The organism is Williamsia sp. z71 (assembly GCF_059553375.1).
Window position 1 is genome coordinate 228,582 of the sequence record NZ_JCANWX010000002.1, and the last position, 56,801, is coordinate 285,382.

Annotated in this window: 55 protein-coding genes (2 of these 55 cut by a window edge); 36 read left to right on the forward strand and 19 right to left on the reverse strand. The window is 65.2% G+C overall.

Annotated elements, in window-relative coordinates; all coding sequences use genetic code 11:
- Positions 1 to 103, reverse strand: the 5' end (the start) of a protein-coding gene (locus tag AC51GR_RS05180) for a coenzyme F420-0:L-glutamate ligase (protein ID WP_496323541.1). It extends 1,283 nt beyond the left edge of the window; the window shows 103 of its 1,386 coding nt (coding positions 1–103); its start codon is at positions 101 to 103; the stop codon falls past the left edge of the window.
- Entirely contained in the window at positions 96 to 1,118 is a 1,023-nt protein-coding gene (cofD, locus tag AC51GR_RS05185) for a 2-phospho-L-lactate transferase (protein WP_496323542.1), read from the reverse strand. Before cofD ends, AC51GR_RS05180 begins: the two co-directional genes overlap by 8 nt.
- A gap of 465 nt (positions 1,119 to 1,583) precedes the next feature.
- Between cofD and AC51GR_RS05190 the strand changes: the two genes are divergently transcribed.
- Complete coding sequence (locus AC51GR_RS05190) at positions 1,584 to 1,841, forward strand: WhiB family transcriptional regulator (RefSeq protein ID WP_496323543.1); 258 nt, start codon at positions 1,584 to 1,586, stop codon at positions 1,839 to 1,841.
- Positions 1,842 to 2,014: 173 nt separating this feature from the next.
- On the opposite strand, the gene AC51GR_RS05195 is transcribed toward AC51GR_RS05190, so the two are convergent.
- Positions 2,015 to 2,521, reverse strand: a complete 507-nt coding sequence (locus AC51GR_RS05195; RefSeq protein ID WP_495515234.1) for a metallopeptidase family protein — start codon at positions 2,519 to 2,521, stop codon at positions 2,015 to 2,017.
- 75 nt (positions 2,522 to 2,596) lie between these two features.
- On the opposite strand from AC51GR_RS05195, the gene AC51GR_RS05200 reads away from it, so the two are divergent.
- Entirely contained in the window at positions 2,597 to 3,025 is a 429-nt protein-coding gene (locus tag AC51GR_RS05200) for a DUF3499 domain-containing protein (protein WP_496323544.1), read from the forward strand.
- Here AC51GR_RS05200 and AC51GR_RS05205 read toward each other — a convergent pair.
- Positions 2,946 to 4,163: a phosphatase PAP2 family protein gene (locus AC51GR_RS05205; protein WP_496323545.1), complete on the reverse strand. Its 1,218-nt coding sequence runs from the start codon at positions 4,161 to 4,163 to the stop codon at positions 2,946 to 2,948. The genes AC51GR_RS05200 and AC51GR_RS05205 overlap by 80 nt on opposite strands.
- A 128-nt stretch (positions 4,164 to 4,291) precedes the next feature.
- Here AC51GR_RS05205 and AC51GR_RS05210 point away from each other — a divergent pair, with 128 nt between their 5' ends.
- The 3 genes from AC51GR_RS05210 (at position 4,292) to manA (ending at position 8,123) form a co-directional block, all read left to right on the forward strand.
- Positions 4,292 to 5,692, forward strand: coding sequence for a phosphomannomutase/phosphoglucomutase (locus AC51GR_RS05210; RefSeq protein ID WP_496323546.1), 1,401 nt, complete (start codon positions 4,292 to 4,294; stop codon positions 5,690 to 5,692).
- 98 nt (positions 5,693 to 5,790) lie between these two features.
- Positions 5,791 to 6,891, forward strand: coding sequence for a hypothetical protein (locus AC51GR_RS05215; RefSeq protein WP_496323547.1), 1,101 nt, complete (start codon positions 5,791 to 5,793; stop codon positions 6,889 to 6,891).
- Positions 6,891 to 8,123 (forward strand): mannose-6-phosphate isomerase, class I, encoded by a 1,233-nt coding sequence (gene manA / locus AC51GR_RS05220; protein ID WP_496323548.1) that lies wholly within the window; start codon positions 6,891 to 6,893, stop codon positions 8,121 to 8,123. The genes AC51GR_RS05215 and manA overlap by 1 nt, the downstream gene beginning before the upstream one ends.
- On the opposite strand, the gene eccE is transcribed toward manA, so the two are convergent.
- A complete protein-coding gene (gene eccE, locus AC51GR_RS05225) occupies positions 8,117 to 9,775 on the reverse strand; it encodes a type VII secretion protein EccE (RefSeq protein WP_496323549.1) in 1,659 nt (552 codons plus the stop codon). The genes manA and eccE overlap by 7 nt on opposite strands.
- An 88-nt stretch (positions 9,776 to 9,863) precedes the next feature.
- On the opposite strand from eccE, the gene eccB reads away from it, so the two are divergent.
- Positions 9,864 to 11,312: a type VII secretion protein EccB gene (eccB, locus tag AC51GR_RS05230; protein ID WP_496324091.1), complete on the forward strand. Its 1,449-nt coding sequence runs from the start codon at positions 9,864 to 9,866 to the stop codon at positions 11,310 to 11,312.
- Between the two features lie 23 nt (positions 11,313 to 11,335).
- Here the strand turns inward: eccB and AC51GR_RS05235 are convergent, their stop codons facing one another.
- Positions 11,336 to 11,947, reverse strand: coding sequence for a TetR/AcrR family transcriptional regulator (locus tag AC51GR_RS05235; RefSeq protein WP_496324092.1), 612 nt, complete (start codon positions 11,945 to 11,947; stop codon positions 11,336 to 11,338).
- Between the two features lie 212 nt (positions 11,948 to 12,159).
- Here AC51GR_RS05235 and AC51GR_RS05240 point away from each other — a divergent pair, with 212 nt between their 5' ends.
- The 6 genes from AC51GR_RS05240 to AC51GR_RS05265 all read left to right on the forward strand — a co-directional run bounded on the left by AC51GR_RS05240 (position 12,160) and on the right by AC51GR_RS05265 (position 18,228).
- A complete protein-coding gene (locus AC51GR_RS05240) occupies positions 12,160 to 12,756 on the forward strand; it encodes an NADPH-dependent FMN reductase (RefSeq protein ID WP_496323550.1) in 597 nt (198 codons plus the stop codon).
- Between the two features lie 411 nt (positions 12,757 to 13,167).
- Positions 13,168 to 13,419, forward strand: coding sequence for a glutaredoxin-like protein NrdH (nrdH, locus tag AC51GR_RS05245; RefSeq protein ID WP_495515245.1), 252 nt, complete (start codon positions 13,168 to 13,170; stop codon positions 13,417 to 13,419).
- Between the two features lie 86 nt (positions 13,420 to 13,505).
- Entirely contained in the window at positions 13,506 to 14,036 is a 531-nt protein-coding gene (gene nrdI, locus AC51GR_RS05250; protein WP_496323551.1) for a class Ib ribonucleoside-diphosphate reductase assembly flavoprotein NrdI, read from the forward strand.
- Positions 14,012 to 16,216: a class 1b ribonucleoside-diphosphate reductase subunit alpha gene (gene nrdE / locus AC51GR_RS05255; RefSeq protein ID WP_496323552.1), complete on the forward strand. Its 2,205-nt coding sequence runs from the start codon at positions 14,012 to 14,014 to the stop codon at positions 16,214 to 16,216. Before nrdI ends, nrdE begins: the two co-directional genes overlap by 25 nt.
- 55 nt (positions 16,217 to 16,271) lie before the next feature.
- Entirely contained in the window at positions 16,272 to 17,270 is a 999-nt protein-coding gene (gene nrdF / locus AC51GR_RS05260) for a class 1b ribonucleoside-diphosphate reductase subunit beta (protein ID WP_496323553.1), read from the forward strand.
- Between the two features lie 163 nt (positions 17,271 to 17,433).
- Complete coding sequence (locus AC51GR_RS05265) at positions 17,434 to 18,228, forward strand: DUF427 domain-containing protein (protein WP_496323554.1); 795 nt, start codon at positions 17,434 to 17,436, stop codon at positions 18,226 to 18,228.
- A 195-nt stretch (positions 18,229 to 18,423) separates the two neighbouring features.
- On the opposite strand, the gene AC51GR_RS05270 is transcribed toward AC51GR_RS05265, so the two are convergent.
- Positions 18,424 to 19,056: an isochorismatase family protein gene (locus tag AC51GR_RS05270; protein ID WP_496323555.1), complete on the reverse strand. Its 633-nt coding sequence runs from the start codon at positions 19,054 to 19,056 to the stop codon at positions 18,424 to 18,426.
- Positions 19,057 to 19,181: 125 nt separating this feature from the next.
- Between AC51GR_RS05270 and AC51GR_RS05275 the strand changes: the two genes are divergently transcribed.
- Positions 19,182 to 20,135 (forward strand): GlxA family transcriptional regulator, encoded by a 954-nt coding sequence (locus AC51GR_RS05275; RefSeq protein ID WP_496323556.1) that lies wholly within the window; start codon positions 19,182 to 19,184, stop codon positions 20,133 to 20,135.
- A 125-nt stretch (positions 20,136 to 20,260) separates the two neighbouring features.
- On the forward strand, positions 20,261 to 21,634 hold the full coding sequence (locus AC51GR_RS05280; protein WP_496323557.1) for a DUF2252 domain-containing protein: 1,374 nt from the start codon (positions 20,261 to 20,263) through the stop codon (positions 21,632 to 21,634).
- A gap of 14 nt (positions 21,635 to 21,648) precedes the next feature.
- Here AC51GR_RS05280 and AC51GR_RS05285 read toward each other — a convergent pair whose 3' ends face one another.
- Together AC51GR_RS05285 and AC51GR_RS05290 are read right to left on the reverse strand one after the other, a co-directional pair.
- On the reverse strand, positions 21,649 to 22,140 hold the full coding sequence (locus AC51GR_RS05285) for a beta-class carbonic anhydrase (RefSeq protein ID WP_496323558.1): 492 nt from the start codon (positions 22,138 to 22,140) through the stop codon (positions 21,649 to 21,651).
- Positions 22,141 to 22,258: 118 nt separating this feature from the next.
- On the reverse strand, positions 22,259 to 23,236 hold the full coding sequence (locus tag AC51GR_RS05290) for a TroA family protein (protein ID WP_496323559.1): 978 nt from the start codon (positions 23,234 to 23,236) through the stop codon (positions 22,259 to 22,261).
- Between the two features lie 262 nt (positions 23,237 to 23,498).
- Between AC51GR_RS05290 and ctaD (AC51GR_RS05295) the strand changes: the two genes are divergently transcribed.
- The 4 genes from ctaD (AC51GR_RS05295) to AC51GR_RS05310 all read left to right on the forward strand — a co-directional run bounded on the left by ctaD (AC51GR_RS05295) (position 23,499) and on the right by AC51GR_RS05310 (position 29,286).
- On the forward strand, positions 23,499 to 25,280 hold the full coding sequence (gene ctaD, locus AC51GR_RS05295) for an aa3-type cytochrome oxidase subunit I (RefSeq protein ID WP_496323560.1): 1,782 nt from the start codon (positions 23,499 to 23,501) through the stop codon (positions 25,278 to 25,280).
- A 178-nt stretch (positions 25,281 to 25,458) separates the two neighbouring features.
- Positions 25,459 to 27,228 (forward strand): aa3-type cytochrome oxidase subunit I, encoded by a 1,770-nt coding sequence (ctaD, locus tag AC51GR_RS05300; RefSeq protein WP_496323561.1) that lies wholly within the window; start codon positions 25,459 to 25,461, stop codon positions 27,226 to 27,228.
- A 1-nt stretch (position 27,229) separates the two neighbouring features.
- Positions 27,230 to 28,489, forward strand: a complete 1,260-nt coding sequence (serB, locus tag AC51GR_RS05305) for a phosphoserine phosphatase SerB (RefSeq protein WP_496323562.1) — start codon at positions 27,230 to 27,232, stop codon at positions 28,487 to 28,489.
- Positions 28,490 to 28,491: 2 nt separating this feature from the next.
- The gene (locus tag AC51GR_RS05310; protein WP_496323563.1) at positions 28,492 to 29,286 is read left to right on the forward strand and encodes an aminoacyl-tRNA hydrolase; all 795 of its coding nucleotides are present in this window, start codon (positions 28,492 to 28,494) and stop codon (positions 29,284 to 29,286) included.
- Here the strand turns inward: AC51GR_RS05310 and AC51GR_RS05315 are convergent.
- A complete protein-coding gene (locus AC51GR_RS05315) occupies positions 29,283 to 30,161 on the reverse strand; it encodes a helix-turn-helix domain-containing protein (protein WP_496323564.1) in 879 nt (292 codons plus the stop codon). The two genes, AC51GR_RS05310 and AC51GR_RS05315, sit on opposite strands and share 4 nt — an antisense overlap.
- Positions 30,162 to 30,263: 102 nt before the next feature.
- Here AC51GR_RS05315 and AC51GR_RS05320 point away from each other — a divergent pair, with 102 nt between their 5' ends.
- From AC51GR_RS05320 to AC51GR_RS05335, 4 genes are all read left to right on the forward strand, one after another.
- A complete protein-coding gene (locus tag AC51GR_RS05320) occupies positions 30,264 to 30,971 on the forward strand; it encodes an SDR family NAD(P)-dependent oxidoreductase (RefSeq protein WP_496323565.1) in 708 nt (235 codons plus the stop codon).
- Positions 30,972 to 31,051: 80 nt separating this feature from the next.
- On the forward strand, positions 31,052 to 31,516 hold the full coding sequence (locus AC51GR_RS05325; protein WP_496323566.1) for a cupin domain-containing protein: 465 nt from the start codon (positions 31,052 to 31,054) through the stop codon (positions 31,514 to 31,516).
- A gap of 70 nt (positions 31,517 to 31,586) precedes the next feature.
- On the forward strand, positions 31,587 to 32,417 hold the full coding sequence (locus AC51GR_RS05330) for an ABC transporter ATP-binding protein (protein WP_496323567.1): 831 nt from the start codon (positions 31,587 to 31,589) through the stop codon (positions 32,415 to 32,417).
- On the forward strand, positions 32,414 to 33,226 hold the full coding sequence (locus AC51GR_RS05335) for an NUDIX hydrolase (protein WP_496323568.1): 813 nt from the start codon (positions 32,414 to 32,416) through the stop codon (positions 33,224 to 33,226). Before AC51GR_RS05330 ends, AC51GR_RS05335 begins: the two co-directional genes overlap by 4 nt.
- Before the next feature lie 80 nt (positions 33,227 to 33,306).
- Here AC51GR_RS05335 and ligD read toward each other — a convergent pair whose 3' ends face one another.
- A complete protein-coding gene (ligD, locus tag AC51GR_RS05340) occupies positions 33,307 to 34,278 on the reverse strand; it encodes a non-homologous end-joining DNA ligase (protein ID WP_496323569.1) in 972 nt (323 codons plus the stop codon).
- Positions 34,279 to 34,324: 46 nt separating this feature from the next.
- Here ligD and AC51GR_RS05345 point away from each other — a divergent pair, with 46 nt between their 5' ends.
- Both AC51GR_RS05345 and AC51GR_RS05350 read left to right on the forward strand, forming a co-directional pair.
- Entirely contained in the window at positions 34,325 to 35,113 is a 789-nt protein-coding gene (locus AC51GR_RS05345; RefSeq protein ID WP_496323570.1) for an enoyl-CoA hydratase/isomerase family protein, read from the forward strand.
- Between the two features lie 47 nt (positions 35,114 to 35,160).
- Positions 35,161 to 36,126, forward strand: a complete 966-nt coding sequence (locus tag AC51GR_RS05350) for a class I SAM-dependent methyltransferase (protein WP_496323571.1) — start codon at positions 35,161 to 35,163, stop codon at positions 36,124 to 36,126.
- Between the two features lie 63 nt (positions 36,127 to 36,189).
- On the opposite strand, the gene AC51GR_RS05355 is transcribed toward AC51GR_RS05350, so the two are convergent.
- The gene (locus AC51GR_RS05355; protein ID WP_496323572.1) at positions 36,190 to 36,927 is read right to left on the reverse strand and encodes an HNH endonuclease family protein; all 738 of its coding nucleotides are present in this window, start codon (positions 36,925 to 36,927) and stop codon (positions 36,190 to 36,192) included.
- Between the two features lie 36 nt (positions 36,928 to 36,963).
- On the opposite strand from AC51GR_RS05355, the gene AC51GR_RS05360 reads away from it, so the two are divergent.
- The gene (locus tag AC51GR_RS05360) at positions 36,964 to 38,154 is read left to right on the forward strand and encodes a class I SAM-dependent methyltransferase (protein ID WP_496323573.1); all 1,191 of its coding nucleotides are present in this window, start codon (positions 36,964 to 36,966) and stop codon (positions 38,152 to 38,154) included.
- A gap of 92 nt (positions 38,155 to 38,246) precedes the next feature.
- Here AC51GR_RS05360 and AC51GR_RS05365 read toward each other — a convergent pair whose 3' ends face one another.
- Positions 38,247 to 39,590 (reverse strand): outer membrane protein assembly factor BamB family protein, encoded by a 1,344-nt coding sequence (locus AC51GR_RS05365; protein WP_496323574.1) that lies wholly within the window; start codon positions 39,588 to 39,590, stop codon positions 38,247 to 38,249.
- Positions 39,591 to 39,686: 96 nt separating this feature from the next.
- Here AC51GR_RS05365 and AC51GR_RS05370 point away from each other — a divergent pair, with 96 nt between their 5' ends.
- Positions 39,687 to 40,445, forward strand: coding sequence for an acyltransferase (locus tag AC51GR_RS05370; protein ID WP_496323575.1), 759 nt, complete (start codon positions 39,687 to 39,689; stop codon positions 40,443 to 40,445).
- Between the two features lie 37 nt (positions 40,446 to 40,482).
- Here AC51GR_RS05370 and AC51GR_RS05375 read toward each other — a convergent pair whose 3' ends face one another.
- The 3 genes from AC51GR_RS05375 to AC51GR_RS05385 are packed head-to-tail and all read right to left on the reverse strand — an operon-like array spanning position 40,483 to position 44,184.
- Positions 40,483 to 41,775 carry a glycosyltransferase family 4 protein gene (locus tag AC51GR_RS05375; protein ID WP_496323576.1) on the reverse strand — a complete coding sequence of 431 codons (1,293 nt, stop codon included), beginning with the start codon at positions 41,773 to 41,775 and terminating at the stop codon, positions 40,483 to 40,485.
- Positions 41,776 to 41,812: 37 nt separating this feature from the next.
- The gene (locus tag AC51GR_RS05380) at positions 41,813 to 43,342 is read right to left on the reverse strand and encodes a 1,4-alpha-glucan branching protein domain-containing protein (RefSeq protein WP_496324093.1); all 1,530 of its coding nucleotides are present in this window, start codon (positions 43,340 to 43,342) and stop codon (positions 41,813 to 41,815) included.
- A gap of 38 nt (positions 43,343 to 43,380) precedes the next feature.
- Positions 43,381 to 44,184 carry a class I SAM-dependent methyltransferase gene (locus AC51GR_RS05385; protein ID WP_496323577.1) on the reverse strand — a complete coding sequence of 268 codons (804 nt, stop codon included), beginning with the start codon at positions 44,182 to 44,184 and terminating at the stop codon, positions 43,381 to 43,383.
- Between the two features lie 225 nt (positions 44,185 to 44,409).
- On the opposite strand from AC51GR_RS05385, the gene AC51GR_RS05390 reads away from it, so the two are divergent.
- From AC51GR_RS05390 to AC51GR_RS05410, 5 genes are all read left to right on the forward strand, one after another.
- Entirely contained in the window at positions 44,410 to 45,195 is a 786-nt protein-coding gene (locus AC51GR_RS05390) for an electron transfer flavoprotein subunit beta/FixA family protein (protein ID WP_496323578.1), read from the forward strand.
- 48 nt (positions 45,196 to 45,243) lie between these two features.
- Positions 45,244 to 46,200, forward strand: coding sequence for an electron transfer flavoprotein subunit alpha/FixB family protein (locus AC51GR_RS05395; protein ID WP_496323579.1), 957 nt, complete (start codon positions 45,244 to 45,246; stop codon positions 46,198 to 46,200).
- Positions 46,201 to 46,480: 280 nt separating this feature from the next.
- Positions 46,481 to 47,692 carry a cysteine desulfurase family protein gene (locus tag AC51GR_RS05400; RefSeq protein ID WP_496323580.1) on the forward strand — a complete coding sequence of 404 codons (1,212 nt, stop codon included), beginning with the start codon at positions 46,481 to 46,483 and terminating at the stop codon, positions 47,690 to 47,692.
- Positions 47,692 to 48,831, forward strand: coding sequence for a tRNA 2-thiouridine(34) synthase MnmA (gene mnmA / locus AC51GR_RS05405; RefSeq protein ID WP_496323581.1), 1,140 nt, complete (start codon positions 47,692 to 47,694; stop codon positions 48,829 to 48,831). Before AC51GR_RS05400 ends, mnmA begins: the two co-directional genes overlap by 1 nt.
- Positions 48,828 to 49,841 carry a uroporphyrinogen decarboxylase/cobalamine-independent methonine synthase family protein gene (locus AC51GR_RS05410; RefSeq protein ID WP_496323582.1) on the forward strand — a complete coding sequence of 338 codons (1,014 nt, stop codon included), beginning with the start codon at positions 48,828 to 48,830 and terminating at the stop codon, positions 49,839 to 49,841. Before mnmA ends, AC51GR_RS05410 begins: the two co-directional genes overlap by 4 nt.
- A gap of 120 nt (positions 49,842 to 49,961) precedes the next feature.
- On the opposite strand, the gene AC51GR_RS05415 is transcribed toward AC51GR_RS05410, so the two are convergent.
- Positions 49,962 to 50,222 carry a GlsB/YeaQ/YmgE family stress response membrane protein gene (locus tag AC51GR_RS05415; protein ID WP_496323583.1) on the reverse strand — a complete coding sequence of 87 codons (261 nt, stop codon included), beginning with the start codon at positions 50,220 to 50,222 and terminating at the stop codon, positions 49,962 to 49,964.
- 86 nt (positions 50,223 to 50,308) lie between these two features.
- A complete protein-coding gene (locus AC51GR_RS05420) occupies positions 50,309 to 50,713 on the reverse strand; it encodes an MmcQ/YjbR family DNA-binding protein (RefSeq protein ID WP_496323584.1) in 405 nt (134 codons plus the stop codon).
- A 110-nt stretch (positions 50,714 to 50,823) separates the two neighbouring features.
- Between AC51GR_RS05420 and AC51GR_RS05425 the strand changes: the two genes are divergently transcribed.
- From AC51GR_RS05425 to AC51GR_RS05445, 5 genes are all read left to right on the forward strand, one after another.
- Entirely contained in the window at positions 50,824 to 51,396 is a 573-nt protein-coding gene (locus AC51GR_RS05425; RefSeq protein WP_496323585.1) for a TetR/AcrR family transcriptional regulator, read from the forward strand.
- A gap of 7 nt (positions 51,397 to 51,403) precedes the next feature.
- Positions 51,404 to 52,240 carry an enoyl-CoA hydratase/isomerase family protein gene (locus AC51GR_RS05430; RefSeq protein WP_496323586.1) on the forward strand — a complete coding sequence of 279 codons (837 nt, stop codon included), beginning with the start codon at positions 51,404 to 51,406 and terminating at the stop codon, positions 52,238 to 52,240.
- Between the two features lie 88 nt (positions 52,241 to 52,328).
- Positions 52,329 to 54,485, forward strand: coding sequence for an NAD-dependent DNA ligase LigA (ligA, locus tag AC51GR_RS05435; RefSeq protein WP_496323587.1), 2,157 nt, complete (start codon positions 52,329 to 52,331; stop codon positions 54,483 to 54,485).
- Between the two features lie 184 nt (positions 54,486 to 54,669).
- A complete protein-coding gene (locus AC51GR_RS05440) occupies positions 54,670 to 56,004 on the forward strand; it encodes a cation:proton antiporter (RefSeq protein WP_496323588.1) in 1,335 nt (444 codons plus the stop codon).
- Positions 56,005 to 56,126: 122 nt separating this feature from the next.
- Positions 56,127 to 56,678: a YdcF family protein gene (locus AC51GR_RS05445; RefSeq protein WP_496323589.1), complete on the forward strand. Its 552-nt coding sequence runs from the start codon at positions 56,127 to 56,129 to the stop codon at positions 56,676 to 56,678.
- A gap of 6 nt (positions 56,679 to 56,684) precedes the next feature.
- On the opposite strand, the gene AC51GR_RS05450 is transcribed toward AC51GR_RS05445, so the two are convergent.
- Positions 56,685 to 56,801, reverse strand: the 3' portion of a protein-coding gene (locus AC51GR_RS05450) for an ACT domain-containing protein (RefSeq protein WP_496323590.1). 552 nt of this gene lie beyond the right edge of the window; only the last 117 of its 669 coding nucleotides appear in the window; the start codon falls outside the window, past its right edge — the gene reads right to left on this strand; its stop codon occupies positions 56,685 to 56,687.

The window sequence follows — 56,801 nt, forward strand, 5'->3', positions numbered from 1 at the left end:
ACCGGGGCAGGCCCGGGATCGGGATGATCTCGATGCTGCCCGCAGCGGCATGGTCCTGCGGGGCGGGCGGCGCGGACTCGTTCGCCGATCCGGACTCACTCATAGGACACGCCCACCAGATCGCAGGCGTCGCGGACCATCTGGGCGGTGGCGGCGGGATCGGTCATCAACAGCGGCACCGAGGCGACCTTCACACCGGGGATGTCGGCGGTGTCGCCGGGCGCGATGAGCCAGCCGTCGAGTACGCCGTTGGCACTGCGGGCACCGTAGTGCCTGCCGACGGCCTCGGCGGTCGTCTCCACGTCGATCACCGAGAGGCACTCATCGGCCATCCCGCGCAGCGGGCTGGTGCCGATGATGGGGGAGATGCCGACGACCGGCGCCGATGCGGTGCGCAGGGCCCCGCGGATACCGGGAACCGAGAGGATGGCACCGACGCTGACCACCGGATTCGACGGGGCGAACAGGATGATGTCGGCCTCGGCGATCGCCTCGAGCACCCCGGGGCCGGCTTTGGCGTCGTCTGAACCCACCTGTGCGAAACCGTGTGTCGGGATCTGGGCGCGGTGACGAACCCACCATTCCTGGAAGTGGATCGCCACCTTCTCCTCGGTCACCTCGGTTCCGATCGCGCTGGTGCGCGTGACCACCACATGGGTCTCGTGCCGGTCGTCGGTGGCGGGCAACAGCCGGACACCGGGATCCCACCGCCGGCTCAGCGCCGCGGTGATGTCGCTGAGCCGGTATCCGGCGTCGAGCATCTGGGTGCGGATCAGATGGGTGGCGAGGTCGCGGTCACCGAGTCCGAACCAGTCGGGGTCGGCGCCATAGGCGGCCAGTTCTTCTTTGGCATGCCAGGTCTCGCCGCGGCGGCCCCACCCGCGTTCGGTGTCGATGCCGTCACCGAGCGTGTACATACAGGTGTCGAGATCGGGGCAGATGCGTACGCCGTGCATCCAGGCGTCGTCGCCGACATTGACCACCGCCGTCACCTCGTGCTCGGCGGGCGGACGACCCTCCGCCAGGACGTCGGGGAACGACGTGTGTCCAAGGAGTTCGCGAACACCCTGCAAAAATCGGGCGCCACCGACGCCACCAACAAGAACGGTCACCTTCACAAGGGACCAGCCTAGTGCCGGGTGGGGCGGGCTCAGGTCCGGCCCACTATCGCACTCGCGTCATCGGCGGGGACACGTAGCATCGAGGGGTCGGTCACAACCGGCTGTGCGGTGTTCGAACTGTTCGAATCGCGGCGGGTGTCTTTTTGGTCATCAAGGCCGTGTCGAGACTCCGGAATCACCCGATGGGGTGGTAAAGCAAATTTGCCCTGCGGCTTGACCTGGACCCCCGAAACCGTGTCTAATCACATCAGTGTCATTCCCAGTTTTGACAACGAGAATTGTTGTGGGGCATGGGGATCGATCACTTGTTCGAATACGACTGACCACCTGCACAATTCGAAGTCCAGATGAGGAGGCGGGGCGATGGCTCTGGAACACATGGCTACCAACAGCCTTGAACCGCAAGTCGATTCGCAATTGAACGCACCCGAAGACCCTCAGAACGAACGCCCCAGACTCAGCTTGGTCACCACCGCCTTCGACGACCTGTTCGACCTCGTCGAGGATCAGTGGCAGGACCGGGCACTGTGTGCCCAGACCGATCCTGAAGCATTCTTCCCGGAAAAGGGAGGCTCGACCCGCGAGGCAAAGCGGATCTGCCAGGGATGTGAGGTACGCGCCGAATGTCTCGAGTATGCGCTGCACAAGGACGAGCGGTTCGGTATCTGGGGTGGCTTGTCGGAGCGCGAGCGTCGTCGCATCAAGCGCGGCATCGTCTGAGTCGGGAAAGTTCTCTCACCGCGCGTCGGTGATGTATCACAAGGTGACATCGGGGGATGGCCGCGCAGTTTGAACTGTTGCGGCGTAACGCTTTTCGACAAATACCTTTGGCAAGACCATTTGTACATCGCGACTTCGGGTCGCGGTTACGGCACTTGGCGACCCGTCTGCCCCTATTGGGGCGGCGGGTCGATTGTGTCTTCGTCGACACCCAGGTGGGCGGCCACCTGCTGGACGAGTACCTCGTGGACCAGGTCCAGCAGGTCTGCGCCCTTCTTGGCCCGACTCTCGAGCGGTCGCCGGAACAGCAGGATGCGGGCCTTGGTCGCCCGGCCGTCCGCGTCCATACCCGGCGGGATGAGGCGGGCCAGCGGGATCGGCCCGTCGGCGGTGACCTCGGCGGGCCACTGCACGGTGTCGGGATCCCGAGGGAGCATTCGCGGCACCTCGTCGACCGCGATGTCCAGGCCGGTGAGCCGATCGTGCCAACGGGCATCGATCTCGGCGAAGGCTTCCAGGACGACTGCGTCGAACGACTGCGACCGGCTGGTCCAGGCCGGCACGTGGACCGGGAGCAGGGATGATCGCAGGCCGCGGCCCCGACGATCGCGGACTCGGGGAACACCTCGAACCGATCGTCGACGCCGTGGTCGGACCAGCGGAGGACGAATGGGTGCCATAAGTCGCAAGTCTAAGCAGGTCTGTGCGGTGTGTCCTACTTCGACCCGCCGGTAGATAGGGATAATCTTCCACCCGTGAGGCTTCCACGTCAGTGTTCCAGGCCCGGCTGCGCCAACCCGGCGGTCGCAACGCTGACTTTCGTGTACGCAGATTCGACCGCCGTGGTCGGGCCGTTGGCGACGTCTGCAGAACCGCACTCGTGGGATCTGTGCGATACCCACGCAACCCGGATCACCGTTCCGCGGGGCTGGGAGATGCTGCGGAGTGCAGGCGGGTTCGCGGCACCCACGCGCGACGAGGACGATCTGACGGCGCTGGCCGAGGCCGTACGCGAAGCCACCGGCGGCGGCTCCCTGGTCTCGCATGTGACCTCGGTACCCAGCGCCGAGTCTGCGCCCCACCTGAGCAGGGCGCAGACCCAGGTCAGCGGTCCCGACCCGCTTCCGCGCCCGCGACCGGGTCGACGTGGACACCTTCGAGTGTTGCCTGATCCCGTGGACTGAATCCGACCGTCACCGGTTCGGCTACAGCGGGTTCGATGCTGCTCTCCGGATCGCGCCCTTTGCGCTTGTTCCAGGCCTTTTCGCCGTAGTTGCAGATCACCATCACCAGCGCGGCCAGACCCCATCCCAGGATCAGATCGATCACGTAGTGCTCGGCCGAGTACACGAGAGTGAACGCCATCACCAGCGCATAGCCGGTGAAGATGGTCCGTCCGAGCGCTCTGGTCCGGCCCCACATGAACATGGCGAGCAACGCGGTGACCCCGGCGTGCAGCGACGGGATGGCGGCGACCTGGTTGGATTTGTCCTGGCCGACCTCGATCACGTCCCGCACCGGACCGATGTGCAGCACGTCCCAGCCGCGGCTGGAGATCCGCTCGATGTAGGGGGCGGCACCTTCGTGTTCGGGTGCCACCTGGCCGAGGATGTTGTCGGGCACGACCTGTTCGGGTGTGGTGATGCAGTGCGGGAAGGCCGGTCCGCCGACCAGTTCGGCCGAGGTGCACTTGGCGGCCGCCCACGGGGGAGCTGCGGGAACCAGGACGTAACCGATGAGTCCCAGGAAGAAGATCATGATGAGCCGCACCGCGAACCGACGCCACTGCACCCGGTCGCGGAGCCAGATGAACCCGAGGACGGCGTAGGGAACGATGAAGTAGGACATGTACACAAAGCTCGTGAACACCTCCCACCACTGGGCGTCGGCCATCTTGAGTTGTTCCTGCAACCAGACGGTCGGCACCACGTGGAACATCCAGCGATCGGCGTCGACCGCGAAATGCCACTGGGTGGGCATGCCGAGGAACGCGGCCAGACCGCGCGTGGAGTCGTACACCGCGAGCAGGACGCCGAAGGGCAGCCAGTCACGGACCACCGACAGCACATTGCGTCGACCGATGGACATCGCGGCGAGGCCGAGCCCCAGCGCGACAAGGACGTAGGAACGGCCAAAGGACATGGTCCGGGTGGCCAGTAACACGAGCACGGTCAGTGCCCAGATCGTCACGGTCACACGCCGGATGAGCGTGAGGTTCAACCGCTCCGCACCGAGGCGGGCGACTTTGAACTCGGCGAACCGCAGCCGTGAGTACCAAGATGTAGGAGGGGCGTCGGTCTTCGGGGTCTGTAGATCGGTCATGATTAGGCGTTGACCCCGTTGTCTGCCGATCCGTTCGACGGCATGTTCTGATCGCCGTGGAGCGGCCGGGCCGGCGCGTGTGTGTATGCAAGTTCGTGGTGCTTTACCGACAGAGAAGGAGCCAATCCGTGGATCGTCCCGCGCAACTCTTCAGCCAGGAGCTGGTGAGTGCCGTCATCAAGGCCTACGACGTACGAGGACTTGTCGGAGAGCAGATCGATGCCCCGTTCGTCCGCGCGGTGGGTGGTTCGTTCGCGCGTCTGATGAAGAGCGAGGGGCAGTCGGCGCTGGTGGTCGGACACGACATGCGGGAATCGTCTCCGGAGCTCGCCGCGGCGTTTGCCGACGGTGCCCTGGACGAGGGACTCGACGTGACCCTGATCGGGCTGGCCTCCACCGACCAGCTCTACTTCGCCTCCGGCGATCTCGACCGGCCGGGCGCGATGTTCACCGCAAGCCACAATCCGGCGAGTTACAACGGCATCAAGATGTGCCGGGCCGGTGCGAAACCGGTGGGCCAGGACAGCGGTCTGGCGACCATTTCGCGTGAGTTGGTCGAGGGACCCGCCACCACTGGCGACGCCGGCGCGCCCGTCGTCAGAGGGTCGCTGGACGAACGCGACGTGTTGGAGGACTATGCGGCGTTTCTGCACAAGCTCGTCGATCTTTCCGGTCTGCGGCACTTGACAGTCGCCGTCGATGCGGGCAATGGCATGGGTGGTCACACAGTTCCGGTGGTCCTGGGTGGTTCCGAGGGGTTCACCGTGCGTTCACTCTACTTCGAGCTCGATGGAACTTTCCCCAACCATGAGGCCAATCCGCTCGATCCCAAGAATCTGGTCGATCTGCAGGCTTATGTGAGGGAGACCGGAGCCGACATCGGCCTGGCCTTCGACGGCGACGCCGACCGCTGCTTTGTGGTCGACGAACTGGGAGATCCGGTGTCCCCGTCGGCAGTGACCGCATTGGTGGCCGAGCGCGAACTCGCGAAGCACCCGGGAGGCACTGTCATCCACAACCTGATCACGTCCCGGGCAGTCCCCGAACTCGTCCGGGAGCTGGGCGGTGAACCACTGGTGACCAGGGTCGGCCATTCGTTCATCAAGGCGCAGATGGCGGAGACCGGTGCGATTTTCGGCGGCGAGCATTCGGCCCACTACTACTTCCGCGATTTCTGGGGTGCTGATTCGGGCCTGCTCGCGGCCATGCACGTGCTCGCGGCTCTCGGAGCGTCGGATCAGCCGTTGTCGAAAATGATGGCGCGGTACGAGCGCTACGCAAGTTCCGGTGAGATCAACTCCACGGTCGACGATCAGGCCGCCCGCACCGCAGCGGTGCTGGCGGATTTCGCCGACGAGCTCACCGGTACGACGGAGATGGACGGTGTGACGGTCGATCTCGCCGACGGCTCCTGGTTCAACCTGAGGGCGTCGAACACCGAACCACTGCTGCGGCTCAATGTCGAGGCCGCGACCACCGAACGGGTGAATGCACTGACCGAACGAATCCTGGCGGTCGTTCGGGGCTGATGCACAAACCCGCCACGAGCCGAAAGTCCGTCTGCTGTCTCCGGCGTTCGACCGGATACCTGCAAGAAACTTTCGACTCGCGGCACTAGGCTGGACCCATGTTGACCGGAGCGCCTGAAATCGACGACGTCGCCGCGCTGCTGGACGCCGACATCGATGGCCTGCTGCCGGCGTCGGCGTTGGCCGGCGCCCAGTGCCGCGCGATGGCCGCGGCCGGCTCGGAAGGTGTACTCGAACCGCTCGAGCGGCTCCTGCCCCGTGCGGTGGTGGTGGTGTGCGGCGACGGCACGTCCGCGCAGGCCGTGGATCTGGTGATCGCACTGGCGGGCCCGCACATCGATGTCCCGTTGATCAAGTGCCGTGCCGTGCCGTCGTGGATCGGGCCCCTGGACGTGGTCGTGATCGCCGGTGACGACGCCGGGGATCCCCGACTGTCCGACGCGGCGACCAGGGCCGGGCGGCGCCGGGCCGAGGTCGTGGTCGCCGGACCGGTCGAGGGGCCGCTTCGGGAGGCTTTGGCCGGTCCGGTGGTGGATTTGTCGCCGCGCGTACATGTTCCCGCGCCGTATCGGTTCGCGCACTATGTGGCGGCGATGTTCGCGGTGCTCGACGGCTTGCGTGCGGTCCGGTTCGAAGGTCGGCATCCGGATCTGTCGGCGATGGCCGATGAGTTGGATACCGAAGCCGCCGGTAATCATCCCGGGCATGAGTTGTTCCACAACGCGGCCAAAGAATTGGCAGTTCGTGTTGCAGATCGTAGAACCGTGTGGACAGGGGATACGGAGGCCGGGATGGTGGTCGCGGTACATGCGTCCCGGACGGTTTTCGCTGGTGCCGGAGTGGTCAGTACCGCAACGGATCTGGGTGATGTCATGGCTGCGGGGGCATTGCTCGCGGGGTACGGTGACTCCATGCCGGCAGACTACGATCCCATATTTCACGACGCTGCGATCGACGGTCCGATACCGACAGAACCTGTTCGCGTGCAGTTGCTGACCACCCCGGATCGGGAGTGGCTGGTCCGTCGGCGCACCGCCTCGCTGGCCGATGTCGACATCCGGACGAGCGGGCCGGCAGAACAGCCAACCGCCGAGCCGATGGGCCGCGGTGGCGGTATGGAAGATCTTGTGCCGCTGATGATCCTCGCGTTGCGCGCCGACATGGCCGGCGCGTACCTGCGGCTGGTCGGCAGCCACTGATGCACCTGCTCGACGGTGTGGTCAGGCCTTACGCCTGGGGTTCACGAACAGCGCTGGCCGAATTGCGTGGGTTGCCGACGCCGAGCCCCCATCCCGAGGCCGAATTGTGGTTCGGTGCGCACCCGGCGGCCCCGGCGCCGGTCGACGGCGGGGCGCAGGGGCAGACCCTGCTCGATGTGGTCGATGCCGATCCGCGGGGTCAGCTCGGTCAGGCGTGTGCGGACAGGTACCGGGGGCGTTTACCGTTCCTGGTGAAAATCCTTGCGGCAGAAGAGCCTTTGTCGTTGCAGGCGCATCCCAGTCTGGAGCAGGCCAAAGACGGATTCGCGCGGGAGAACGCCCAGGGGATCGAGATCGGTGCCCCGCACCGCAATTATCGCGACGACAACCACAAGCCCGAGCTGGTCGTGGCCATCACCGAGTTCGAGGCGCTGGCCGGTTTTCGTGATGTCACCGAAACCGTCGACCTACTGCGGGCACTGCAGGTGCCCGAGCTCGATACATACCTGGGAATGCTGGCCGGAGAACCCGATTCGCAGGGATTGCGCGCCCTGTTCACCACCTGGATCACGCTTCCGGAATCGGCGCTGACCACCCTGATCCCGGCGGTCCTCGACGGCGCCATCCGCTATCTGTCAGACGGGAACGGTCACTTCGCGGCCGAGGTCCGGACACTGCTGGAGATCGGTGAGAGCTACCCGGCCGACTCCGGTGTATTGGCGGTCCTGCTGCTCAATCGGATCTCACTGCGCCCGGGCGAGGGACTGTTCCTGCCGGCCGGCAATCTGCACGCCTACCTCGGCGGTACTGCCGTCGAAGTGATGGCCAACTCCGACAACGTGCTCCGCGGTGGATTGACGCCCAAGCACGTGGACGTGCCCGAATTGCTCCGGGTACTCGATTTCACGCCGGTGGCGGCGTCCGACGTCACGCCCACGCTCCGCACCCTCAATGCCGAATTGATCTATCAGACACCGATCTCGGAGTTCCGGTTGTCGATGGTGGAACTCGACGGCACCGGTATCCACAAACCGTCATCGATCCTGTTCGATGTGCCCGGGCCGCAGATCCTGCTGTGCACGTCCGGGGCCATCGAGTTGAGGGGTGCGGACGCCAGTTTGCTGGTCCCACAGGGCCATGCGGTGTGGCTTGCCGACTGTGATCCCGATGTGGTGGTGCATGCGGCCAGCGCGCGGAGCGTCTTCTTCCGCGCCCTCGTCCCCGGTCAGTAGGGCGCCGAAGCCCCTGCGACGACGGGCCGTCCCGGATCATCCTGGGCGCCGTTGGTCGAGGGCAGGCTGCTGCCGATGAAACCGATCTCATCGCCGGTGGCCACCATGGTGACCATGGCCGACCCCCCGGGGGTCGAGATCCAGATATCTTGCGGCGCAGCATGATTCTGGATAAGCCGGACGTCGGCTGCTTCCGTGCTGGTGCCGGGGGACGTCAGTGAGATGACCGTCGATGCATCAACGGTGGTCGGGGTGAGGCCGTCGAACAGTGCCACCGTGAAATGACCTGGGAACACTCGGCCCCCGGCCAGCGCCACCAGCCCGGGATCGCCCACCGCGGTGACGAACTGCTGCCAGTGCCCCGGGCGGTCACTGTAGATCAGCACCCGGGCGCCGACACCGATGGCGCGCAACAGTACCTGCTGGGCCAGGTGCAACCCACCGGCGATGACGACGCGATGCGGACGGCCTCCGAGTAGATCGACCGCCACCGCACGTCCACTGTGGTCGGCTCCGATGAGTTGGCCACACCCGGCCGCGGCGAGGAAGATCCGGGCCAGTTCGTCACCGGAGATGGTGTGCTCCCCGATCGGGGGCAGGCGATCGGCGGCGCCCACCGGCAGGCCGGCGGCCAGGGCAGCTCGCTGGCGACCGTGGAGGGGGAGCAGCCCGTCGATCCGGGGTGGGTCGGGGTTCAGGGTGTTGAATCTGACCAGCGTCCGCAAGGACGTGTCTCCGTCGGGTGTCGACCGGAACCGTGACGTGACGGTCGTCGACACCGACGGGACCGCCCATACCGCCGCAAGAGCGGACGCTAGATGATCGGGTGAGATCGCGAACGTCGACATCTGTAGCCGACCGGCCGACACCGACCTCCAGCTCTCGGACACCTCCGTGCTGCCGGCGCCGTGGGCGAGTTGTGTTGTGGCCGCGGTGATCTCTGCCGCGGTCAACGCGGTTGCGGACAGCCCGCGACCACCGATCCGGTTCGCCACCCGGCGGGTGGCGACCAGAGCGGTGCGCAGCGCACCCTCGGATCCGCCGCCGCGACGGGCCACCGCCTCCGGGCACCGGGACGGATCGAGTCGAAGGACGACCAGAACCGATCGGTAAGCCGTCGCCGGCAGTGGGCCCAACGTGCGCAGATAGACCTGTGCCACCCGGCCGGTGCCGTGCGACCGGATGCCATGACTGATGACGTCGATCGATTCGAGCTCGATGTCGAACTGGCGAACGCTCTCGGCCAGGGCCGGCAGCGGGATGCCGGGGATCCCGGTGCATCCGTGGGGATCGAGCAGTCCGATCGCGGGCGGTGGTGTGTCGATCCGGAGAACGGTGATCAGGGAGGTGCCGTCCCACCGTGCGCCGATGGGCGTCCCGTCGGGTATCGGGATGTCGAACGGCGCCTGATCCGGCTTCGATCCGTCCGGTTCGGAGCCGGGCAGCAGACGGCGACGCCAGAGCCCGAGCCGCAACGTCAACAGGCGTGCCACCGATGTCCGGCCGGGCAAGGCGACCAGCAGCGCCGACAACACAACGGCGCAGGTCAGCGCAATCCACCACAGCGCGCCGTTGTCATAGGACAGCACCAGCGCACCGGCGATCAACAACTCGATCGCGACCACAACAATCATGAATCCCCCCACCGCCATCGGCCCCGATCCAATGGTCGAACTCTGGGCGTACCCCGGCGCCCAATGCTGCTATACGCTACACGGCGGGAGGATGGGGGGGAATGTTTTGCCTGCTCAATTGACGACAAAAGCTCAGGTCAACGGCTATCGCTTTCTGCTGCGGCGGCTCGAACACGCGCTGATCCGGCGCGACGTGAGGATGTTGCACGACCCGATGCGGTCACAGGCCCGTTCGCTGCTGGTCGGTTTGGTGATCGCGTTGTTGGTACTGGCCGGATTCGGGGTCTACGGACTCATCAAACCGCAAGGCACCGTGGGTGATTCGAAGATCATCGTGAGCAAGAAGGCCGGCGCGACGTATGTCGTTGTCGACGGCACGTTGCATCCGGTTCTCAATCTCGCCTCCGCGCGCTTGATCAGCGACAGCGACGAATCGCCGAAGTCGATCGCCGAGAAGAAGCTCACCGGGTACCCGCGGGGTCCGTTGCTCGGGATCCCCGGTGCGCCGGTGGCGTTACCGGGCCCACGGTCGACCGACACCTCGCAATGGACCGTCTGCGACACCGTATCCGGTGACGATGTGGTCACCACCGTCGTGGCCGGCGAACCCGTACTCGGCGACCGGGTCCGGGAGGCGAGCGTGAGTGATGCGTCCCTGGCCGCCGCCGGGGAGGAGACCTACCTCATCTTCGAGGGGAAGCGGGCGCGGGTCGATCTGGACAGCGTTCCGGTGCAGCGCGCCCTGGGCATCGACGGGGTGCCGGTACGGGCCGTGAGCCCCGGTCTGCTCAACGCGATCCCGGAGGTCGAACCCCTTGTCGTTCCGGCCATTTCGCAGGCAGGGGAGCCGTCGGCGCTGGGGTCGGAAACACCCGTCGGGTCGGTGTTCAAGGTGGCCGGGCTGTCCGGTGGGACGACCTATTACGTCGCCCTGCCGACGGGAGTCCAACAGATCGGAGAGGTCGCCGCGGAGGTGATCAGGCAGGCCGACACCGACGGCGGCGGCAGTGTCGCGACGATGGGCCCCGGTGCACTGACCGGTGTCGACACCATCGACGAATTGCCGGTGGGCGACTTCCCCACGGTGACACCGGTCCTGACCGATGTGGACGCGGACCCGGTGTTGTGCAGCACGTGGTCGCGGACGAAGGACGATCATCAGGCGGTCCGCGGTGCGCTGCTCGGATCGGCGTTGCCGCTCGGTTCGAAAGCGGCGCCGGTCGTGCTCGCCGGCGCCGACGGCCCAGGTCCCGGACTCGATGCGGTATTCGTCGAACCGGGACGTGGGCATTACATCCGGGTCACCGGCCCGGAGCCGGACAGCACCCGCGCCGAATCCCTGTTCTACGTCAGTGATTCGGGTGTTCGGTTCGGTATCCCGGACCACAAGGCCGCGGTCGCACTCGGGCTGGGGCAGAGTCCGGTACCGGCGCCCTGGACGGTCATCTCGCTGCTGGCCGCGGGCCCGACCCTCTCGCGGAGCAATGCGCTGGTCTCGCACGACGGGATGTCACCGGATCTCGCGGGGGCCAGGATCGGGCCGCCCGAGAACTGAGCGCCAACCCCGCGGCGCGGGCGTCAGGACTGCGGCGGTTTCAATGATCGGACCAGTGACTCCCACTGATCTGCGATCTGTTCGAACGACATGTGCCGGTGGTTGTGCAGATGGTGGATCGCCGGCGGGTCGAGCGGTGCGAGCACCGCGATGCACATCAATTCGAGGTCGCCGGAAAAGCCCATGGCCTCGAGCAGCGTTCGGGTGTGGATGACCGACACCGTGCGGGTGGGATGCAGGAATCGTTGTGGTCCGGTGTCTTCGGCTTCGAGCAGGACGTCGAGGTGCGCGGCTGTCGTCGCCAGTCGAGCCCGCCCGTAGGCGATGAGTCGGTCGAGGGGGTCGATCTTGTCGCCGGGTGCGCCGGGCCCGAGCGGCGGCGGCCCACTCATGAACGCCTGCTGTAGCGCCGATTCCGAATGATCGAGCAGAGCGATCATCAGGCCCGACCGATTGCCGAAGCGGCGGAAGACGGTGCCTTTGCCGACCCCGGCCTCGCGGGCCACGGCGTCCATCGTGACCGCGGATGCGCCATGACGATCGATCAGGCGGGTCGCGGCCTCCAATAGGAGTTGACGATTGCGGGCGGCGTCCGCGCGTTCCGATTCGGCGGGTGCCACGAGGGACATCGGCATCGAGAGGGCAGGTGGGGACGCTGTGGACGTGGTCAGGAGCGATAGCTCGGCGTCAGCTGTGCCGGTTCGCGACTGGCCTTCACTCGGAGCCGAGTGCGCAGGGGACTTGGACACAGCCATGACTGTAACGGTAGCCACATCGGGAATATGTTCGGACCGGGGTCCGGTTAAATGAGACAGACTTGGCAATTAGTGATGCGAAACAATAAGGAGTGACCTTGACCGGTACAGCTACGGGCACGAACGAGACGTCTGGCGCCACCGCGAAGATCCTGGTCCTGGTGGGGAGCCTGCGACGCGAGTCCACCAACCGGGTGCTCGCCGAGGTCGCGGCCGACAATGCCCCCCAGGGCGTTGAGGTCACGGTGTACAGCGGACTGGAGAAGTTGCCCTTCTACAACGAAGACCTCGACACCGATCAGGTCGACGAGTCCGTGACCCGGCTGCGTGCGGCGGTCACCGATGTGGACGCCCTTCTCATCGCGACGCCCGAATACAACGGCACCATTCCCGCCGTCCTCAAGAATGCGATCGACTGGCTCTCGCGTCCCTACGGCTCCGGCGCGATCAGCGGCAAGCCGGTGGGTGTGATCGGTGTGGCGATGGGACAGTACGGCGGCAAGTGGTCGCACGACGACACCGCCCGCGCGGTCGGCATCGCCGGCGGCAAGGTGGTCGAGGACGTGGAACTGCACCTGTCGACCGGGAGCCTCGGTGGCAAGGCCATCGCCGACGCCCCCGAGGTCGTCGAGATCCTGCGCGCGGCTGTGGCCGTGCTGGTCGACCAGGCGGCGACCGCCAACGCCTGAGGTTTTTTCGACCTGAACAAGAGCACACGCCCCGGTCAGTCGCACCCGTTGTAACAGGTGCCTCTGACCGGGGCGTGTGTTTTTGTGCGTGGGGCCGGCAGGCGTGACTCGTGTGGCTGGTGAGAGACACGCCCGACGCGCCGAGACACGCCGAAATTCAGGCTGGTGCAGATCCCGTGACCTGGGACTTTCATGAATGTCATTCGCAACGTCTTGTGTCGGTACCGTTTGTCAGACACTAGGTGTAGTGTTTGGAACACCGAACAGCACTGCGGCGTTGGAACGAAAGCGCAACGAAGTTCTTCACCGCAGAGCCGCCGGGATAACTATCTGAAAGTCAAGTCGTACCGCTATCCGGTGCTGGTGTGGGTAGCAACCATCGGTTCCGTCACGAAGGAGTTCTGGGGAATTATGACCACTGCGACAACCGCCACGATCACCGTCTACACCAAGCCTGCTTGCGTTCAGTGCAACGCCACGTACAAGGCACTGGACAAGAACGGCCTCGACTACGACATCGTCGACATCACCGAGGACTCCGAGGCCCGCGACTACGTCATGGCGCTCGGTTACCTGCAGGCTCCGGTTGTCGTCACCGGCGACAGCCACTGGTCGGGATTCCGCCCGGACCGCATCAAGGCCCTGGTTGCAGCGGCTGCCTGATCTACCCGGACCCCGTCCGCGAAGGCGGTCCGAAGAGTTCTAGTTGGTTCAAGCGTCACCTGTCAGCAATTCGTGGAGGTCGGGACATGGGGAAGGTTCCCGAACATGCCGCCACGGCCGAGCTCGCTGTTGCTGAGTTCTCCGAGACCCCGCTGATCGTCTACTTCTCGAGCGTCTCGGAGAACACGCACCGATTTGTCGAAAAGCTCGGGATGCGGGCACGACGAATCCCATTGATCGATCACGACGGCACCTTCACCGTCGACGAGCCGTACATCCTGATCAGTCCCACCTATGGTGGGGGCAAGGCATCGGACGGCGCGGAGGTCGGCCAACCCGGGCGTAACTCCGGGTTCGTCCCGAAGCAGGTCATCAAGTTCCTCAACAACAAACACAATCGTTCGTTGATCCGCGGTGTCATCGCTGCGGGCAACACCAATTTCGGCGAAGAGTTCTGTTACGCCGGAGACATTATTTCCAACAAATGCCAGGTGCCCTATCTGTATCGGTTCGAACTGATGGGTGACGCGGACGATGTCGATCGCGTACGTGCCGGGCTCCACGAATTTGCGCAATCACAGGAGTTTTCACAGTGTCGCCAACCGCAACCCCAGTAACCGCAGCCCGCTCCGGCGCCTCGGCCAGTCAGTCGGGCGTCCACGCCGATCCGTCCGGACACGAGCCGGCGGAGATGGACTTCCACTCGCTCAACGCGATGCTGAACCTGTACGACGCCGACGGCAAGATCCAGTTCGAGAAGGACCGCGAAGCGGCCAACCAGTACTTCCTTCAGCACGTCAACCAGAACACCGTCTTCTTCCACAACCTGGACGAGAAGCTCGACTATCTGGTGAAGGAAAACTATTACGAGCCAGAGGTTCTCGAGAAGTACGACCGCGGGTTCGTGAAGGGTCTGTTCGACCACGCGTACAGCAAGAAGTTCCGGTTCCCGACCTTCCTGGGTGCGTTCAAGTACTACACCTCGTACACGCTCAAGACTTTTGACGGCAAGCGGTACCTCGAGCGCTTCGAGGACCGGGTCTCGATGGTCGCGCTCACGCTGGCCGACGGCGACACCATCCTGGCGCGGGCACTGGTCGACGAGATCATCGACGGACGGTTCCAGCCGGCCACCCCGACCTTCCTCAACTCGGGTAAGAAGCAGCGTGGCGAGCCGGTGTCCTGCTTCCTGCTGCGCATCGAGGACAACATGGAGTCGATCGGCCGTTCCATCAACTCCGCGCTGCAGCTGTCCAAGCGCGGCGGCGGTGTTGCCTTGCTGCTGACCAACATTCGTGAACACGGTGCACCGATCAAGAAGATCGAGAACCAGAGTTCCGGTGTCATCCCGATCATGAAGCTGCTCGAGGATTCGTTCAGCTACGCCAACCAGCTCGGTGCCCGTCAGGGTGCCGGCGCGGTGTACCTGCACGCTCACCACCCCGACATCTACCGCTTCCTCGACACCAAGCGTGAGAACGCGGACGAGAAGATCCGGATCAAGACACTCTCGCTGGGCGTGGTCATCCCGGACATCACGTTCGAGCTGGCCAAGAAGAACGACGACATGTACCTGTTCAGTCCGTACGACGTCGAGCGCATCTACGGAGTGCCGTTCGCCGACATCAACGTGACCGAGAAGTATCACGAGATGGTCGAGGATCGTCGGATCCGCAAGACCAAGATCAAGGCGCGCGAGTTCTTCCAGACCCTCGCCGAGCTGCAGTTCGAGTCGGGCTACCCGTACATCATGTTCGAGGACACGGTGAACAACGCCAACCCGATCGACGGCAAGATCACGCACTCCAACCTGTGCTCGGAGATCCTGCAGGTCTCGACCGCCTCGACGTTCAACGACGACCTCTCGTACGAGCACATCGGTAAAGACATCTCGTGCAACCTCGGTTCGCTCAACATCGCCAAGACGATGGATTCGCCGGATATCGCGCAGACGATCGAGACCGCGATCCGCGGACTGACCGCGGTGTCGGATCAGACCGCCATCACCTCGGTGCCCTCGATTCAGAAGGGCAACGACGACTCGCATGCGATCGGTCTCGGGCAGATGAACCTGCACGGGTACCTGGCCCGTGAGCGCGTCTACTACGGCTCCGAAGAGGGCATCGACTTCACGAACATCTACTTCTACACGGTGCTGTTCTACGCATTGCGCGCCTCGAACCGGATCGCCAAGGAGCGCGGCAAGGCGTTCGGCGGCTTCGAGCGGTCGAAGTACGCGACCGGTGAGTTCTTCGACAAGTACACCGAGAAGGTGTGGGAGCCGGAGACCGCCAAGGTCCGAGAGTTGTTCGCGCAGTCCGGGATCACGATCCCGACGCAGGCCGACTGGGTCGAGTTGAAGGCGAGCGTGCAGGAGCACGGCATCTACAACCAGAACCTGCAGGCCGTCCCGCCGACCGGTTCGATCAGCTACATCAACCACTCGACGAGCTCGATCCACCCCGTTGCGGCGAAGATCGAGATTCGCAAAGAGGGCAAGATCGGCCGCGTCTACTACCCGGCGCCGTTCATGGACAACGACAACCTGGACTACTACCAGGATGCGTACGAGATCGGCTACGAGAAGATCATCGACACCTACGCCGCGGCGACGCAGCATGTCGACCAGGGTCTGAGCCTGACGCTGTTCTTCAAGGACACCGCCACCACCCGCGACGTGAACCGCGCGCAGATCTATGCATGGCGCAAGGGCATCAAGACGCTGTACTACATCCGGTTGCGGCAGATGGCCCTCGAAGGCACCGAGGTCGAGGGTTGTGTCTCATGCATGCTGTAAATATTTGTGACACAACACTTTCGGCTACTTCACTTTCGAACATCAGGGGAGCACGATGACGTCCACCCATACCCCCGCAGACGGCGCGCCCATCAAGTTGGTCAGCCGGGTCTCGGCGATCAACTGGAACCGGGTGCCCGACGAGAAGGATGCCGAGGTCTGGGATCGCCTGACCGGTAACTTCTGGCTGCCCGAGAAGGTGCCGGTGTCCAACGACATCCCGTCGTGGGGCACTCTCACCGAGCTGGAAAAGCAGCTCACCATGCGTGTGTTCACCGGCCTGACGCTCCTCGACACCATCCAGGGCACGGTCGGCGCCGTCAGCCTGATCCCCGATGCGAGCACCCCGCATGAAGAGGCGGTGCTGACGAACATCGCGTTCATGGAGTCGGTGCACGCCAAGAGTTACAGCTCGATCTTCTCCACGTTGTGCTCCACCAAGGAGATCGACGAGGCGTTCCGCTGGTCGGAGGAGAACGAACAGCTCCAGGCCAAGGCCCGGATCGTCATGGACTACTACCGAGGCGAAGACCCGCTCAAGCGGAAGATCGCCTCGACCCTGCTCGAGTCGTTCCTGTTCTACAGCGGCTTCTATCTGCCGATGTACTGGTCATCTCGGGCAAAGCTCACCAACACCGCGGACCTGATCCGGCTGATCATCCGCGACGAGGCCGTGCACGGATACTACATCGGGTACAAGTACCAGCGGGCGCTGGAGACGGAGACACCCGAGCGCCGGCAGGAGCTCAAGGATTACACCTTCGAGCTGCTGTTCGAGCTCTACGACAACGAAATCGATTACACCGAAGCGCTCTACGACGACGTCGGCCTGACCGAAGACGTCAAGAAGTTCCTGCGGTACAACGCAAACAAGGCCCTGATGAACCTGGGCTATGAGGCGATGTTCCCGCGGGACGAGACCGACGTGAACCCGGCGATCCTCTCGGCACTCTCACCCAACGCCGACGAGAACCACGACTTCTTCTCGGGGTCGGGCAGCTCGTACGTCATCGGCAAGGCAGTCAACACCGAAGACGACGACTGGGACTTCTGAGAAGTCTGCATAACCTGAAGACAAACCAACCTCCGCACCGGCTCCGTCGGTGCGGAGGTTGGTCTTTCTCCGCCGAGCGGGCCGAAATCACCGCCGAGCGTGCCTTCGTTTCCATCGAGTGGGCCGACGATCAGTCGTATGGTGGGGATCGGAGGTGGTCACGATGGCGACCATGATGCGGCAACATCTGATGGCGGCACTCGGGAGTCTGCGGTACGAACCCACGACCAAGATGGTGACGGTGTCCTCGGCCGATCAGGGCGTCGCACGTACCGAGAAGGCCATCCTGGTCTGGGAACCGCATCGCATCGTCCCGTCGTACGCCGTCCCGGTCGCGGAGCTGCTCTTGCCGCTGGAAGACATCCACCCGTTCACCGTCGAGGTGACGCCCACCGGACTGCTTGATCCGAGCAACGATTTCGGGCAACACACCTGCGCAGGCCGCACCGCGGTCGTGCGTGGCGAGGCCGGTCCGGGTGCGGCGTTCTTACCCGACGGTCTCGACGGGTACGCCGTGCTCGACTTCCCCGCCTTCGATTGGTTCGAAGAAGACGAGCGGATATTCGGTCATCCCCGGGATCCCTTCTCCCGCATCGATATCCGGCACAGCGCCCGGGTGGTCCACGTGGTGTCAGGGGGCGACATCCTCGCCGAATCCGGACATCCGCTGATGCTGTTCGAGACGCACCTGCCGCCGCGGTTCTACCTCTCACCGGGGGATGTGCTGGCGGATCTGGTGCGCAGCGATACGTCGACCACCTGTGCGTACAAGGGGGAGGCCACCCACTGGTCGGTGCCAGACCTGGGTGACGCCGGTATCGACATCGCGTGGAGCTATGAGAATCCGCCCCCGGAGATGCATCAGATCACCGGACGCATCTGCTTCTACCAGGAGAAGGTCGACTTCGTCGTCGATGGTGTCCGGGGTGAGCGGCCGCAGACGCCGTGGTCGCGGTGAGGCCACCCGTGATACCTCTGGAGTGACCACTCCCAGGCGCGGCACCTGACCTGCCGTCGACCGTGCCGATATCACCGTCGAGCGTGCCCAACCGACCGCCGACCGTGCCAAAGCTGCTCTGCTCCATGCAGTTTCGGCACGGTCAGCGGTGATATCGGCACGCTCGACGGTTGGTTGGGCACGCTCGGCGGGTTGTCAGGCGGTGGCCGCGGCGCCTTCGATGGCGGAGACCACCAGGTTGCTCTTGGGCAACTCGGTGCCGGCGGTGACGGCCTCGGTCCACGCAGCAGTGCTGCCGACGGCGGCAAAGTTGGACTGCAGCAACACCATCAACGTGTTGTGCAGGTCTTCGGCGGACACCTTGCCCGCCTCGTTCGCGAGATTGATTGCACCGCTGGCATCGGAGAGAATCTCGGCGGCAAAGCCCAGGCCCTCGGCTTCCACGGCTGATGCCAGATCGCAATTGTTGGTCATGAACCCGACCAGGGTGACCGTGTCGATGCCGTTGTCCCGCAACCATGATGCGAGATCGGTTCCGGCAAAAACGCTGCCGAACTGCTTGTGGACCGCTTTCCGTGGCCCGCTGCCTGCCGCTTCGATGTCCGGGTGAAGCGACCAACCCGGTGTCCCTTCGACAAAGACCGGGGCGCCCGCAGGCATGTGGTGTTGAACGATGACCACCGGGATGTCGTGCGCGTCGGCGACCTCGATCGCGCCGAGGATGTTCGCAAAGGACTCCTCGCGCGGCGGGTACTGGACCTGGAGGGGTCCGTCGAAGTACTCCTGCTGGACGTCGACAACAACAAGGGCGCGGCGGGGTGAGGTCATGGTTACTCCTGAAATGGATCGCGGTGTCGGGGTGGACGCTTTTGATTGTTGCGCCGATCCGGTAGCACCTGTGAGTGGCATAGATGCATAATTTCGATGAGTTCAGGCCAACCTAGGGAGTGCACGTGCGGATCGCGATCTACGCTTTCGACGGCATCACGATGTTCCACCTCGCCGCACCGTTGATGGTGTTCGGCGAACTCGGACGTCTCGGACTGGCATCGGACTGGGAAACGAGACTGTGGTCCGACGAGGCCGGGTCGGTGCGGACGGCCGAGGGCTATTCGGTGGGGGACGTGGCGGATCCGAGTACGGTCGCCTGGGCCGACATCGTGATCATTCCGTCGTGGCCGCTGCCGTTGCAACCGCTCACCGACAGTTTTCGAGGCGAGGTGGTGCGGGCCCACGGGCGTGGCGCACTCGTCGCCGGGCTGTGTCTCGGGGCGTTCGCAATTGCCGATGCCGGTGTGCTCCAGGGGCGTTCGGCGGTGACGCACTGGGAGATGATGCCGGAGATGGCGCAGCGCAGCCCCGGTAGCCAGATCGACGCCTCGGTGCTCTACATCGATCACGGTGATGTGATGACGTCGGCGGGTACGGCGTCGTCGATCGATGCCTGCCTGCATCTGGTTCGCCGGTATCTCGGGTCGGCGGTCGCGACACGTGTCGCCCGCAGTCTGGTGGTTGCTCCGCACCGCGACGGCGGGCAGGCGCAATACATCGAGCGGCCCCTCGCGCGAGCCGCCGAGGACACGGCGATATCGGTTGTGCAGGAGTGGGCACTGGGACGACTCGACGAGACGCTGACCGTCGACCGTCTCGCCGGGCAGGCCCGGATGAGTAGGCGGAGTTTTGTGCGGCAGTTCCAGAAGGCGACCGGAACCACTCCCGCGCGCTGGGTGCTCGAGCAGCGACTCAACGAAGCCCGCGTGCTGCTCGAGACCACCGATTGGGGCATCGACGAGATCGCATCGGCGTGTGGATTCGGCAGCGGTGTCACTTTTCGGCAGAACTTCGGATCCGCCTACGCCACAACACCAACGGCCTACCGTCGGCAGTTCGCAAATATCGGCCGGTGATTCCGACGAGCCGACTCGGATTTGCACTCTTGCGGTTGTCCTGGACGGGTCTGTCGCCTTTTTCGATATTGACCGCGTCTGGCTGCAATACTTGACGGTGACCGAAGGTACAGCGAGGTGCTGAGATGACGATTGCTCCGGTTTCCGTGGACCCACGCGTCGGCCGCGACTCCCGGGCGCGTGTTTCCCGGCGCGAACTGGGGCAGTGGGACCCTGCCAAACGCGGGCACGATGCACTGGCAACCATTTTGGCGCAGAGCGACATTCGCGCCCCGGATCTGCTGCCGATCCGGCACGGACGGATGAGTCACTCGCCATGGACCTACTACCGCGGCGCGGCGGCGGTGATGGCCGCTGATCTGGCTTCCGCACCGCACACCGGGATCATGGTCCAGATGTGCGGGGACGCCCATATTCTCAACTACGGGATGTGGATCTCGCCCGAGCGGCATCTGGTCTTCGACCTCCGCGACTTCGACGAGACCCTGCCGGGGCCGTTCGAATGGGATCTCAAGCGTTACCTGGCCAGTGTGATCGTGTTGGCCCGCGACAACGGGGTGACGGAATCGGTTGCCCAACAAGCAGTTCGACGAGCTTATCGGAGCTATCAGAAGAACATCAAACGCTATGCCGCGATGCCGCAGATCGACGTCTGGTACGACCGGATCGAGGTCCAGCAGTTACACCGGTATGCGAAAAAGGAGAACGAGGAGGCGCTCGATCAACTGATCGAGAGCCGGGCGCGCAAGCGCACCAGTCGGGGTGCATCGAAAAAGCTCCTCATGACGGTGGAAGGTCGGCGCCGGATCACCGAAGATCCCCCGTACCGCACCCACCGCCTCGGCGACGCCGCCGAGGAGATTCTGCGGAGCGTGCTCGCCGAATATCACAAGTCGGTCCCGGACCACCTCGAAAGCCTCCTCGCCCGATATGACGCGGTCGACGCCGCGCGGCAGGTGGTCGGCGTCGGCAGCGTCGGTATGCGGGTGTTCTTGACACTGCTCGAAGAGCAGCGCACCGGGGATCCGTTGTTCCTCCAGATCAAACAAGCCGGACCGTCGGTATACGAGCAGTTCCTCGGCAAGAGCAGGTACGAGAATCACGGTGCCCGAGTTGTACAGGGGCAGCGTCTGATTCAGAGCGCCACCGACATGTTTGTGGGATGGACGTCGTTCCGCTATCCCGAGCTGAACCTGGATCTGGATTTCTACGTCCGGCAATACCGGGACGGCAAGGTCATCCCGAAAGGCGAAGGTGTTGCCCCGGTCCTACCGCGATTCGCCGCTGCCTGCGGACATGCTCTGGCGCGGGCACACGCCCGCAGCGGGGACGCGTCGGCGATAGCGAATTACCTTGGTGGCAGCAACAAGGCAGAGGACGCGCTGGTCGTCTTCGCCGGCGCCTACGCCGACCAGAATGCCGCCGACCATGCCCAGTTGGCCCGGGCGGTCGAGAACGGCGACATTGCGTCGGAGAAGGGTTGGCCGGACATCCCCTGAACGTGGGGTCGGCGTCAGCGGGTGACCTCGTCGAGTTTGCCGGTGGCGACATCGAAGACGAAGCCGCGCAACGAGGTTGTCTTGGTGATGAACGGCGAGTTCTCGATCCGGGCGAGTGACTGTTGGACGTCCTCGTCCAGGTCGGGGAAGGACTCGGCCGACCACGGTGGCTTGACACCGATCTCGTCCTGGATGCCCCGTTTGAACTCGTCGTCGGTGAAAGTCAGCATGCCGCAGTCGGTGTGGTGGATGAGGATGATCTCGGTGGTCCCGAGTAGGCGCTGGCTGATGGACAGGGAGCGGATCTCGTCATCGGTCACCACGCCGCCGGCGTTGCGGATGACGTGGGCTTCGCCGGCCCCGAGTCCGAGGATGCGGTAGACGTCGAGCCTGGCATCCATGCACGCGAGCACCGCGACATGGCGACTCGGTGGCAGCGGTAGTGGGCCGGTGAAGGTCTGCGCGTACGCGCGGTTGTTCTCCAGGTATTCGTCGGTGACGGTCATGCACTCATGCTGGTCGCCGGGCCGGTGGCGCACAAGGTTGCGGTCACCGTGATCGCAACTGCCTTCATGGCGCTGACCTGTGGAAACCACGTTCGCCGACGGGCCGGTGGGGGGAGGCTCAGAGGGAGTCGCGGAGGTTGAGCAGGACGATGTTCGCGGCGCAGAGTCCGCCGGTGCCGAACCAGACCTGATCTTCGACGATCCGCGTGCGACCCCAGGCGGGCGCACCCATGTCGAGCCAGCGATCGGTCTCGAGGACCGACGTACCGCGGTCCTGTCCGTCGGGACCGTCGAAGCCGATGTAGACGATGTCGCCGTCGGCGATCTCGAAGTTCTTGTCGTCGAGGACCGTTGGCCCGGGTTCCCGCTGGCCCGGCGGACGCTGTGCACCGACGTCGGCCAGCACCCGCGCGGCGAACGTGTCGGTGCCCATGACGATCGTGGAATCCGCGGTGAACTGCACCAGGGACACCTGGGTGAATCGAGCGCCGTTGCGTTTCCCGATGGCGGCGGCGGTGTCGAGATATCCCTGGAGTCGCTCGTCCCCGGCCTCGGTCCGTCCGACCGCGGCCGCGACTGCGACGAACCGCTGTTTCCAGTCCGCGGCCGGATCGATGCTCACGTCGGGGACATCACCGAGTGCGACGGTCAGAGGGGAGTTCCCAAGGGTCAGCACAAGATCGGCGTCGGCGTCGGCGGCCTTGGTGGTATCGGGGTCTTCGGTGTCGCCGATGGTGGGCAGTGAATGCACCGCATCGCCCAGGTAAGTCGGCAGCGTGCCGCCAACGGTTGTCGTCGCGACCACACGGTCCTGGAGGCCGAGCGCGCACAGCGCGTCGAGCAGACTCGGATCGGCAACGAGGATCCGCAGCGGGTCGGGTGCGCCGGGGTCGAGCGGGGCAGTCGGCTGACACGTCGTGTTGGCGTCCCGGTCGGGGTTGACCAGATTGACCGCCGCCACGCGCGAGGTGGTCCGCTCGACCGACCCTTCGCCGCCGGGCACCGTCGAGTCGATACAGCCGGTCACGCCGAGGCCGACCAACGCTGCCAATGCCAACACCGCCATGCCGCGCCGAGGGCGGATCACATCGCTCACTGCCACTCTTTCGATGTTGTCTGGAGGGGGGGTCGAATTCCCGACCAAACTAGCACTGTCCCGGCTGACACCGGTTCCCCCTCGGTGCCTCGGATCGGGTGCGCCGAATTCGAATACGACACTTCGTAGGAGGCCCGCGCGGACCCTTCGCAAGGGAGGGTTTACGATCTTCACAGCGCACATTCATCGCCGTGCCCTCATGTCGTGAGCGGAAGTTTTCTCGCCGCGGCGGACCGGAGTGGCCACGCAGGTAGGAGGATCAGTGACCGCGGTAGACCAGCCCACCAAGCAGGTGGTTCCGGTGAGGCCTTACCCCGAGCGCACGGGGCCAAAGGGGTCGTTCATCTACAAGATGCTGACGACGACTGATCACAAGATGCTCGGCATCATGTATTTGGTTGTCTGTTTTGCCTTCTTCCTCATCGGTGGCCTGATGGCCCTGCTGATGCGAAGTGAGCTTTCCGCTCCGGGCTTGCAGTTCTTGTCGACAGAGCAGTTCAACCAGTTGTTCACGATGCACGGCACCGTGATGCTTCTGATGTATGCGACCCCGATCGTCATCGGCTTTGCCAATGTTGTTCTTCCGCTGCAGATCGGTGCTCCGGACGTTGCGTTCCCGCGATTGAATGCGTTCAGCTTCTGGCTGTTCCTGTTCGGATCGACGGTCGCCCTGATGGGCTTCGTCACTCCCGGTGGTGCAGCCGACTTCGGTTGGACGGCCTACACGCCGCTGACCGACGCGGTGCATTCGCCCGGCGCCGGCGCCGACCTGTGGATCCTCGGACTCGGTGTGTCCGGCCTGGGCACCATCCTCGGCGCGGTCAACATGATCACCACCGTGGTCTGCCTCCGCGCACCCGGTATGACCATGTTCCGCATGCCGATCTTCACCTGGAACATCCTGGTGACCAGCGTCCTGATCCTGCTGGCGTTCCCGCTGCTGACCGCAGCCCTGATGGGTCTGGAAGTCGACCGTCAGTTCGGTGCGAACCTGTACGACCCTGCCAACGGTGGTGTGATCCTCTGGCAGCATCTGTTCTGGTTCTTCGGGCATCCCGAGGTGTACATCATCGCGCTGCCGTTCTTCGGCATCGTCTCGGAGATCTTCCCGGTCTTCAGCCGTAAGCCGATCTTCGGTTACAGCGGCCTGGTCTACGCCACGCTCTCGATCGCTGCACTGTCTGTCGCCGTGTGGGCTCACCACATGTACGCCACCGGCGCTGTGCTGTTGCCGTTCTTCTCGTTCATGACATTCCTCATCGCAGTGCCAACCGGTGTGAAGTTCTTCAACTGGATCGGCACGATGTGGAAGGGTCATATGACCTTTGAATCACCGATGCTGTTCTCGGTCGGCTTCATCATCACGTTCTTGTTCGGTGGTCTGACCGGTGTGTTGCTCGCCAGCCCGCCGCTCGACTTCCACCTCTCGGACAGCTACTTCGTGGTCGCACACTTCCACTACGTGCTCTTCGGAACGATCGTGTTCGCCACCTACGCCGGCATCTACTTCTGGTTCCCGAAGATGACCGGACGCATGCTGGACGAGCGACTGGGCAAGATCCACTTCTGGCTGACCATGATCGGCTTCCACATGACCTTCCTGGTCCAGCACTGGCTGGGCAACGAGGGCATGCCGCGCCGCTACGCCGACTATCTGAGTACGGACGGGTTCACCACACTCAACGTGATCTCGACGGTGGGTGCGTTCATCCTCGGTGCCTCGACCCTGCCGTTCCTGTGGAACGTCTTCCGTAGCTACCGCTACGGCGAGGTCGTCACGGTCGACGACCCGTGGGGATTCGGTAACTCGCTCGAATGGGCCACCAGTTGCCCGCCACCGCGCCACAACTTCACCGAGCTTCCCCGGATTCGTTCGGAGCGGCCTGCGTTCGAGCTGCATTACCCGCACATGATCGATCGCATGCGCGACGAGGCACATGTCGGACCCGGACACGGGAAGGCCAGCGACCACGCAGAGAAGGCGCGACGTGATCCACTGACGGTCGGAAGCCACGAATCTTCCACCGACGCGGATCCCAGCTGACCCAGGTTTTCAGCAACGAGAAAAGCCGGTCATCTCCTACGACAAGTAGGAGATGACCGGCTTCTGTCGTCGTTTGGGTTTACGATCAGATCCAGATCATGCCGAGCTCTTCAATCGTGGTCACTGATGGATGGTTTTTGGTGACGTCGTGACCGACCTTTGCAGGTAGGGGGATCCCGTGACCGCGGTAGACAAGCCCAAGACTCTGATTGCGCCGGTACGGCCCTACCCCCAGCGCACGGGGCTCAAAGGTTCGTTCATCTACAAGATGCTGACGACCACGGACCACAAACTGCTCGGCATCATGTATCTGGTCGCCTGTTTCGCGTTCTTCCTCATTGGCGGTCTGATGGCGCTGCTGATGCGCGCCGAGCTGACGGTGCCCGGTCTGCAGTTCCTCTCGACCGAGCAGTACAACCAGCTCTTCACGATGCATGGCACCGTCATGTTGCTGATGTACGCGACCCCGATCGTGATCGGCTTCGCCAACGTGGTGCTGCCGTTGCAGATCGGCGCGCCTGACGTCGCGTTCCCGCGGCTCAACGCGTTCAGCTTCTGGCTGTTCGTGTTCGGATCGACCGTCGCACTGGCGGGCTTCATCACCCCCGGTGGTGCAGCTGACTTCGGCTGGACCGCGTACACCCCGCTGACCGATTCGATTCACTCGCCCGGGCCGGGCGGAGACATGTGGATCCTGGGGCTGGGTGTTTCGGGGCTGGGCACCATCCTCGGCGCGGTCAACATGGTGACCACCGTGGCCTGCCTGCGTGCTCCGGGCATGACGATGTTCCGGATGCCGATCTTCACCTGGAACATATTGGTGACCAGCGTCCTGATCCTGATGGCGTTCCCGCTGCTGACCGCGGCGCTGATGGGTCTGTTCGTCGACCGACAATTCGATGCGAATCTGTACGACCCGGCCAATGGCGGGGTGATCTTGTGGCAGCACCTGTTCTGGTTCTTCGGGCATCCCGAGGTGTACATCATCGCGCTGCCGTTCTTCGGCATCGTCTCGGAGATCTTCCCGGTCTTCAGCCGCAAGCCGATCTTCGGGTACTCGACACTGATATATGCGACCCTCGCGATCGCGGCGCTCTCGGTGGCGGTGTGGGCGCACCACATGTACGCCACCGGCGCGGTGATGTTGCCGTTCTTCTCGTTCATGACATTTGTGATCGCGGTTCCCACGGGTGTGAAGTTCTTCAACTGGATCGGCACGATGTGGAAAGGTCACCTGACCTTTGAGACGCCGATGCTGTTCGCGGTCGGCTTCGTCATCACATTTCTGTTCGGTGGACTGACCGGTGTGATCCTGGCGAGCCCGCCGCTCGACTTCCACCTCACGGACAGCTACTTCGTGGTGGCGCATTTCCACTATGTGTTGTTCGGCACCATCGTGTTCGCGACGTATGCCGGTATCTACTTCTGGTTCCCGAAGATGACCGGGCGCCTGCTCGACGAGCGCCTGGGCAAGATCCATTTCTGGCTGACGTTCATCGGCTTCCACATGACGTTCCTGGTGCAGCACTGGCTGGGCGGTGAGGGCATGCCACGTCGCTACGCCGACTATCTGAGTTCGGACGGGTTCACCGAGCTCAACGTGGTCTCGACCATCGGCGCCTTCATCCTCGGTGTATCGGCGTTGCCGTTCTTGTGGAACGTGTTCCGCAGCTACCGCTACGGCGAGGTGGTCACGGTCGACGACCCGTGGGGATTCGGCAACTCGCTCGAATGGGCCACGACATGTCCGCCGCCGCGACACAACTTCACCGAGCTCCCACGCATCAGGTCGGAGCGGCCTGCATTCGAGTTGCACTACCCGCATATGGTTGAACGCATGCGCGACGAAGCCCATGTGGGTCACATCAGTGAGAAAGCCGAAGCAGCGAAGCACGGACCGCTCGAGGTCGGCAGCCACGAATCCTCCACAGAATCCGATCAGAACTGACGTGACCAGCAACATCAACCCCGGTGCCACCGTGCCCGCGGGTTCCGAAGGAACCACTGTCCTCATCACTGTCACCGGACACGACAAACCGGGCGTCAGCTCGGTGCTGTTCGGGGCCTTGTCGGCCCGGCAGGTGAGCATTCTCGACGTCGAACAGGTTGTGATCCGGGCGCGCCTGACGCTCGGTGTCCTGGTGAAATGCTTCGGCGACAGCGAAGAACTCCAAGAGGTCATCGAGCAGGCGATGGATTCGGTGGGGATCGACGTCACCGTCGAGGTCGGCGCCGACAACGCAACCCGCCGGCTCTCCACCCACGCCGTGGTCGTTCTCGGAAGTCCGGTCAGTGCAAAGGGTTTCAGTGCACTGGCCGGCGAGTTGGCCCGCCAGGGCGGCAACATCGACTCGATCCGCGGAATCGCCGACTACCCGGTCACCGGGCTCGAACTCCTGATCAGCGTCGACCGTGACAGCGTCGCCGCAGACGCCGCGCTCCGCAAGGGTCTGGCCGGTGTCGCCAGCCAGTACGGCATCGACGTGGCCGTCGAACGCGGTGGCCTGGCCAGGCGTGCAAAGCGGCTGATCGTCTTCGATGTCGACTCGACGCTGATCCAGGGCGAGGTCATCGAGATGCTCGCCGCCCGGGCCGGGCGTGAAGCCGAGGTCGCCGCGGTGACCGAGGCCGCCATGCGCGGTGAACTCGACTTCGCCGAGTCGTTGCACCAGCGGGTCGCGGCGCTCGAGGGGCTGGACGTGTCCGTCCTCGATGAGGTCGCGAACGAACTCGAACTGACGCCGGGCGCCCGCACCACCATTCGCACACTGCACCGGATGGGCTATCACTGTGGCGTGGTCTCGGGTGGATTCCGTCAGGTCATCGAGCCGCTGGCGCACGAACTCGAACTCGACTTCGTGAAGGCGAACACCCTCGACATCGCCGATGGCAAATTGACCGGCAAGGTGAGGGGCGAGATCGTCGACCGGGCCGGGAAGGCCACGGCGTTGCGGGCCTTCGCCGACAGCGTGGGTGTGCCGATGGAGCAGACCATCGCCGTCGGCGACGGGGCCAACGACATCGACATGCTGACGGTCGCCGGATTGGGGATCGCGTTCAACGCCAAGCCGGCACTGAAGGAAGTTGCCGACGCGGCGCTGTCGCATCCGTTCCTCGATGCGGTGCTCTTCATCCTCGGTGTCACGCGTGACGAGATCGAGGCGGCCGACGCCGTCGACGGTGTCCTGCGACGCGTTCCACTGAATTGACGATGGAACCCGAAGCGGCAGAGGATCCGGACGCCGCCCCGCGTCCGGACACCTTTGAGCAGCGCTACCAACGCCTGGTCGGATACGTCGGCGGACACAGCGATCCGGGCGACCCCGCGCAGGTGCTGGCGATGCAGATGGTGTTGCACATCCCGAAGTCGGAGCCGGTCGACCGGATCGACCTGCTCACCGCGGCCGCATCCGCGGTGGCGCTGCTGTGTCTCGATGAGCGCAGCGGGGCGGGTGGGCCGTGGGCGACGGCGATGGACAACTGGTGCGATGCCAGGATCCGGAAAATCGCCCGTCGTGCCCGCGGCGCGCATTGGGAAGCGGCTCAGGATGTCCCAGGAGTCACCGCCACGTGCGGGTCGGCGCAGGCCAGGGCGATCGTGCCGGGCCCGGTGGGGCAGACCGATCGCCGGATCGCACGACTGCAGATCGGCGGGACCGAGGTCGACGATCGCAACGATGACACCCCGGCATCCGAGGTCGACGTCGACACTGCTGCCATCCGTCCGACGCTGTGGGTGAATCCGACGCTGGAGATGTCGCTGGGGAAACTGGCGGCGCAGGTCGGTCACGCGTCGATGCTGGCGGTGAAACTGATGGATCTCGGGCAAGCGGCGCAATGGTTTTCTGACGGGTGTCCGGTGCGGGTTCGGATGTCGTCGACATCGGGGTGGGAACGGCTGCTGTCCGCGGATGCGAACGGAATGGCGGTCGCGGTGCGCGATGCCGGGTTCACCGAGATCGCACCGGGTTCGGTGACCGTGATCGCGGAGACCGGCAGGATTTAGCGCGGGCCCATGTCCCCGGGGCTGATGTCCCGGGCCGGCGTCATCGTCTGGTTGCCAAGGGCCGCGAGCAGTTCGAGCTGTTCGAACGCGGTTGTGCTCGGTGCCGCCGAGCAGACGGCGATGCGCAGGTCACTGCCGGGGACGGTCAGGGTGTCGCAGTCGAGGGTGATCGGACCCAGGTCGGGGTGTTGGATGGTCTTGACGTCCGAGAGGTGGACACCGACGACATGAGACGTCCACAGCTCGTCGAATCTGATGCTGGCGCTGCGGATCTGGGAGATCAGTAGCGCCAGCGCCCGATCGTGGGGGTATCGACCCGTCGACGAGCGCAGGTCGGACACCAGGGCTGTTTCGAAACGGTCCTGCTGAGGTGGCGTATGGGCGACCCGGCTGGGGAGGTTGGCAAAATGTCGCCAGGCGACGTTGCGTTCGACACCCCGCCAGGACGACGGATCGCCGGTCAGTGCAGCCCACATGGGATTCCATGAGATGAGGTTCCACGCGGCGTCGTGGACGCTGAGTGGAGTATGCCGCAGTTGATCGAGCAGGCGCCCCACACTGGGCGGAATGTGCGCCGAGATCTGCCCAGCAGTCGGAGTGCTCTGACCGGCAAGGGTGTACAGGTGGTCGCGTTCAAGGTTGCTCAGGCGTAGGGCGCGGGCGATCGCGGCAAGTACCTGGACCGAGGGAGTGGTGGCGCGGCCGCGCTCCAGTCGCACGATGTAGTCCACCGACAGACCGGCCAGCAATGCGAGTTCCTCGCGTCGCGATCCGGGCGCTCGCCGGACACCGCCGGACGGCAGGCCGACGTCAGCGGGGTTGGTGCGGTCACGCCAGTGGCGCAAGGCGTTGCCGAGTGTCGCGGTGTCGTTCACTGCACCAGTCTTCCGTAATGCGACGAAATCAGCCTGGTACTGGCGCACCCCCCGCTGATGAGGGCTCTGTCTGTCTCGGGATCTGCCCGGCAGGCTGGGGTCATGACAATTTTTGTGATCACCGGGGCGAACAAGGGCCTTGGCTTCGAAACTGCCCGCGGCCTGATCGATCTGGGCCACACCGTATTTCTCGGGGCGCGGGATCGGCAGCGGGGTTCGATCGCCGCGAAGACACTCGGTGCCCGGCCGTTGCTGATCGATATCACCGACGACTCGTCGGTGTCCGCTGCGGCGGACGCTGTGCGGGCCGAGGTCGGGCACATCGATGTGCTGATCAACAACGCCGGTATCGCCGGCCCGAACGCAGCGACCGGGGACATGACCGCGGCAGACCTTCGAGAAGTGTTCGACACCAACGTCTTCGGTGCTGTCCGCACCACCCGCGCGTTCCTGCCGCTGTTGCAGGCCTCGGAGGCGCCGGCCGTGGTCAATGTCAGCAGCAGTCTGGGCTCGCTGACCATCAACTCCGATCCTGCGGCGTACACGCACATCCTCGAAGCCTGGGCGCCGCTGCTGGCGTACAACTCGTCGAAAGCGGCCTTGAACATGCTGACCATCCTGTATGCGCAGGCTTATCCGCAGCTCACCGTCACCGCGGTCGATCCGGGTTTCACCGCCACCGATCTGAACGGCCACCAGGGTGCGCAGAGCGTCGAAGAAGGTGCGGCGGCGATCGTGGCCGCTGCAACAGCCGGACCGGCCGCCCGGACTGCCACTTTTGCCGGAACATCCGGACCGATCCCGTGGTGAGCGCTGGGCCCTGCGCTCTTCTGGCCGGCTTCTCGATATCGCAGGCTGCGGCATGCGCCGCGGTTGATTAGTCTCGGGCCATGACCGAACTCCCGGACTGGGCGGCGTCCCTCGACCTGGCACCTCACCCGGAAGGCGGTTTCTACCGTCAGACCTGGATCAGTGATCTGGCCATCCCGAAATCGGTGCTACCGCAGGGATATCCTGCAGGGCGGCCCGGCGCCACTGCCATCCTGTTCCTGCTCATGCCCGGACAACAATCGGCGTGGCATACCGTACGCGGCGCCGAGATCTGGTTGCATCACCGCGGTGCGCCGGTGGCGTTGGGCCTGGGAGGTCTGGGCGCGGCGCCGACGAAGGAGCACACCGTGTACGTCGGATCGGACGTGTTGGCCGGCCAACATCCCCAGTACGTGGTGATACCCGGTGAATGGCAGCGCGCTTCACCGCACGGCGACGAGGCGTCGTTGGTGAGTTGTATTGTGGTGCCCGGCTTCGACTTTGCTGATTTTTCAATGGTCGAATCCGATTCCGGGCAGAACTGATTTTCGTTTCATTTCCCGACACTCCAACCTGGGCGCCCGGTGATCCGGTGCCGTGCGGCACGATAGGGGGGTGCGCGAAACGGATCCAGACCTGCTGATCGACTTTGAAGATGTGGTGCTGCGACGTGAGGGAAACAACCTCGTCGGGCCCATCACCTGGAAGGTGGAGCTCGACGAACGGTGGGTGATCCTCGGACCCAACGGCGCGGGCAAGACCTCGCTGATGCGGATGGCCTCTGCCGAAACCCACCCGAGCAGCGGAAGTGCGTTCCTGCTCGGTGAGCCGGTCGGACGCACCGAGGTGCGGGAGCTGACCGCGCGGATCGGCGTCACGTCGGCCATGCTCGCCGATCGCATCCCCGCCGACGAGGTGGTCAGTGATCTGGTCGTCTCGGCCGGTTACGCGGTGCTGGGTCGCTGGAAAGAGGTCTACGACCAGGTCGATCGTGATCAGGCGCTGGAGATGCTCGAGTCGATGGGTGCCGAGCACCTGGCGAACCGGAAGTTCGGCACGCTGTCCGAAGGCGAACGCAAGCGGGTGCTGGTCGCGCGGGCGCTGATGATCAACCCCGAGCTGCTCCTGCTGGACGAACCGGCGGCCGGACTCGACCTCGGTGGTCGTGAAGAACTCGTGGCCCGCCTGGAGGTGCTCGCCGCCGACCCCGATGCCCCCGCGACCGTTCTGGTGACACACCACGTCGAAGAGATCCCCAACGGGTTCACCCACGCGATGCTGTTGAAGGAGGGCGTGGTGGTGGCCCAGGGATTGATGGAAGACGTGGTGACCTCGGCGAATCTGTCGGAGGCGTTCAGCCAGTCGATCGTTCTGTCCAAGTCGGGAGGCCGGTACTTCGCCAGGCGATCGCGCCGCGCGGGTGGACATCGAAGGCGCGCCGAATGAGTTTCACGATGGCGGAGAATCCCGAGTCGGTCCCGATCCGCGGTGCCGCAACGGTGGTGCTGATCCGCGAGAACCCGCAACCGCAGACACCGATCGACGTGTTCTTGATGCGCCGGGTGAAGGCCATGGACTTCGCCGGCGGTGTGACCGTGTTTCCCGGCGGCGGGGTTGATCCCCGTGACGCCGAAGCCGACCTCGCCTGGGTCGGTCCGGACGAGGACTGGTGGGCCGAGCAGTTCCACACCGATGCCGCCACCGCGCAATCCTTGGTGTGCGCAGTGGTTCGTGAGCTGTTCGAAGAGTGCGGTGTGTTGCTGGCCGCCGACGCCGACGGGACATTTCCCGACACCTCGGCGCTGAGCGCGGAGCGGGCGGCGCTGGTCGACAAGTCTTTGTCGTTTGCCCAGTTCCTCCGCGACCACCAGTTGCTGTTGCGGGCTGATCTGCTGCGTCCGATGGCGCACTGGATCACCCCGCTGGGGGAGCGGCGGCGCTACGACACCCGGTTCTTCCTCGGGGTGCTCCCACAGGGACAGCACGCCGACGGTGAGACCACCGAGGCGTCCGAGAGCGGCTGGAGCACACCGCAGGCCGCCCTGGCGGACTGGGAAGCGGGCAACACCTTGTTGCTGCCCCCGACCTGGGCGCAGCTACGCGACCTGACCGAATGTGGCAGCGTCGATGAGGCACTGACCCGTGAGCGCCGCATCGAGGCCATCGAGCCCACCCTCGTTTCCACCGGCGAACACGTCCGGATCGTGTTCGACGAAGAAGACGTCTACGGAGTCGAGCGCACGTTCCTGAAGTGACCCCCCGTCGACCGTGCCGATAACGCCGTTGACCGTGCCCTTATCGCCGTCGAGTGGGCCGAAAATGCGCCTGTTGTCGGTCAGTCGGTGTCCGGGTCCGGTGTGGGTTCGGCGCCCTCGCGTTCGTCGCGGTCGGCCCATTCCAGCAGGGTGTCCAAGCGGTAGGCCTTGTCGTCGATTTCGGCATGCAGGTCGCCGAGTTCGGCGAACCGGGCCGGGACGGTGGCAATCGTGAACTCCCGGGGGTCGACGTCGTCGATCTCGTCCCAGGCGATCGGTGTCGAGACGGTGGCCTCGGGATTGCCGCGCACCGAGTACGCGCCGGCGATGGTGTGATCGCGGGTGTTCTGGTTGTAATCGACGAAAACGGTTGTCGGGTCGCGGTCTTTGCGCCACCACGTGGTGGTGACCTCGTCGGGTGCGCGGCGCTCGACCTCACGGGCGAACGCGTGCGCTGCCCGCCGGACATCGGCGAAACCCCACTCGGGTTCGATGCGGACGTAGATGTGCAGGCCCGAGCCGCCGGACGTCTTGGGGAAACCGCGCATCCCGAGGTCGTCGAGGACCTCGTGGGCGACGTGTGCGCTGCGGCGGACCCGGTCGAACGAACAGTCCGGCATCGGATCGAGGTCGATCCGCCACTCGTCGGGCTTCTCGGTGTCGAAGCGGCGGGAGTTCCATGGGTGGAACTCGACGGTCGACATCTGCACGGCCCAGATCACGCTGCCCAGTTCGGTCACACAGACCTCGTCTGCGGTCCGGCCGAAGCGGGGGAAGTAGATGTTGACGGTTTCGAGCCAGTCGGGGGCACCGGAGGGGATTCGTTTCTGGTGGACCTTCTGGCCGGCCACACCCTTGGGATACCGGTGCAGCATGCAGGGACGATCCCGCAACGCGCGGACGATGCCGTCGCCCACGGAAAGGTAATAGTGGACAAGATCGAGCTTGGTTTCACCGCGGGCCGGAAAGTACACGCGCTGGGGACTCGAGACGCGGACGAGGCGTTGGCCGACCTGGACCTCGACCGGCTCGCCGTGCGAGCTTGTTGCCATTACCCGACAGTAGGGTATCGGCGGTCGACCCGGTAGCCTGCCAGGCATGCCTGAGTTCGTATCGTTGCAGACCTCTGAGGAATTTCCCGGGGTCGGAACCATCCTCCTGAATCGCCCGCCGATGAACGCGCTGAGCCGTCAGGTCCAGACCGAATTGGCGCAGGCCGCCCGCGAGGCGACCCTGCGCGACGACATCAAATCCGTGGTTGTCTACGGCGGACCCAAGGTCCTCGCGGCCGGTGCCGACATCAAAGAGATGAACGACATGGACTACGCCGAGATGCGCAAGGTGGCCGGCCGGCTACAGAGCGACATCGGTTCGATCTCGACCATCCCGAAGCCCACGGTCGCGGCCATCACCGGCTACGCGCTCGGCGGCGGACTCGAAGTGGTGCTCGGCGCGGACCGCCGGATCGCCGGCGACAACGCGAAGCTCGGCGTACCCGAGGTCCTGCTCGGCCTGATCCCCGGAGGCGGTGGCACACAACGCCTGGCCCGTCTGATCGGACCGGCCAAGGCCAAGGACCTCGTCTTCACCGGACGTTTCGTCGGTGCCGCCGAGGCCCTCGAGATCGGTCTGGTCGACGAGGTCGTCGCACCCGACGAGGTCTACAACGCCGCCCTCAAATGGGCCTCGCAGTTCAGCGGTGCCGCCAGTGTTGCGATCGCGGCGGCCAAGGCCGCCATCGACGAGGGCCTGGACACCGACCTGACCACCGGCCTGAAGATCGAAGAGCACGTCTTCGCAGCGCTGTTCGCCACCGAGGACCGCAAGATCGGGATGGCCTCGTTCATCGAGAACGGGCCGGGCAAAGCCAAGTTCGTCGGCAAATAAACACTTCGGTAAACAAGCACATCGATGCGAAAGTAGTTGTAGAGCGTATGACTTCGTCTCCCAACGATCCCGCACCCAACCCGCACGCAACCGCGGACGAGGTGCAGGCGGCACTGCACGACAGCAAGCTCGCCCAGGTGCTCTACCACGACTGGGAAGCCGAGTCGTATGACGACAAATGGTCGATCAGCTACGACGAGCGCTGCATCGACTACGCCCGCGGCCGTTTCGACGCGGTGGCGGGCGACGAGCCGCTGCCGTACGAGCGCGCACTCGAATTGGGCTGTGGCACCGGATTCTTCCTGCTGAACCTGATGCAGGGTGGCATTGCCAAGAAGGGTTCTGTCACCGACCTGTCGCCGGGCATGGTCAAGGTGGCGCTGCGCAACGCCGAGAACCTGGGCCTGGACGTCGACGGGCGGGTCGCCGACGCCGAGACGATCCCGTACGAGGACAACACGTTTGATCTGGTGGTCGGGCACGCTGTGCTGCACCATATTCCGGACGTCGAGAAGTCTTTGCGCGAGGTCATCCGGGTGCTCAAGCCGGGCGGCCGGTTCATCTTCGCCGGTGAACCGTCGACCATCGGTGACTTCTACGCGCGCTGGCTGTCCCGCGCCACCTGGGCCGCGACCACCACCGTCACCAAGTTCGGTCCGCTGCAGAGCTGGCGCCGACCGCAGGCCGAGCTCGACGAATCGTCGCGGGCCGCAGCGCTCGAGGCGGTTGTCGACATCCACACCTTCGATCCGAGTGATCTCGAGGAGATGTCACGATCCGCCGGTGCGGTGAACGTCAAGACCGCCACCGAAGAGTTCGCAGCAGCAATGCTCGGATGGCCGGTGCGTACGTTCGAGGCAGCGGTCCCACCCGGAAAGCTCGGTTGGGGTTGGGCACGGTTTGCTTTCGGCGGTTGGAAGAACCTCACCTGGCTGGACGAAAATGTCCTGCGGAAAGTGGTTCCGCCGAAGTTCTTCTACAACGTGATCATCACCGGCACCAAGCCCGAGTAGGGGCCGAAGTGGTGGGTTCTGGTCAAAGCGCTGTTCGCTCACCAGAACCCACCGACTTCGGGCTCAGCAGGTGGCCAAGATCTGGGTCATCGCTTCCTTTTCGGCGGCGGTGACCCAGACGCCGTATTTGGCCTTCACGTCGATCTGGCGCGAAACATATGTGCACCGGTACGCCTTGTTCGGTGGCAGCCAGGTGGCGGCGTCGCCGGCCCCCTTGCGGGAATTGGTCGGTCCGTCGGTGGCCTGCAGGTTGATCGGGTCGTTGGCGAAGTCTGTTCGCTTGGGCTCGTCCCACTGTGCGGCACCCTTTTGCCAGGCATCCGACATCGCCACGACGTGGTCGATTTGCACTGCGGTCGAGGTCTTTTCGCCGCGGACGAAGTTGATGGTCTTGCCTGTGTACGGATCGGCGAGCACTCCGGTCAGGATCACACAATCTCGGGTGCCCGGTCTGGCGGTGACCTCGGTGAGGTCACGACGAAGCACGTCGTTGCGGGTGTCACATCCGTTGTGGCCGAAATCCACATTCACGTCGTCGGTCCACGATTGCCCGAACTCGTCACGGGCGTAACCGGTCTTCGGTGCCCGACCCTTGACCGCCAACGTCTCCAAACGGACACGGGCGGCGTCGAAGTCGCTCGATACCTGCGCGACGGCTTCTGTGGGGGTGGTCAGCTGCGGATTGGCTGAGGGTGGGGCTGATACGAGGGTGTCACCGGATATTTCCGAACAGGCGACTCCTCCGATCACAGCCGCGACCACAACTGCCAGGATTCCCGCGCCCCGAGATCTACTACTCACAATTTCCTCGAATACGACATCGTTACAGTTATACCCGTGGGCTACGACTTCTCGATCGACGACGTTGCATATCTGCGGTCCGACGCCGGGCGCAGCGCACTGGCGTTTGCTGATTCGCTTGTGCTGCAACCGGACACGATGCTCGGTGACATCGAGAAACTGGCCAGGAGGTACTCGCCACATCAGGCCGCGCTCGTCGAGACGGTCACGTTGCGGCGCAAGGCTGTTGGCAAACTCCGTGTTCCAGGGACACTGCTGCTGACCGAGGACGCGTTGCAGCAGGCGACCGCCTATCCGGTGGCCGATCATCGGGCAACCGAACTGGCAGCGCGCTATCCGGGAGCCACCGTCCACGATGTCACCTGTTCCATCGGTGCGGAGCTGTCCGCATTGGCTCGCCAGGACGGCCTCGGCGACGTCATCGGCAGCGACCTCGACGAGGTGCGGTTGGCGATGGCGCAGAACAATGTCCCCGAGGCGAGGTTGTACCGGGCGGATGCCTTGGTGCCCAGCAGCGATGCCGACGTGGTCATCGCCGATCCGGCCCGGCGTAGCGGTGGCCGCCGCAGCTTCCGTTTCGAGGACACCGAGCCTCCTTTGCTCAGTGTCCTCGACGTCTATGCGGGCAAGCCCCTGGTGGTGAAGTCGGCACCCGGCCTGGACTACGACCTGCTTCGGGCACGCCACGGATTCACCGGTGAGGTGCAAGTGGTTTCGCTCGACGGGGGCGTCCGCGAGGCCTGTCTGTGGTCCGAGCCGACCCCGGGTGTCACGCGCCGCGCCACCGTGCTCCGCACGGATGGCAGCGGCTTCGAGATCACCGACGCCGCCGACGACAGCGCGGGTGTCGACGATGCCGGCACCTGGATCATGGATCCCGACGGTGCGGTGGTGCGTGCGGGCCTGGTGCGGCACTATGCCAAGGCCCATGATCTGTGGCAGCTCGATCCGAAGATCGCTTATCTCAGTGGTGACGAACTACCGGTCGGGGAGCGGGGCTGGCGGGTGCTGGAGCAGCTGACCTATTCCGAGAAGCAGCTCAAACGCCGGCTGGCCGAACTCGATTGCGGCGCAGTGGAGATCCTGGTGCGCGGCATCGACGTCGACCCCGACGCACTGCGAAAGAGGCTGAAGCTCAAGGGTTCACGAGCGCTGGCGGTGGTGATCACCCGCATCGGCCGTCGCGGCGTCATGTTCGTCTGCGAGGCCGGCGTCCGCCGCACGTGAGGATCCGGCAACAAACGAGCCACCTATACGAAGACGAGCCACAAATATGTGGCTCGTCTTCGTATATGTGGCTCGTTTGCGGGGTGCGGGGGTCAGTTCTTGGGGGAGTCGAAGAAGAAGACCTCACCGAGATGGGTGGCCACGGCCACCTGCCCCGACGCGGAAACCGCGACACCGGTGGTGAAACCGACGGCGCCCGGGATCTCGAGCGTGCGTTTGGTGGCGCCGTCGCCGGAGTTCAGCTCGGTCAGGGTGAGGTTGTCTTCACCGGGTTCCCGAACGACGGTCCACGCGGTTCCCGAGTTGGTCAGCGTTGCCAGGCTCGCCGATCGGAGGTCGGTGCGCTCCCACACCGGAACCGCCTTGTCGCCCTCGTCGCGGAACGCCCGGACCGGGGAGTTGAGCGGTCCGGTCGGGATGAACAGTCCATCCGGGGCCACCGTCATCGTGGCGAAGCCGAAACTGCCGATGTTGTAATCCCACTTCCGTTCACCGGTCGTGGCGTCCAGGGCGTAGACACTGCCGAGGCGATTGAACACGTACAGCGTGGAACGGTCGATCGACAGGGTCGGCGGCCCGATGACGCCACCGGGGATGTCGGTGTTCCAGGCTTCGCGGATCGAACGGCTGCCGTCGACCTCGCCGTAGTCGAAAGCCCGGACACCGGAGGCGATTTCGCCCTTCGGCCAGAAGTTGAGGTAGAAGCGGTCACGGTTGTCGTCGACGGCGGGTGGTGCCTGCACCGGGCAGGCCGGTCCGCCAGTGATGCAGTCGCCGAGCCCCTCCAGCGGTTTGGCGGGGTCGACGCCAGGCACCAGTGCGATCCCGGGGGCCTGCAGTTTTCCGGTCTGCGAGTCGAACAGCAGCACCTGTCCGAGGTGGCTGACCATCAGCACCGAACCGGGGCCCGCGAACTTGGCCGACACCGGGACCCCGACCACACCGAACTGCCACCTGGTGTCGCCGCTGCCGGTCAGGCCGAAGAACGTCCCGGCCCGTCCGATGTAGATGTTCTCGTATTGATCGACGAGCATCGAATTCAGATCGACCCCGTCGCCGAGGAATTTGCAGAAGTTCTTGCGGCCGGCGCGCTGATCGAACTGGAAGGTGTTGCAGCCACCGTCGGTGGTGGCCGTGACGTTGACATTCGAGCGTCCCGAGATCGTCAGGGGCGCGCTGATCTCGCCGCCGACCGGACGCGACCAGGACAACGCCAGGTCGCTGCGGACCTCGGGGTAGGCGAAGTTGGAGTTCTGCGCATTGCCGCCGTAGCTCGACCAGCCCGCGCTCGCCACGGACCGGACATCGTCGACGCCGTCCGAGCAGGAGCTCAGCAGGACGGCGAGGATCGGCACCAGCACCGCAGCCGCCCGCGCACCCGCCCGGCGCCCGGACCTCCGGATGGTCGAGCTCCGCTGCGTCTCCATCAACCTCATCGCGACTCTTGCGTCCCTTCGCCTTGATCGGGCCTGAGCCTATCGCGCGGGACCCACGACCCCGGGGAGCGGCGTCCCCCGTTAGTCTTCCTAGCCATGACGAGCATGTGGAATGCGCCACTGCGCCGCCGGTGGCGGGCAGGTCTGCGCGGCGGCGATGACGGTCAGGCCCGCTTCCTGACCCGGGATTCGCTGCGCTGGGTGGTGCAGAACAGGGCCTATACCCCGTGGTACCTGGTCCGGTACTTCCGGTTGCTCCGATTCAAGATGGCCAACCCGCACATCATCCTGCGGGGCATGGTGTTCCTCGGAAAGAACGTCGAGATCCATTCGACCCCCGAGCTCGCCCGGATGGAGATCGGCCGTTGGGTCCACATCGGCGACGGCAATTCCATCCGCTGCCACGAGGGTTCGCTGCGGATCGGTGACAAGGTCGTCTTCGGTCAGAACAATGTGGTCAACGCCTACCTCGACATCGAGATCGGCGCCTCCACGCTGGTTGCCGACTGGGTGTACATCTGCGACTTCGACCACAAGATGGATGACATCACCGTGGCGATCAAGGATCAGGGCATCGTAAAGGGCCCGGTGCGCGTCGGCTCGGACACCTGGATCGCGACCAAGGTCTCCGTGCTGCGCAACACGATCGTCGGACGCGGCTGCGTTCTGGGAGCCCACGCCGTGGTGAAGGGCACGATCCCGGACTTCTCCATCGCGGTCGGGTCGCCGGCCCGGGTGGTCAAGAACCGCAAAGACGATTGGGCCTCGAACGCACAGGAGCGCGCCGAACTCGAGCGCGCCCTGGCCGACATCGAACGCAAGAAGGCTGCCGCGCAGGCGGCCCGGAAACAGTAGTCGAAACAGGCGCCCCACGATCGGGCGAACCCCCGTGTCAGTCGGCCGGCAGGTGCACGACCACCGGGACAGCCGGGTCGCGTTCGGGCAGTGGGCGTTCGACGATGTCGGGCCGGCCCAGCGGGCGCCGGATGCGACGTTTTGCACCGAGGTAGACCCCGGCGGTACGTTCGGCGACCTGGTTCCAGGCAAAGCCGTCGGTCACCCGGGCGCGGGCGGCGATCGCACGTTGCTGTGCGGCGGCCGGATCGCCGAGGACGCCTCGGATCGCGGCCGTCAGCCCCGCCACATCGGCGGGTGCGAAACTCAGCCCGGTCACACCGTCGGTGACGGCTTCGCCGAGTCCGCCCGCGGTCGAGGTGACCAGTGGGATGCCGGTGGCGGCCGCCTCGAGCGCGATCAGTCCGAACGGCTCGTATCGGCTGGGCAGGACGATCGCGTCGCAGTCGTGCATCAGCGTGGTCAGCCCGACGCGGTCGACGCTGCCGACCCATCGGATGGCCCGTGACACCCGGTGTTTGCGCGCGACCTCCTGGAGCCAGTCGAGTTGTGTGCCGTCGCCGGCAACGGTCAGTGTGGTGCCGGGGAACGTCCGGCGGATGCGGGCCAGGGCGGCAATCGCGTCCTGCAAACCCTTTTCGTATTCCAGGCGTCCGGCGTAGAGCAGGCTCGGCGGCCCACTGTGGGGGACGCGCTTCGCGAACGGCCAGGCCTCGACGTCGATGCCGTTGTTGATGGTGTGGATCTCGGCGAGTTCCGGCCCGAACAGCCGGTTCACCTCGTCGTGCATCGACTGCGAGCAGGCGATCAGTGCATCGGATTCGGCGGCGAGCCACCATTCGACCGAGTGGACCTGCCGGTTCACCCGGCCACTGACCCAACCGCTGTGGCGGCCGGCCTCGGTGGCATGAATGGTGCTGACCAGCGGGACATCGAAGTGCTCGGCCAGCGCGATCGCCGGGTGGGCGACCAGCCAGTCGTGGGCGTGGACCACGTCGGGAATCCACGGGCCCTCGGCGGCAAGGTTTTTCGAGTCGCCCAATTTGAGTCCGGCGCGCAGCAGGGAGTGCCCCATGGCCAGCGTCCAGGCCATCATGTCCTCGCCGAAGACGAAGTGCGGCGGGTCCTCGGCCACCGCGATCACCCGAACGCCCTCGTTCTCGGCGTCGGTGCCGGGGTGGGTGAGCCCGTCGCTGCCACCGGGCTGCCGCGACAGCACCACCACCTCGTGGCCGGCGCGGGCGAGTTCGACGGCGAGGTGATGCACGTGACGGCCCAGACCCCCGACCACCACGGGCGGGTATTCCCACGACACGATCAGAACCCTCATGCTGCCCCCGCCATCCGGATCTCGTGCACGCTCATGGTCATTCCCGCCCCGTGAAGTTCAATCGACGTGCATCGAGCCCGGGGAAGAGGTTGTCCGCCCGATTCCATTGCGAGGCCAGTTGTGCGGCAACCGATTCCCGCCCTCGGTCGGCGGCATCGCAGATCTCCCGGGTGGCGTGGGCGTGGGTGTAGAGCCGATTGCGGGCGTAGTCGGCGGCGGTCTGTTTGGACACCATGAACGGCCAGTCCGACGAGAGGGTCATCAGCGTCTCGCGCAGGATCTGATCGCTAACCCGATCGCGCATGGGCTGCTGATCACGACGCTTCTGGACGGTGGTCAAAGCCGCCGACACCACCTCGGCATTGATCCGGACCAGGTCTTCGACGACCGGACCGTTCCACACCCGCCAGTCCTTGCCCGACCCCCACGACGACTCGCTGAGCTCCGCCGGCGCACCGACATAGCCTTCGTCGCGCGCGGTTTTCAGTGTGCCGACGGTGATCCCGGCCTCCGGCAGGGCGCGCAGAACGGCCTCGAGCCATTGCGGTCCCTCGTGCCACCAGTGACCGAACAGTTCGGTGTCGAACGCGGCGACCACATGCGCCGGCCGGCCGATGCGGTCGCTCTCGCTGATCAGTCGTTCGCGGATACACATGACGAAGTCGTCGACGTGGCGACGCAGCGCGGCCTGTGCGCGGGCCGGTTCATAGGGCTTCTTGTCCGGGCCGGCGACCGTGCGGCCGGTGACCCGTGCCGGTTTGAGACCGAATTGGTGATCGTACGTATGGAAGTCGCGGTAGGCGCTGTTGCCAGGGTAGCCCGACTTCGGTGACCACACCCGATACGAGACCTGCAGGTCGCGGCCGAAGGCGACCACATCACTCTCACCGACGGTGCGACCCAGGCTGGTCTCACCGTGCAGGGCCGGGCCGTCGACCATGAAGTGCCGGACCCCGGCGGCCTGATAATCCGACTCCATTCCCGGTGCGTAGGCGCATTCCGGTGCCCAGATCCCTTCTGGGCGAGTGCCGAACCGTAGTTGCGCGTCGGACAGACCTTCGCGGAGTGAGAAGTCGCGCAGTCGGGGATCGAGCAGGGGCGCAAACGGATGGGCCAGCGGTCCGCCGAGCAATTCGATGGTGCCGGAGTCGACCATCGAGCGGATCAGTGCGGAACCGCCATGGCGCCAATGGGTTTCGAAGTCGGCCAATGCGTCTGCAGCGCTGCGGTATTCGCGGTTGCCGAGCTCGTTGACCGATGCGGTGGGACGAGCTGCACTGCCGGTGTCGGCGCGGGAGATCGCTGCCTCGGCGCCACGGAGCTGCCAGTCGGCGAGCCACTCGTACATCGATGTCAGGCAATGCGGATCATCGAGCTGGGCGGCCAGGACCGGGGTGACACCCAGCGTCAGCTGGTCGGTGAAGCCCTCGGCGGCGAGCCGTCGGAGCGCGGCGAACACCGGCTGGTACGACGCGGCCCACGATTGATACAGCCACTCCTCGCCGACCGGCCACCTACCGTGATTGGCCAGCCAGGGCAGATGTGAATGCAGCACCAGGCTGAACATGCCCGGTACCGGACTCGCCTCGCGCAAGGCGTTGTGGCTCAAGGCTTCACCGCGATGAACAACAGGTCGAGGCTCGCATCGAGGTCGGTGTCGGTGATGTCGAAGTCACCGGTCCCGACCCCGGCGACGTCGTCGGTGAGCTCCGGCGGCCACGGCTGCCCGGACAGGGCGCGTTCGATCTGGGCGTCGATGAAGGAGCCGCCCCACTTGGCGTCGAGGGCGCGCATCCCGGCGCCGTGGAAGACCCCGAGTGTTTCGGTGACCGTGAAGCCGGCGTCTTCGAGGAGCTCGCGGAGCTCGGCGGGGTTCAGTTCGCGGGTGTGGAACGGATTGAGGGGGGTGTCGCGACCGGGGGAGAAGGTGATTCGGTTGGGGGTCGAGATCAGCAGTTCGCCGCCTCGTCGCAGGACCCGCAGGCACTCGGCGATGAAGGCGGGCTGATCCCAGAGGTGCTCGATGACCTGGAAGTTCACGACCGTGTCGACCGATTCGGCGGCGATGGGAAGGTCTATCAGATTGGCCTGGTGGATGGTCAGCTGTGGATAGCGGGCACGGGTGTGCTGTACCGCGGACAGGTCGTAGTCGACGCAGGTGACACCGGTGGCCACCGTCGAGATCAGGTCGGCGCCGTAGCCCTCGCCGGAACCGGCTTCGAGGACGTCTTTGCCGCCGCAACGTTGCAGTATGAATTCATAGGCCACCTCGTGACGGCGGAACCAGTAGTTCTCCTCGGCGATCCCGGGAACCGTTCGTTCGCCGGTCAGGGCAAGCGTGGGCGTCCCGGATCCACCCGTGTCGGGCTGGGTGACGGTGTCCTGCGATCCCCGCGTGCGGTTGGCCATCTAGGGGAGCCTAGTGGGCGCGGAGTCGGAGCTGAAGGGCGACTTGGAACCCGAGTACAGATCTTCGCCGGGAATCGACGGTGACCGTCGGAATGTGACGGAGGTCATTGTGACAGAATCGGGTGGTCAACGTCCTCTTGGTGCGCGCTAAGGTGGTACAGAACAAGGCGTACTTACCGACGGGTAAGTTGTCCAGAACCCTACGCAGGAGGTCGACGAAGACCCATGACAAATATTGTCGTTCTGATCAAGCAGGTCCCTGACACCTACTCCGAGCGCAAGCTCAGCGACGGCGATTTCACGCTGGACCGCGAAGCTGCCGATGCCGTACTCGACGAGATCAACGAGAAGGCCGTCGAAGAGGCCCTCAAGATCAAAGAGGCCGGCGAGGGTGAGGTGACCGTGCTGGCCGTCGGTCCTGCCCGCACCACCGATGCCATTCGCAAGGCTCTGTCGATGGGCGCCGACAAGGCGATCCACGTCCTCGACGATGCGATGCACGGCAGCGATGCCATCCAGACCGCATGGGTTCTCGCTCGGGCACTGGGCACCGTCGAAGGCGTCGAACTGGTCATCGCGGGTAACGAGGCCACCGACGGTCGCGTCGGCGCAGTGCCGGCCATCATCGCCGAGTACCTCGAGCTCCCGCACCTGACCCACATGCGCAAGCTGGTCGTCGAGGGCGAGAAGATCTCGGGCGAGCGTGAGACCGACGATGGCATCTTCCATCTCGAGTCCTCGTTGCCGGCCATCGTGAGCGTCGGCGAGAAGATCAACGAGCCGCGCTTCCCGTCCTTCAAGGGCATCATGGCCGCGAAGAAGAAAGAGGTCCAGGTTCTTTCGCTGGCCGACATCGGCGTCGAACCCGAAGAAGTCGGTCTGGCGAACGCCGGATCGACGGTCACCGCCTCGACCCCGAAGCCGCCGAAGACCGCGGGCGAGAAGGTCGTCGATGAGGGTGACGGTGGCACGAAGGTCGCCGAGTACCTGGTCGGCCAGAAGATCATCTGATCGCGCCGACCTCACACACCACCTCGACCCCTCCAAGGAGTAAAAACCATGGCTGAAGTACTTGTCCTCGCTGAGCTGGACGCCGAGGGTGCCCTGAAGAAGGTCACCTCTGAGCTCATCACCGCCGCCCGCGCGCTGGGCAGCCCGTCGGTGGTCGTCGCCGCGAAGCCGGGCACCGCCGACGCGATCGCCGACGCGCTGAAAGAGGCCGGCGCCGAAAAGATCTATGTCGCCGAGTCCGATTCGGTCGACGGCTATCTCATCACCCCCAAGGTCGACATCCTCGGCACCCTGGTGGAGCAGGCCGCACCGGCCGGCGTCATCGTGGCCGCCACGGTTGACGGCAAGGAGATCGCCGGTCGTCTGGCCGCCCGTCTCGGTTCGGGTGTGCTCGCCGACGTCATCGACGTGAAAGAGGGCGGCATCGGCGTCCACTCGATCTTCGGTGGCGCCTACACCGTCGACGCGCAGGCCGGCGGCGACGTCCCTGTGTTCTCCGTGCGTCCCGGTGGCGTCGAGGCAGCCCCGTCGCCCGGCGCCGGTGAGCGTGTCGACGTCGAGGTTCCCGAGGTGCCCGAGAACGCCGTCAAGATCACCAAGGTCGAGCCGAACGTCGGCGGCGACCGCCCCGAGCTGACCGAGGCCACCATCGTGGTCTCCGGTGGCCGTGGCGTCGGTAGTGCCGAGAAGTTCTCCGTCGTCGAAGAACTCGCCGATTCGCTGGGTGCCGCTGTCGGCGCTTCGCGTGCGGCGGTCGATTCCGGTTACTACCCGGGACAGTTCCAGGTCGGTCAGACCGGCAAGACCGTCTCGCCCCAGCTCTACGTGGCACTGGGCATCTCCGGCGCCATCCAGCACCGGGCCGGCATGCAGACCTCGAAGACGATCGTCGCCGTCAACAAGGACGAAGAGGCACCCATCTTCGAGATCGCCGACTTCGGCATCGTCGGCGACCTGTTCAACGTCGCCCCGCAGCTGACCGAGGCCGTCAAGGTGCGCAAGTGAGCGCATGGCGCCACCGCACCTCGTAACGAACAGACGACCCTCCACCTCCGGGTGGGGGGTCGTTTGCTGTGCGCTGCGGTTCGTGCCGACCGTCGGTGAGTTTCCCCACATCGGCAGGGTCGATTCTGCGGGGCGGCGCCGCCACCTGCGGCGTCAGGCGCCGGTCACCGTGAAAACACGGCGTTCATCGCGTCCTGGCGGGCCGGATCGGGCAGTCCGATGGCGAGGAGTCCGGGCGTGGAAATACCGAGGGCGCCGATGCGGTTATCCTTGATTGGTTATGTTCTCCGCTGATCGCACGCCCATCTACCTCGACCACGCCGCGTCGACCGTCATGGTCCCCGCCGCCGTCGTGGCGATGAACGAACTCTTGGGGATCGCGGGCAACGCGTCATCGCTGCACGGATCGGGCCGTCGGGCCCGGCGTCGCCTGGAGGAATCGCGGGAATCGATCGCGGCCTCACTGGGTGCGCGGCCCTCCGAGGTGATCTTCACCGGTGGTGGCACCGAGAGCGACAACCTCGCCATCAAAGGCATTTTCTGGGCGCGCAACAAGAATCCGGAAACCGCGCGCAAGCGAATCATCGCCTCGTCGATCGAACACCACGCGATCCTCGATCCGGTGCTCTGGCTCGCCGATTCCGAGGGCGCGGAGATCACCTGGCTCCCGGTTGATGCCCAGGGTCTGGTGGATCCGGCCGTCCTGCGCGCGGAACTGTCGTCCCATGCCGAACAGACCGCACTGGTCAGCGTGATGTGGGCCAACAACGAGATCGGTGCCATCGAGCCCATCGCGGAGCTGGCCGCCATCTGTCGCGAGTTCGGTGTGCCGATGCATTCCGACGCGATCCAGGCTGCGGGACATCTGCCCATCGACTTCGGTGCCAGTGGCCTGTCGGCGATGAGCGTCACCGGTCACAAGTTCGGTGGCCCACACGGCGTCGGTGCGCTGCTCCTGGGCCGCGACGTCGACTGTGTGCCGCTACTGCACGGTGGTGGGCACGAACGCGATGTCCGCTCCGGCACCCCCGACGTACCCGCTGCGGTGGGTATGGCTGTGGCGCTGGAGGTTTCGGTGCGAGAGCTCGACCTTACGATGCCCGCCGTGGCGGCGCTGCGTGATCGGCTGTTCGCGGTGCTCGCAGAGTCGGGCACCGGATGCGTCATCAATGGACCGGTCGGGCCGAGGCGACTTCCCGGAAATGTACATGTTTCTTTCCCCGGCTGTGAAGGTGATTCGCTGTTGATGTTGCTCGACGCCAACGGTATTGAATGTTCGACCGGTTCGGCCTGCACCGCCGGTGTGGCGCGGGCGAGCCACGTGCTGACCGCGATGGGTGTGTCCACCGCCGATGCCCGCAGCTCCCTGCGCTTCTCGCTGGCACCGTCGACGACGGCCGATGAGATCGAGGCGGTCGGTGCGGTGATCGGTGAGGTCGTCGCCCGCGCCCAGGCTGCCGGTATGGCGACCGCCATGGCGGGTGATCGCTGATGCGGGTACTTGCTGCGATGAGCGGTGGCGTCGACTCGGCAGTTGCCGCAGCCCGCGCCGTCGAGGCCGGCCACGAGGTCGTCGGGGTGCACCTGGCGTTGTCGACTGCGCCCGGTGCGTTGCGGACCGGTTCGCGCGGATGTTGTTCGCGTGAGGACGCCGCCGATGCGCGCCGCGCGGCCGATGTCCTCGGGATCCCGTTCTATGTCTGGGACTTCGCAGATCGGTTCAAGGACGACGTCATCGACGAGTTCGTTGCCGCCTATGCCGCCGGACAGACACCCAACCCCTGCTTGACCTGCAACGAGAAGATCAAGTTCTCCGCGTTGTCCGAGCGGGCCATCGCATTGGGTTTCGACGCGGTGGCCACCGGCCATTACGCACGGCTCGAGAACGGGCAGCTGCGGCGGGCCGTCGATGACGACAAAGATCAGTCCTACGTACTGGCAGTGCTGACCGCAGAACAGCTTTCGCATGCGATGTTCCCGGTGGGGGACACCCCGAAGGACCAGATCCGTGCCGAGGCCGCGGCCAAGAACCTGTCGGTGGCCGACAAGCCGGACTCACACGACATCTGCTTCATCCCCACCGGAGACACCCGGGCCTTCCTCGGCGCCACCATCGGCGTGCGGCCGGGCAAGGTGGTCGACGCCGATTCCGGCGCCGAACTCGCCGACCACGACGGCGTCCACGGATTCACGATCGGTCAGCGAAAAGGCCTCGGAATCGAGGCGCCCGCCACCGACGGCAAGCCCCGCTACGTCACCGAGATCGACCCGGATTCGGGCACCGTCACGGTCGGTTCCTCCGAACACCTCCAGGTGTGGAGCATCACCGCGGGCCGCGCGATCTGGACCTCCGGCGAGACGCCGACCGGGCCGTTCGAGGCGATGGTCCAGGTGCGGGCGCACGGCGGTCTGGCGCCGGCGACGGTCGAGGCGATCGACGAGGGCACCGACGGTGTAGAGGGTCCGGGCATCCGGATCCGGCTGCACGCGCCATTGACCGGTGTGGCCCGGGGGCAGGCGGCGGTGGTCTATCTGCCGGACTCGGTCAACGGCGACCTGGTGGTCGGCAGTGGTCGCATCGTGGTGACCGGTTCGGTTCCCGGCGACCTGGTCAGCAGTTCGCACACGTGAGCACCCTGCCGGTCGGATCGGGCACGGGCGTCGGCTCGATGCCGGGTATCGATCCACGAGTTGCCGCCGAGATCAGTGTCGGCGAAACAGAGTTCGCATTCCTCCCGGAATTGCCTGCTCGCGGGTTGGGCGCCGACATGGTCGGCCGGGCCGCGGTCCTACTGGTGGACATGCCCATGGACGTCGCGCCTTCGGGCTATCGACTCTCGGGACGACCGTCGGGTCTGAGTCGCCGGGCCCGGGACTTCCTGGCCGCCGATCTCGATGCCTTCGAAGAAGCCTGGGAGCGAGCGGGTCTGACCGGTACCGACCGCACCGTCAAAGTGCAGGCGTGCGGACCGTTCACCCTGGCCGCATCGGTTGAACTCGCCGGTGGTCACAAGATCCTCCGCGACGAGGGAGCCTGGTCCGATCTTGTCGAATCGATGGCCGAAGGCCTGCGGGTCCATGCCAACGATGTCAGCAGGCGTACGGGCTCAAAGGTTGTCGTCCAGGTGGACGAGCCGCTCATCGGCCGGGTGATCGAGGGATCGATCAAGCCGCTGACCCGGTTCAACATCATCAACCCGATCCCGGTGCAGACCGTTGCCGAGCACTACGACAACTTCATCTCCGTGGTGGACCGACCGGTGATCATGCACGACTGCTCGTCCGGTGTGCAGTGGGATCTGCTGGCCAGCAGCCGCTTTGCCGCGATCAGTGTTGACCTTGCGCAGATCCGGACCGCAGATCTCGACGGTATCGGGTTGTTGCTCGACGAAGGTCGCGAGGTGGTGCTGGGCGCAGTACCCGCCACAGCCCCGGGCAAGGAACTCGCGGCCGAGCAGGTGGCCGCCGACTGCGCCGAACTGATCGACCGAATCGGGTTGTCCCGCAAGGTGTTGGCCGAGCAGATCGTCATCAGTCCCGGATGTGGTCTGGCCGGGGCCGACGCGGACTGGGCGCAGGCTGCGCTCGCGTTGTGCGGCAAGGCCGCTGCCGGTCTGCACGCAGATCCCACATCTGTCTGAACCGCAGACCCCCCGAACGATCGGGAACTTTCCCCGTCGACCGCGGCTCTGATCTACATGAGCAATCACAACGCCGGCGTGTGTGAGCACCCCACGCGCCTCGACCCACGCAGACGTAGATCAGGCCGTGCGCTTGCGCGCCCACAGCTGCCACCCGGCGGTCACGATCAGGGCGCCGACCAGCGATCCGATGATGCCGCTGAGGTGAAACTGGATCCCGTGGCCCGTGACCAGGCTGATCAGCAATCCGCCGACGAATGATCCGACCAGGCCGGCGATGATCGCCAGGGTCCAGTCGATGCCCCCGGATGGCTTACCGAGGATGAGCTGGGCTCCGGCGCCGATGAGCATGCCGAACAGGATGATTCCGATGAGAAGCATGTGCGGAGTATATGCAGTGCGGTGACGCAGATCTCACAATCGGCGTGCTTTGGTCCCTCGCATCCGGGCTGCACCCGACGCCCGTCTCAGCCCAGTTCGGCCGGTCGTTCCCCGTTGTCGAGGCGGGTGACGAGTTTCTTCGGGGCGATCATCCGATAACTGGCGTCGAGTAGTTCGGCCACCTCGGTCCAATTGGGCTTCTTCGACAGGTCGAGACCGAGCCATCCGTACGGACCCACATAGGCCGGATAGAAGAACCGGGGATCTTGTTCCAGCGCGTTGCGTTCGGATTCGTCGGCCTTGAAGAGGATCGACGCATCGAACCTCGGCCCGCCTTTGACGCTTCCGCCGTACATGCCGAACATCTTTCCGCCCCGAAATGTGGGCCGGCCGTGGGCGACGACCTCGGTGGCGTCGGGAAACGCGAGGGCGACAGTGCGCAGCCGATTCAGAACCGGATCGTCGTCGGAGAACATGATCGGGTGCGGCATGGCGTCCAGCTTAGGACGGACGGATGTTCGGCTTTCGGGTTTCGGTTCGCCCGTGGTCGGATGGTGGAAACCATCACAGAGGAACCCTCGGTCGCAGTAGAGTAATCCTCATGCCGGATCTTCGCGGTACCGATGCACGCAGCCGTCTGCTGAAATCGGCGCGCAGGCGCTTTGCGGCCGATGGGGCGCTGCGTCCCTCTCTCGATGAGGTGCGACGGGAGGCCGAGGTCAGTGTCGGGGCGCTCTACCACCACTTTCCCGACAAGCAGGCGCTGGCGGCGGCGGTCTTCGCGCAGCTGATCGGCGAGTACCAAACCGGTTTCGTGCGGGTGCTCGTGATGGAACCCACCGCGGAGAGCGGGATCCGGGCCGGGGTGAGATATCACCTGCGGTGGGTCGTGGAGAACCGGACCGAAGCCGCGTTGCTGCTCGGTGATCGGCTCGAGAGCAAGGAATTGCACGACTCGAATCGGGAGTTCTTCCGGTCCGTCGGGGATTGGTGGCGTCCGCATCACGCGTATGGCCTCCTGCGTCCGATGGAGCCCGGGATCACGGCGGCCCTCTGGCTGGGGCCCGCGCAGGAATACAGCAGGCAATGGATTTCGGGCCGGGACCCGTCGATTGCCGACACCACCATCGAGACGTTCGCGTCGGCGGCATGGGCGGCGCTGCGGGAGGAGTGAAACGGTCATGGGTGTAAGTGATTCGCTGTACCGGAGGATTCTCGCCGAGGGCGACGACCCGGAGGCGCCGGTACGTGTTCAAGTCGAACGTCGCGACGACCGGGCAGTGGTCACACTCGACGAGCCCGATCGGCTCAATGTGTTGTCGGCCCCGTTGGTGCGTCAACTGCGCCGTGCCCTGACAGCTCTCGTCGACGATGTCGATGTGCGCGCAGTGGTGCTGACCGGCGCCGACCCCGGGTTCAGCGCGGGCGGTGACCTCGAGATGATGAAAACCGCCGTCGACCATCTCGATGCTCCCGAGGGCGTCACCGACATCTGGCGATGGATTCGGCGTGAGTTCGGCGGCATCGCCCGGACCATCGCGGGGTCGGACACGATCTTCATCGCAGCGATCAACGGTCCGGCTGCCGGTGTCGGCCTGGCCTGGGCGCTCACCTGCGACATCGTGCTCGCCAGCGATCGTGCCGTCCTGGTGCCCGCGTTCGGACGGCTCGGCCTGATCCCGGAAGTCGGTACGAGCTGGGCGCTGACCCATCGACTCGGGTACCAGGGTGCCCTGGCGTTCCAGCTGCGCGGTGAGCACCTCGATGCCAAAGCAGCGCGAGCGCTCGGGTTGGTGCAGGAGGTGGTGGAACATGACCGACTCCTGGACTCGGCCGACGAATGGTGTTCCCGCGTAGCCCATCTACCGCCGCACATGGTCGCGATGACCAAGTCGTTGCTCCGCTCCTCGGCCGACGCCGGATGGAACGCATCGCTGACCAACGAGGAGTTCGCCGAGCCGAGTTGTTTCTCGACCGCCGCATTCGCGGACAATGTCGCGAACATGCTCGGACGGTGAGCAGTCGCTTTTGGTCGAGCACCTGGACCTCTTTCGGACCAGGGACCACAGGTCGCACCGGAGCGTCGGTGGTCTGCACTATCTTTTGATGGTGACCGAAAGTGCAGATATCGAAGAGCCGACGCCCGCGGACCCCACCCCCTCGGAGGCGCGCGAGCAGTGGTCGCAACTGGCCGAAGAGGTACGTGAGCACCAGTTTCGCTACTACGTCAAAGATGCCCCGATCATCACCGACGGTGAGTTCGACGCCCTCCTCCACAAACTGCAGCACCTGGAGCAGCAGTATCCCGAGCTGGCGGTGGCCGACTCGCCGACCAAGCTCGTCGGTGGTGGATTCGCGACCGAGTTCAAGGCGGTCGACCACCTCGAACGGATGATGTCGCTCGACAACGTCTTCGATGCCGAGGAGATGCGCGCCTGGGTCGGACGCGTCGAGGCCGATGCCGGCATGGGTCTGGAGTACCTCTGCGAGCTGAAGATCGACGGTGTGGCGCTGAGCCTGGTCTACGAAAAGGGCGTGCTGGTGCGCGGCACCACCCGTGGCGACGGGCGGACCGGTGAGGACGTCACCCTGAACGCGAAAACCATCAACGACGTCCCGCATCGCCTGACCGAATCAGAAAAATACCCGATCCCGGACCTGCTCGAGGTCCGCGGCGAGGTGTTCTTCCGGGTGAAGGACTTCGAAGCCCTCAACGCGTCGCTGGTGGAGGCAGGCAAGGCTCCGTTCGCCAATCCACGGAACTCGGCGGCGGGTTCGCTCCGCCAGAAGAATCCGCAGATCACCGCACGCCGTCGGCTGGGCATGATCTGCCACGGGCTCGGCCGGGTCGAGGGAGCCACATTCAAGACCCTCCACGACGCGTATCTGGCGCTGGGCGAGTGGGGCCTGCCGGTATCGAAGCACACCACGAAACTTGTTGGCGCCGACGCGATCCTGGAGAAAATCGACTATTGGGGCGTGCATCGCCACGACGTCGAACACGAGATCGACGGCATCGTGGTCAAGGTCGACGACTTCGGATTGCAGCGTCGTCTCGGCTCCACGTCCCGCGCGCCGCGCTGGGCCATCGCCTACAAGTACCCGCCGGAAGAGGCGACCACCAAGCTGCTCGACATCCTGGTGAACGTCGGCCGGACGGGCCGGGTCACGCCGTTCGCGTCGATGACACCGGTACTGGTGGCCGGGTCGACCGTGGCGATGGCGACGCTGCACAACGCGTCCGAGGTCAAGCGCAAGGGTGTGCTGATCGGCGACACGGTGACCATCCGGAAGGCCGGGGACGTGATCCCCGAGGTCCTCGGGCCGGTGGTCGATCTGCGTGATGGCACCGAGCGTGAGTTCGTGATGCCCACCCATTGCCCCGAATGCGGGACCGAACTGGCACCGCAGAAAGAGGGCGACGCCGACATCCGGTGTCCGAACAGCCGCTCGTGCCCGGCGCAGTTGCGGGAGCGGCTGTTCCACCTCGCCGGTCGGGGAGCCTTCGACATCGAGGCACTGGGCTACGAGGCGGCCACCGCGCTGCTGAGCTCCGGTGTCTTGGAGAACGAAGGCGATCTGTTCGGCCTCACTGCCGACGACCTGCTCGAGACCGACCTGTTCACCACCAAGGGTGGGGCGTTGTCGGCCAACGGCAAGCGGCTGCTGGCGAACCTCGACGCGGCCAAGAAGGTCCCGTTGTGGCGGGTGTTGGTGGCGCTGTCGATCAGGCATGTGGGACCGAGTGCGGCACGTGCACTGGCCACCGAGTTCGGCACGCTCGAAGCGATCCAGGCGGCCTCGGTCGAGCAACTCGCCGGCGTCGAAGGCATGGGAAACACGTTGGCGCAGAGCGTCGTCGACTGGTTTGCCGTCGACTGGCATCGGGAGATCGTCGACAAGTGGCGGTCCGCGGGTGTCCAGATGGAGGACGAGCGCGACGAGTCGATCCCACGCAATCTCGAGGGTCTGAGCATCGTGGTCACCGGCTCACTGCAGGACTTCTCCCGCGACGGCGCCAAAGAAGCGATCCTGGTCCGCGGCGGCAAGGCCTCGGGATCGGTGTCGAAGAAGACCGCGTTCGTGGTGATCGGCGACGCACCCGGCACGAAAGCGGCCAAGGCCGAACAACTCGGTGTCCCGATCCTCGACGAGGACGGATTCAAGAAACTGCTGACCGAAGGCCCGCCTGCGGCCGACGACACCGACACCGACACCGGCGCCGCCGGTGCCGACGAGGTCGGGGCAGCCGACTCGGACTAGACGGCAAAACGCCCGCGCATCACCCATCTCGGGTGATGCGCGCGGCGCCGACGGCACCGATGCTGGTGGCCGGGCGCGTTGTGCGCGCGGTGGCATACCGACCGATTCGGGGGTTCGACATCGATATCCGCGGCTCGGTGTGTGATCGGCGACCGGCCGGCGCGTGGTGTCGGGGTGCGCGGTCATGAGCGATCACCAGGAGACCATCCATTCGGCGGTTCCGCTGGTCCTCGTCGGTTCGGTGTTCGTCTATTCGATCGTCTCGGCACGACTGGATCGGGCGCGGATCAGTGCGCCGATGGTGTTCGTGGCGATCGGGGTACTGATCGGGGCCTCGGGTCTCGGTCTCGTCCGGGTCGATCCGGGTGGCCATTGGTTGTTGACGGTCGCCGAGTTGACCCTTGCCCTGCTGCTGTTCTCGGACGCCTCCCACTTGCGGTTGCGCGATGTGGAAGGTGATTCGGGGCCGCCGACCCGGTTGTTGCTGATCGGGTTGCCGCTCACCCTGCTGGCCGGCACCCTGCTCGCATTCTGGATGTTCCCCGATCGCGGCTGGGTGGTGGCCGCCCTGATCGCCGCGCTGCTCGCGCCGACCGACGCCGCACTCGGTGCCGTGGTGGTCAGTGACACCCGGATCCCCGCCCGGATCCGCCGGATGCTGAATGTGGAAAGCGGGCTGAACGACGGCATGGCCACGCCGGTGGTGATGGTCCTGATCACGGTGGTCGCCTCGGAGGCGGGCAAGCTCGGTTCACTCAATTGGGTCGTCGAGGCGGCCTGGGCGATGTCGGTGGCCGTGGTCGTCGCGGTTGTCGCCGGCGGGGGTGGTGGCCGGGTGCTGCGGTGGTGTCGCGGCCGGGGGTGGACCTCACCGTTGTCGGAGCAGGTGGCCGTCCTGACGATTGCGCTGCTCTGTTACCTGGCCGCCACCGAGATCGACGGCAACGGGTTCGTCGCGGCGTTCCTGGGCGGGATGTTCTTCGGATTCGCGGTGCCGCCGTCACTGCGGGTGCGGTCCGAGTTCACCGAGACGATGGGTTTGCTCGCGTCCTACGTGGTGTGGGTGGCGTTCGGCGCCACCATGGTCGGCAGGGCCCTGGAGCACGCCACCGTACGCACCGTGGTGGTGGCGGTCGGTGCGCTGACGGTGGCCCGGATGGTCCCGGTGGCCCTGGCGTTGGCCGGTGGCCGGTGGGGCCGGCAGACGATTCTGTTCGTCGGATGGTTCGGACCGCGGGGGCTGGCGACGGTGATCTTCGTGATGATCGCGGCGCAGGAACTGGGGACGACCGCGGTCTCCGATCATCTCGTCGAAGTCGCCTCGCTGACGGTGGTGCTGTCCATCCTCGCGCACGGTCTCAGTGCATTCCCGTTGTCGGGGCGATACGGGCGCTGGGCGGCGTCCCTGCCCGACGACGCACCGGAACGGGTGGCAGTGACCTCGGTGTCGACTCGACGGGTGATGTTGCACCTCGCCCCGCACAATGCCCACCGAGGTTCACCCTCGGACCAACCGTGACGAACGGGTCGGCTGGGTCGGATTCACGACATGAATATTGTCATTTACTCGACATGAAGCATCTCAAATGTTGCCATGGAGGCGCGATGAAATAACAAAGACATTTCAGGATGGTGAAGCTCATGACATCTGCCCGGAGAGGATTCGTGGTTCTGGCCGCGACTCTCACCGCGTTTACTGCACTTCTGGCGTCTACGGCAATTGCCCCGCCGGCCGCCGAGGCCGAACCCGGAGCCTCGTCCGACGCATTCCTCGCGGCTGATCCGATCGGCCGGTACATCGTGGTCCTCGGTGCGCGCATGGAACCGCGCGGGGCCCCGCCGCCGATCTTGCAGGAACGTCTTGACCGGGCGGCGGCGCTCGCTCGCACGCACCCGTTCAACCGGATCATCGTCACCGGCGGGAACACCTGGAGCCTGCCGATATCGGAGGCCACCTTCATGCATCTTCAGCTCGTCGAACGCGGAGTTGCGCCCTGGCAGGTCATCGACGAACACACCGCCATGAGTACCAACGAGAACGCGATCCGAGTTGTCGCGATGCTCAGAGGCCTCGGCGCCACCGGCGCGGTCATCGTGACCAACGGCTTTCATATGCCTCGCGCCATGCGAGCGTTCAGAACGCAAGTGGCAGAGCAGAATGCAAATATCTCGATCGAGCCCGCGTACGCGTGATGGGCGTCAGCTCTGCGAGAGCACCGTGGTGACGATCTTCGCCAGGTAGCCGATTCGCGCGATCTCGGACGGCCGGAAGTCCGGGCCGCCCGGTCGTCCGAGCAGCAGTGCCTTGCCGGGCGT

Bases quoted from the DNA above. Each gene is read 5' to 3' on its own strand.
- AC51GR_RS05195 (WP_495515234.1), bottom strand. From the start codon at position 2,521: ATGGCACCCATTCGTCCTCCGCTGGTCCGACCACGGCGTCGACGATCG.
- AC51GR_RS05205 (WP_496323545.1), bottom strand. From the start codon at position 4,163: ATGACCGATCTACAGACCCCGAAGACCGACGCCCCTCCTACATCTTGG.
- AC51GR_RS05215 (WP_496323547.1), top strand. From the start codon at position 5,791: ATGTTGACCGGAGCGCCTGAAATCGACGACGTCGCCGCGCTGCTGGAC.
- manA (WP_496323548.1), top strand. From the start codon at position 6,891: ATGCACCTGCTCGACGGTGTGGTCAGGCCTTACGCCTGGGGTTCACGA.
- eccE (WP_496323549.1), bottom strand. From the start codon at position 9,775: ATGGCGGTGGGGGGATTCATGATTGTTGTGGTCGCGATCGAGTTGTTG.
- AC51GR_RS05235 (WP_496324092.1), bottom strand. From the start codon at position 11,947: ATGCCGATGTCCCTCGTGGCACCCGCCGAATCGGAACGCGCGGACGCC.
- nrdH (WP_495515245.1), top strand. From the start codon at position 13,168: ATGACCACTGCGACAACCGCCACGATCACCGTCTACACCAAGCCTGCT.
- nrdI (WP_496323551.1), top strand. From the start codon at position 13,506: ATGGGGAAGGTTCCCGAACATGCCGCCACGGCCGAGCTCGCTGTTGCT.
- nrdF (WP_496323553.1), top strand. From the start codon at position 16,272: ATGACGTCCACCCATACCCCCGCAGACGGCGCGCCCATCAAGTTGGTC.
- AC51GR_RS05265 (WP_496323554.1), top strand. From the start codon at position 17,434: ATGGCGACCATGATGCGGCAACATCTGATGGCGGCACTCGGGAGTCTG.
- AC51GR_RS05270 (WP_496323555.1), bottom strand. From the start codon at position 19,056: ATGACCTCACCCCGCCGCGCCCTTGTTGTTGTCGACGTCCAGCAGGAG.
- AC51GR_RS05280 (WP_496323557.1), top strand. From the start codon at position 20,261: ATGACGATTGCTCCGGTTTCCGTGGACCCACGCGTCGGCCGCGACTCC.
- AC51GR_RS05285 (WP_496323558.1), bottom strand. From the start codon at position 22,140: ATGACCGTCACCGACGAATACCTGGAGAACAACCGCGCGTACGCGCAG.
- AC51GR_RS05310 (WP_496323563.1), top strand. From the start codon at position 28,492: ATGGAACCCGAAGCGGCAGAGGATCCGGACGCCGCCCCGCGTCCGGAC.
- AC51GR_RS05320 (WP_496323565.1), top strand. From the start codon at position 30,264: ATGACAATTTTTGTGATCACCGGGGCGAACAAGGGCCTTGGCTTCGAA.
- AC51GR_RS05325 (WP_496323566.1), top strand. From the start codon at position 31,052: ATGACCGAACTCCCGGACTGGGCGGCGTCCCTCGACCTGGCACCTCAC.
- AC51GR_RS05335 (WP_496323568.1), top strand. From the start codon at position 32,414: ATGAGTTTCACGATGGCGGAGAATCCCGAGTCGGTCCCGATCCGCGGT.
- ligD (WP_496323569.1), bottom strand. From the start codon at position 34,278: ATGGCAACAAGCTCGCACGGCGAGCCGGTCGAGGTCCAGGTCGGCCAA.
- AC51GR_RS05345 (WP_496323570.1), top strand. From the start codon at position 34,325: ATGCCTGAGTTCGTATCGTTGCAGACCTCTGAGGAATTTCCCGGGGTC.
- AC51GR_RS05350 (WP_496323571.1), top strand. From the start codon at position 35,161: ATGACTTCGTCTCCCAACGATCCCGCACCCAACCCGCACGCAACCGCG.
- AC51GR_RS05365 (WP_496323574.1), bottom strand. From the start codon at position 39,590: ATGAGGTTGATGGAGACGCAGCGGAGCTCGACCATCCGGAGGTCCGGG.
- AC51GR_RS05370 (WP_496323575.1), top strand. From the start codon at position 39,687: ATGACGAGCATGTGGAATGCGCCACTGCGCCGCCGGTGGCGGGCAGGT.
- AC51GR_RS05375 (WP_496323576.1), bottom strand. From the start codon at position 41,775: ATGAGGGTTCTGATCGTGTCGTGGGAATACCCGCCCGTGGTGGTCGGG.
- AC51GR_RS05380 (WP_496324093.1), bottom strand. From the start codon at position 43,342: ATGTTCAGCCTGGTGCTGCATTCACATCTGCCCTGGCTGGCCAATCAC.
- AC51GR_RS05385 (WP_496323577.1), bottom strand. From the start codon at position 44,184: ATGGCCAACCGCACGCGGGGATCGCAGGACACCGTCACCCAGCCCGAC.
- AC51GR_RS05390 (WP_496323578.1), top strand. From the start codon at position 44,410: ATGACAAATATTGTCGTTCTGATCAAGCAGGTCCCTGACACCTACTCC.
- AC51GR_RS05395 (WP_496323579.1), top strand. From the start codon at position 45,244: ATGGCTGAAGTACTTGTCCTCGCTGAGCTGGACGCCGAGGGTGCCCTG.
- AC51GR_RS05400 (WP_496323580.1), top strand. From the start codon at position 46,481: ATGTTCTCCGCTGATCGCACGCCCATCTACCTCGACCACGCCGCGTCG.
- mnmA (WP_496323581.1), top strand. From the start codon at position 47,692: ATGCGGGTACTTGCTGCGATGAGCGGTGGCGTCGACTCGGCAGTTGCC.
- AC51GR_RS05415 (WP_496323583.1), bottom strand. From the start codon at position 50,222: ATGCTTCTCATCGGAATCATCCTGTTCGGCATGCTCATCGGCGCCGGA.
- AC51GR_RS05420 (WP_496323584.1), bottom strand. From the start codon at position 50,713: ATGCCGCACCCGATCATGTTCTCCGACGACGATCCGGTTCTGAATCGG.
- AC51GR_RS05425 (WP_496323585.1), top strand. From the start codon at position 50,824: ATGCCGGATCTTCGCGGTACCGATGCACGCAGCCGTCTGCTGAAATCG.
- AC51GR_RS05430 (WP_496323586.1), top strand. From the start codon at position 51,404: ATGGGTGTAAGTGATTCGCTGTACCGGAGGATTCTCGCCGAGGGCGAC.
- ligA (WP_496323587.1), top strand. From the start codon at position 52,329: ATGGTGACCGAAAGTGCAGATATCGAAGAGCCGACGCCCGCGGACCCC.
- AC51GR_RS05440 (WP_496323588.1), top strand. From the start codon at position 54,670: ATGAGCGATCACCAGGAGACCATCCATTCGGCGGTTCCGCTGGTCCTC.
- AC51GR_RS05445 (WP_496323589.1), top strand. From the start codon at position 56,127: ATGACATCTGCCCGGAGAGGATTCGTGGTTCTGGCCGCGACTCTCACC.